Origin of the sequence: Polyangium sp. 6x1, assembly GCF_029946515.1 — a bacterium.
Taxonomy (GTDB): domain Bacteria; phylum Myxococcota_A; class Polyangia; order Polyangiales; family Polyangiaceae; genus Polyangium.
In genome coordinates, this window is sequence record NZ_JARZHH010000033.1 from 56,017 (window position 1) to 113,687 (window position 57,671).

Genomic DNA, 57,671 nt, shown 5'->3' on the forward strand with positions numbered 1-57,671 from the left:
GAGTTTGCGGTGCGTTACCGCGCGGAGCTCCGCCAGCAGCCGGCTGCGGGGCTCGTGGACGAGCTCGTGGAGCGGGCAAAGCGGGGGACGGTGACGCTCGTTTTCGGGGCCAAGGACGAGCACCACAACCAGGCGGTCGTCCTCCACGGCGTGATTGCTCGGAGGCTCCGCGGGACCGTCAAGGCAGGCCGCGTTCGGTCGGGGCTTGGTGTGAGGTCGACGTCGCCCGGCGCCTCCCCCACTTCGCGCAAGGCGTCGACCCGTCTCTAGCCAGTCGACGAGCCCGGCGGATCGCTTGTCGCGCCCGGCTGTCGAGGGTCACGTCGCTCGCGAGACCGCGGGCGGGTGCCAATCGGCATTGACCGCCGCCTGCTTTGGCGAGTACAGCCGCATGGTGAGGTTGAACGCGCCCTGCTGGGGTGCCGGCAGCCAATTCGACCGCCTCGTATCGGTCTCGTCCATGGAGCGCTGGACGTACAGCGTCACGGAGCCATCGGGGCCCTTGGCCAGGTCGTTTCGCGTGCCCAGCGAGAAGCGGTCGATGGGGTTCGGGACCTGGTATCCCTGCTCGTCGTACATCGTCACGGACCAGAAGGCGTTCACGGGGGGCAGTTTGTCGGCCTCGAAGCGCAGCGTGTAATTCACGGCGCTGTCCAGCGCGGCGCTCGTGGAATCCACGTAGGCGGTCGGGTAGATCGCGTCCTCCGGGAGATTGGCGCCGAGGCCGATCAAGGCAATGATCGCGCGGCGGAGGTAGCTCGTCCCGTAGGTCCCCATCAGCTCGTTCGGGTAGACCCAGCCATTCGTCAGCGGCGTGATGGAGAACTGCTTCTCCTTCATCCGGGCGAGGGCGTCGGGGGCTGCTTTCTTGAAGGCGTCTTGCACCCCCGCCGGGGCTGCGTTCAGGTCGAACGGCTGGCCCGGCACGAAGCCCGCCCGCGCCAGGCGCGCGAGAATGGGGTAGTCATTGAAGTGCGCCGGATTCTGGCGCATCAGGTCCGCGCCATAGGCGTAGAACTCCTCGGGCGTCATCTTCTCCACGACGTCCATCGGCTCTTCGAGGCTGATGTCATCGCCGTCGGACCCCTGGGGCGGCGGCGGCGGCTGCCCGGCCTCGTAGGCGGAGAGAGGGATGATCTGGAGGCCATTCTGGAACTCGTGCACGCTGGCATAGTCGGATTCACCGTTGCACTGCGTTCGTCCGATGATCCAGACATACGGCGTCGACGCGTCGATCCGTTGCAGGTTCAGGGCCGGGTTGATCGTCCCCTTCCACCCCGGGCCGACGATGACGAGCGTTTGGGCCGCTGTCCCCGTCGTGCGGGGGCCGGGGCAGGCGACGACGTCCGTCCACATGTCGAGCATGGGCAAGAGGTAGTAGCGTCCACCGGACGCAGGGACCTTGATGACCATGGGCTCGCGCACGAGATCGAGCCACGCGCTCGAATAGAGCGTGTCGAAGTTGGGTCGCACCACGGTGCGGTCTGCCACCCCCGGGAAGCGCGGATTGTTCATGAACACGTTGGCCGGGGCTCGCCAGGTGGCGAGGTCGATCTCCTTGACGTTCGTCATCTTCCGGCGCGTCACGTCCATCAACACGAGGGGATAGAGATATGTATATCCCTCGCAGCCGATCTCGTATGCCGTCTCGAAGTTCAAATCAGCGTTCATCGCCATGGGCTCCTTTTCGTCGAGCGCGCAGCGCTCGACGTTCCATTCGCGGATAGGAAACCGCTCTCCTGGGGCCAGGTTCCGTCGCGCTCCGCGCTTCGCTGCTGCGGAATGCCTCCATCGCGAAGGACGCGACGCACCCCCCCCGTGAGCGATCGCGGCGATTCTGCCGAGATCGCTCGCGGAGCGTCAATCCGCCGTCATCCTCCATCGCTTCAGGCGAGAATGCAACCGCGAAGACTGCGTCCGCCTGCCTATCTTGCGTTTCATGGACAGCTCGCTGCGTTTTCTGGACAGGCGAATGGTCACGGGGCCCCTGGCGACGGGGAGCTCGCTCGGCTGCGAGCTCATCGACGGCGCGTCGAAGACCTCCACGATCTGTGTCGACGGAGCCCCCGGCCGTTGCCGGCAACCATCGCGAGCATGTCGACAAGGACCCCAGCCGTTGCCGACAAGCGCGGCGAGCATGTCGACAAGGACCCCAGCCGTTGCCGGCAACCATCGCGAGCATGTCGACAAGGACCCCCGCCGTTGCCGACAAGCGCGGGCGAGCATGTCGACAGTGACTCCAGCCGTTGCCGACAAGCGCGGGCGAGCATGTCGACAAGGACCCCAGCCGTTGCCGACAAGCGCGGGCGAGCATGTCGACAGTGACTCCAGCCGTTGCCGGCAAGCGCGGCGAGCATGTCGACGGAGCCCCCAGCCCTTGCCGACGACCGCAACGAGCATGTCGACAAGGCCCCTCCTCGTTGCCGACAAGCCCGACGAGCATGCCTTGGACCTCTCGGCACCTCGTTCACGGTCTACCAACGCGCTAAAAATGTGCTCCAGGCGGATGATGAATCCCCGCGCTTCGTCGAACGCGCACACAGGGCCCACTCCCCTGCACAAGGAGGATGATCATGTCGGAGAACGCGATCGGAAAGTATACGGGCAAGGGTGTCGTCGACGCGATGCCGTTCAAGCACAAGCTCGTCGACGTCAAGCAAGGCGAGCTTTCGAGGCTCAAGCGCTCGAAGCCAGGGTGCGCCGGCGTCCTCGCCGACCTCGCCGCCGCGATGCCCGAGCACGGCAATGCGGCGCGCATCCACCCGGATTGTTATGCCGAGATCGTCGAGGCGGCGCAGACCCTGGAGCAGATCCGCGCCCAGCGCCCCGAGGCTGACAAACTCGCCGAGGTCCTTCGGGAGAGCGAGGCCTACTACGAGGATAAGCTCGAGGGGTTGATCAGCAGGCTCGCCAAGACCGTCCTCGATACCGCGAAGGACGAGAACAAGCCCGCCCTGCTCGCGACCTTCGAGTCCGCGATCCAGTACCGGACGCAATACGCGGACAAGGGCGTCGCCACCCGCCGCAAGAACCAGCAGAACGCAGACGAGGCCCCGAGCGAGGCATGACGCGCCCGCCTTGAAACGCCCCGCCTGACGAACCCCCTCTTCAATCCCCCGTCTTCCCGCTCCCCGGCGGATACACATGCCTCCGCCCCCACGGATCTTCCACGGTCCGCCGCCCGTCTTCCCCCTCCGCCCCGAGATACCCCGGCCCGATCGGCACCTTCCCGTAGCCGCCCGGGATATCCAGCACGTACGACGGCTGCGCGATCCCCGACAATGTCTGCCGGAGCTCGCGCATGATCGATTGCCCCTCCGCGATGCTCGTCCGGAAATGCCCCGTCCCCACCGCCAGGTCGCCGTGGTGCAGGTAATAGGGTTTGACCCGTAAAACGACGAGCTCCCGGAAGAGCGCCTTCAACGTCTCGGCGTCCGCGTTCACCCCACGCAGCAGCACCGTCTGCGACAGCATCGGGAGCCCCGCGTCCACGATCCGCGCGCACGCCTCGCGCGCCTTCGGACCGAGCTCGCGCGGATGGTTGGTGTGCAAAACGACGTACGTCGTCAGCCCCGGCACGCGCAGCGCCGCGAGCATCGCCTCGTCGACGCGCCCGGGCTCCATCACCGGCACGCGCGTGTGCACGCGGAGAACCCGCACGTGTTCGATCGCCGCGAGCGCGGACGTGATCTCGGCGAGCTTGCGGGGCGGCAGGATCAGCGGATCGCCCCCGCTCAGGATCACCTCCCACACTTCTTCGTGCGCGCGGACGTACTCGATCGCCGCCGCGAGCTCCTCGCGCGACAAGACCTCGCTGCCCGGACCGACCTTTTCGCGCCGGAAGCAGAAGCGGCAGTACGCGGGGCAGACGTGGACCGGCTTCAAGAGCAACCTGTCCGGGTAGCGGTGCGTGATCCCCTTGACCGGCGTGTGCGGATCGTCGCCGATCGGATCCACCCGTTCTTCCGGCAGGATCCGGAGCTCGCGCTTGCTCGGCAGGAACTGCTTCGCGATCGGGTCGTTCGGATCTCCGGGCGTCACGAGGTCCACGAGGTCGGGCGTGATGGCCACGCTGAAGCGGTCCGCGACACGCTCGAGCGCCTCCATCTCCCCGCGATCCACGAGACCCTGCTCGACGAGCTCGCTGACGCGTCGCGACGTCCGGCGCGTGTCCTCTTGCGCGCCTTCGCGCTCTCGCGCGCGCTCCGTTTCGCATGCCCTCACACCCACGGCGCCGCTCCTCCTAGTGTTCTTTCGGTCCAAAAGCCAGCGACGTCGAGCCCTCGCGCCCCCGCTCGTCTGCTGGCTCTCTGTCAGCCCTGGAAAGGGGCCGGCCCGCGTCGTAAGAAAGAACCTCCCTTTCCGGCCCGACGAACATGCGCACGAACCGCCCTTTCCTCGCTGCCCTCTTCGCCGCCACCCTGCTCGCTCCCGCCGGATCCTTCGCGGACGAATCGTCCGGCAAGGTCCTCGGGCGCGCCGCGATCCTCGCGCAAAAGGGCGACTACGCCGCCGCGGAGAAGGAGCTCGACGCCGTCAAGTCCGGGCCCGAGCGCGCCCAGGCCCTCCTCGAAAAGGCGCGCCTCGAGCTCTTGCAAGGCCGCTACACCGACGCCGCCAAGACGGCGAAGAGCGCCGCTGCGCTCGGCAAAGACACGAAGATCCAGGCCGCTCCGATCCTCGCCGAGGCGCTCGCGTCGCAAGGGAAGGTGAGCGACGCGATCGACGCCGTGAAGGACGTCGCGGACGAGGACACGGCGCACCGGGCGCGGCTCGTCCTCGGCGAGCTCTTGATCCGCGCCGGAAAACGCGGCGCGGCGAGCGTGCCGCTGCGCAGGCTCGTCGAGGCGTACAACGACGACACGATCAACGATCGCGACGCCGAGGGCCTCTCGCTCGTCGGCCGCGCGGCGCACCTCCTGCGCTCGGCGCACGACGCGAACCAGGCGTACAACGAGGCCGAGAAGGCGGGCGCGAAGACGCGCGTCGAGACGCTCCTCTGGCGCGCCGAGCTCTTCCTCGACAAGTACAACCCCGGCGAGGCGGGCGAGTCCGTCAAGGCCGCGCAGAAGCTCGCGCCGAAGGATCCGCGCGTCCACGTCGCCATGGCGCGCGTCAAGCTCGAGAACGCCATGGACTTCGAGGCGGCCGAGAGCGAGATCAAGCAGGCGCTCGAGGTGAACCCGAACCTCACCTCCGCGTACGTGATCCGCGCCGGCCTCGCGCTGCGCACGATGGACATCGCGGCGGCCGACGCGGCCGTCAAGCGCGGGCTCGAGGTCGACGCAACGAACCTCGAGCTGCTCTCGATGAAGGCGGCGACGCGCTTCCTCGCCGACGATCTCCAAGGCTACGAGGCCACGAAGAAGCAAGTCCTCTCGCTCTGCCCCGAGTACTCCGCGTTCTTCCAGATCGTCGCGGAGTACGCCGAGTGGGAGCACCGCTACGAGGACATCGTCCGCATGATGGACGAGGCCACGCAGGTCGACGCCCAGGACATGAAGGCCTACGCGACGCTCGGCTTGAACAAGATCCGCCTCGGCGACGACGACGGCGGCCTCGATGCGCTCCGCAAATCGTGGAAGAAGGATCGGTTCAACGTCCGCGCCTACAACACGCTGAACCTGTTCGAGAAGACGATCCCCGGGGAGTACGTCGCGACGAACGGCACGCGCTTCCGCATCCGGTACCACAAGGACGAGAAAGCCGTCCTCGAGCGCTACGTGCCGCGCATGCTCGACGAGGCGTGGGATTCGATGGTGAAGCGGTATGGCTTCACGCCGAAGATGCCCGTCTCGATCGAGCTTTATGCCGACGCGGAGCATTTCAGCATCCGCACGAGCGGCCTGCCGAACGTCGGCATCCAGGGCGTTTGCTTCGGCCAATCCCTCGCGGCGCTCTCGCCCGGCGCGGGCCCGTTCAACTGGGGCAACGTGGTCTGGCACGAGCTCGGCCACGTCTTCGCGATCCAGTATTCGAAGAGCCACGTCCCGCGCTGGTTCACCGAGGGCCTCAGCGAATACGAGACCATCATTCGCCGCCCCGAATGGCAGCGCGAGGAGGACCCCGCGCTCTTCGCCGCGCTGAAGGGCGGGCGCATTCCGCCGCTCGACGGGTTCAACCGCGCCTTCACCCACGTCGACTCCGTGGAGGACGTGACCATGGCGTATTTCGCGGCGAGCCAGCTCGTCGTGTTCATGGCCGACAAATATGGATTCGACAAGGTCGCGGCCATGCTGCCGCGCTGGGGCAAAGGCGAGCGCACGCCGGACGTCATCAAGGGCGCGCTCGGCGTCTCGCACGACGAGGTCGACCGGCAGTTCCGCGAATGGCTGAAGAAGCGCCTCTCGCGTTACGAGAAGCAATACGTGCCGGACCTGCACGCGCCTCCGCTCGACGAGGCGCGCAAGGCGCTGCGGACCGACCCGAAAAACCCGAAGAAGCTCGTGGAGCTCGCGCTCGCGCTTTTCTCGGACGGGCAGAAGCCGGAGGCGCTCGCGGTGCTCGACGAGGCGCTCGCGCTCGATCCGAAGCAGCCCGACGCGAACTTCGTGCGCCTGCGGCTCGCCATGGGCGAAAAGAAGCTCGACGACGCGGCGCGTATCCTCGACAAGATGGTGGCGAACGGCCACGACGGCTACGTCCTGCGCATGAAGGCCGCCGACCTCGCGGAGATGCGCAAGGACAAGGCGCGCATGAAGACGTGCTTCGAGGCCGCGTTCAAGTTCGACCCCTCGCAGGCCGAGCCGCTCCAGGGCCTCTACGACCTCGCGAAGGATCAAAAGGACATCGCCGGGCAGCTCGACGCCTTGCGGCGGCTCTCGCTGCTCGATCAGCACGACCGCCGCGTGTGGGTGCGCCTGCTCGAGCTGCTCGTCGAGCGCGGCCTCTGGGAGGAGGCCGTCAAGGTGGGCGAGAGCGCGATCTACGTCGACGTTTCGAACGCCAAGGTCCACCGCCTCTACGCCAAGGCCCTCGCGCGCACGGGCCGACAGATCTCGGCGGTCTTCGAGCTGAACAGCGCGATCCTCACGAAGCCCGAGCCGCCCGAGATGGTCCAGATCTACGAGGACCTCGCCAAGGGCTACGACAAGCTCGGCAAAGCCGAATACGCCAAGCAGGCGCGCGACCTCGCCAAGCTCGTCGCACCGAAGGGCTGAATCGTCCCGCTACGAGCGCTTTTCCTTCGCGTCGGCGCGCTTCTGCGAGAGCTCGTCGAACCCACCAAAAATACGCTCGTCGAGGTCGCGCGGCAGGTGCGGGTGCTCGACGAGCTCGTCGCGCAGCGCCGCGCGGAAACGACCGAGCAGGCCGAGCGTGGTCACGCGGAGCGCCGTCTGCTGCCGGAAATACTCGAACCCCGTCGCCTGCCCGCGCCCCGAGAGGAGCTGCGCGAGTTTGTCGCCGTGATCCACGAACGCGCTCGCCCAGTCGTAGAGCGTCTTTCCGTCGGGCGTCGGCGCGGCGCGGAGGTCGGCCTCGAGCTCCGCGAGCTTCGGCCGGTTCTGCTTCGCCGCGGCCGCCTCCTCCGCGTAGCTGTCGCTGAGCACGCCGAGGTCGCGGATGAACGCCTCGCGAATGCGACGCGCGGACGCGCGCTGCTCGTCGGACACGAACGGATGCGACAGGACGGCCTCGGTGTAATGCCAGATCGCCGCGCCGAGCCCGTCGTGATGCGCGTCGGCCTCGGTCAGATCCCCGACGGGCCTGCCGGCCGCGTCCTCGTGGTGCTCGATCGCCTTGCGCTTGGCGGCCAGGATCGGGCCATAAAGCTTGCCCGTCTGCGTGGCCTTCAGCGCCTCGTCGCGGTGATGGAACAGGTCCAGAAGGCCCGCGCGCAGATCGGGCAGGGTCAGGTTTCGCATGACAAATCCCTCCGTGATTCCTTCGTTCCCGACGGAGGGTAGCAAACGGTCTCGGCGCGGGGGAAGGACGAGCGCCTCAGAATCGTCCGAGGAGAGAAAAACCACCGCCTTCGGCGCCGACGGTCGGCACGAGGGACATCGCCGCGCCGCTCTTGCGCTTCGCCGGAGGCGTGACGAACCAAAGGACGCCCGCTGCCACGAGGCTCGCGCCGCCGAGCCCGATGCCGACCGCGGACGTGGCGCGTGTCCCCTCGGACAACCCGCCCGTCGCCATCGCCGCCCCGGCGATGCCCGCGCCCGCGAGGAACGCGCCGGCGCCGCCGAGCCCGAGCACGAGCGCGACCGTGGTGCGACCGCTCGGCGCCGAGGTCTCCGCGCGCGCGACGGCCGAGGGAATCGTGGCCTCTCCAGGGGGCGCGGGGGGCGACGCTTCGTTCTCGTCGCGCAGCGCGGGCACGCTGAGCTCGATGGGCACGGAGATGTCGCCCACGGGCACGACGCGACGATAGGGCTTTCGCCCGGGCGCCACGGCTTCGAGCACGTGCTCGCCGACATCGACCGGCAGCGGATCGCCGGTCCAGGCCGCGCGATCGAGCGGCTTGCCGTCGAGCATCACCTCGAGCGCGGGCGTCTCCGCGACCTCCTTCGGCACCCAGACGACGACCCGCGCGAGCAGCGCCGACAGCGCCTCGCTGCGCAGCCGCGCGCGGCTTTCGCGATCGGTCATGCCGGCGCGCCGCGCCTCGATCGCGACCTCCGTGTAGAGCCGATAGGCGGCCTCACGTCGGTTCGTCTTTTCATAACATTCCGCGAGCCTGTACCGCGTGCCCATGGCCGCGTCGAGCCGGAGGCTCTCCTCCAGCATGGGGCAGGCCTCCATTTCGTGCCCCTCGGCGGTGAGCTCCATCGCCCGCGCGAAGAGCACCTCGGCGCGCTCGACCGGGCCGAGGCCGCGCGCGGACGTGGGCTCCTCGGCGCGGGCGGCCGTCATCGTGGTGGAGAGGACGATGGCCGCCAGCAGCGCGGCTCCTCTATGCTTCCCGGACCTCATGTCGAAGCTCCTTCGATCACGTTGTCAATGGCGACCCGTGAAGGGGTCGTAGCTCTTGCTCCCCGCCTGCGCGGGTTTGGTAGGGCTCGTCGGCGAGGGCGTCGGCGCGGGCTTCTTTCGCGCGGTCGCGCCGCCCGGACCGGCGGACGCGGAGGACGCCGGGGCGACGACCTCCGCGGGCTCGATGACGAAGTCCAATTCGTCCGCCACGGGCGTCACCGTGGCGACGGGCGCGGGCGGCTGCGCCGCGGGTTCGGGGAGCGCGACCCGCGTGGTCGTGAAGGGCACGTGGACGCCGAGGGCCCGCGTCTCCTGGGTTCGTTGTGGCACGCCGGTGAGGCCGGGCCATTGCACGCCGATCGCCGCGACCCCAGCGCCGGCGAGCGCCGAGAGCGCGGTCAGGCCCGCGACGAGCGCGACGCGCACCGGCCGCGAGGGGGGCTTCGACGAAGGACCCTCCCAGGGGCCCATGCTCCGTTCGTCTTTTCCTGTCGTCTCGGCGGCGGGCTCCTGCGGCTCGACCACGACGAGCGACGGGCGGCTCGAGATGCGCGCGGGCCCCGACGGGGGCTTCGAGCCCGGCGGCGCCGTGGGCGACGAATCGAGCGTTTCTCTTGGCGTCAAAAGCCGGAGCCGACCGGGAGGAATGCTGCTTCGGCGCGCGGGAATGGAGATGCTCGTCGCTTCCCCGTCCTCCTCGAGCGTCATGCCCCAGGGGCCGAACGGCCGCAGCGCGATGAGCAGATCGGTGGCCGAGGCATACCGGCGCGTCGGCTGTTTGTCCAGGCAACGCATCACGACGTTGTCGAGGCCGCGCGGAACGTCGGGCCGGATCGCCGAGGGCAGCTTGACGGGTTTGGCGAGGACGGCGGCGAAGATCTCGGGGACCGTGGCGGCCTGGAACGGCGCGCGCCCCGTGAGCAGCTTGTAGAGAATGGCGCCGAGGGCCCAGACGTCGGCCCGCGCGCAAACCTTGCTCGCCGAGCGCATTTGCTCGGGCGCCATGTAAAGTGGTGAACCCATGAGGTCGCGCGCACCGGTCATCTCCGGGTCGTCGCTCTCGGGTCTCGTGTGCTTGGAAATCCCGAAATCGAGGACCTTGATGCAGGGCGATCCGTCCTTGCGGCGCGTGAGAAAGAGGTTTCCGGGCTTCAGATCGCGGTGGACGATCCCGGCCGCGTGGGCCTCGGCGAGCGCGTGGCAGGCCTGCGAGACGTACAGGACGGCCTCCTCGATGGGGAAGGCGCCGCGCCGCTTTTGCATGACGGCGAGGTCCTGCCCTTCGAGCATTTCCATGACGATGTAGGGCGCGCCGGTGTCGAGGCGGCCGACGTCGTACACCTCGGCGACGTGCTCGCTGCGCAGGCGGACGACGGCGCGCGCCTCGCGCAGGAAGCGCTCGACGGATTGCTCGCTCGCCGCCTCGGGACGCATGAGCTTCACGGCGCGGACCTCGCGTAGATCGAGGTGCGTGGCGGCGACGACGACGCCCATTCCGCCCATCCCGAGCACCTTCTCTACGCGGTATTTCCCGGCGAGGACGTCCCCCACCGAAACGATGTTCGATGCCTCCTGCTGCGACATGGTGCCTTCCAATCAAATGAAGAAAGGTATATGGCCCACGCCCCCCCGAGGGCGCGCGGCGGCGCGCGCACGGCAGGCCCTGCGCCCGCGGCTGAATCAGCGTCGCGGACGTTTCGCCCCCATGGCCCCGCCGGTCGGGCCGTAATGTGTCCCACCCCTGTAGCTTTGCAAGTCTCTGCAAAACCGGGCGAGGCGAGATCGCGGAGAAAACCACGAAATCATGCAACAGGTTTTTTTCACGGTCGGTCGCCGTCTACCCGGGTCATCCGGGCAGCGGCGCATGTCCGCGTCATGCAGGGGCTTTCCCCTGGGAGCGGGAGTTTCCTGAAGGAAACACGCGATCAGGCTGGGATCGCGGCGTCGGGTGGGATGAGAATGTGATGGGGGGAGAAACGAGGCGCGCCGCGACGGACGCGCGGGCGCCCGGAACGATTACTTCCGCGGCAAGGACACGCGCAGGACCTCACCGCCGCTCGTTCCGACCCATACCCAGGCCGAGCCCTTGGCCGTGATGAGCATCGTGGTCGGCTCTCCGCGTGCGCCCAGGGAAAGCGCGTGTGTCGGGGTCATCGGCCCGCTGCCCGCGGCGTCGAGCGTCGCGCCGTCGAAGAGCGCGGCGCGTCCGTCGGCGAAGCCCACGACGAGGCTCGTCTCGCTCACCGCCGCGCACGTGATCGGCACGCCGACGTCGATCATTTTCGTCGCGAGCCGCCCGCCCCGCTGCGTCACGAGACACGCGGCGCTGTCGCCTTTCTTGTAGAGCACGTGCAGGGCCGTGCCGCTGCTCAGCCGGTCGAACTTCTTCGCCTCGGCCGGCAGGCCCACGCGTCCGTTCGCGCCGGGCTCCGGCGTCGGGCCGGGGTGCATGCGCAGCTCGAGCCCGCCGGGCACTTCCACGACGACGGTCGTGTCGACGGCGCCGAGATCGGCGACCTTCACGTTTCCGCGCAGCACGAAGGGTCGCGCTTCGACCTCGCTGCCCGAGACCGAGAGATCGATGGCGTTGCCGTCCCAGGTGAGCGCGAGCGCGTGCCCGCCCAGGGGGTGGCCGCGCAGCGAGCGCACGTCGCTGGCGACGCGCTCGGTCTTGGCGCGGTGGTGGATGTCGATCACCGCCCACACCTCGTTTTCGCTGCGCACGAGGGCCACGTCGCGCGACAGCATCGCCACCTCGTCGCCCTGGCCGAGCGAGAGGTTCACCGTCTTGTTCGTGCCGCTTCCGATCGGCACGACGGCGAGGCGCGCGGGCGAGGCGGAGACCATGGCCACGAGGCCCGGATTGTCGATCGCGGCCGCGCCGCGGACATCCGCGTCGAGGGACTCGACACGACGGGGAGCAGAGAGGCTTTTGTAGGGCATCGCGAGAAGCGTAATGGATCCGGTGCCCGAAGCGGAAGCTCCTTTTGCCCGCCCGCGAGCATCTTCTCGGGAGGGCATTTTCCTGTACGATGCCCGCATGCGCTTCGACTCTCGCACCCACCTTCCTATCCCCCGAACGCTCTTCGTTGGCCTCACGGCGCTCGCCTTGCTCGCTGCCGGTTGCAGCGACGATCCGCCCGAGACCTGCGGCTCCGCGGGGTGCGGCGAGGGCGGCAGCGGCGCGGGCGGCGCGGGCGGCGCGGGCGGCGCGGGCGGCGCCGGCGGCACCGGGCTCACGGGGGACATCACGGCGAACGTCGTCCGGTACGACTACACGTTCGACCTCGTCACGGCCGAGGCGCAGTCGAAGCTTTCGCTCGACGTCGCCGCGCCGGGCGGGGATTGCTACAGCGTATCGTGCGAGACCTCCTCGCTCACGGACGTCACGTGGAACGAAGCGCCCGCGACCTCGGCCGACTTCGCGAACAACGCGCTGAAGGCATGCGGCGCGGGCAGCCCCGCGGGCCCGACGGTCACGGTCGGGGCACGCACGACGGTCTCGAACGATACGTACTGGGGCCTCGACGTCGGCTTTTCGCGCAAAAAGGACCTCGCGGGCGGCGAATTCTCGTATCTGCTCTCGTGGGTCGGCGGCTGTGATCGGTTCGGGCCTTGCGACGACGATCCCTCGCGCATGAGCGATTTCCATTTCGAGGTCACGCACCCCGCGGGCGCGGTCGTGCTCTGCCCGGGGACGCTCACGGCCGGGGACACGAAGACCACGTGCGACGTCACGAATGCGCCGACCTATTCCGCGTTCGCGATCGCCGCCGATCCGCTCTGGGAGCGCGCGCCGTACGGCAGCTTCGCGGGCGTCGATCTCGTGTTTTACGAGGTCCCGCTCGGCACCCTTGCCGCGTCGCTCGACAAGCCGAGCGTCGGCGCGTTCATGGACTGGATCACGGGGCTGCTCGGTCCGTTCCCTTATGGCAAGGAGCTGCGCATCGCGGGCGGGCCGACGGCGTGGCTCGGCTTCGAGCACCCGGCCAACATCATCCTGCATCAGCAGCTCGACCAATTGCAGACCGATTATGCGGACGCCATGATGCACGTGCTCATGCACGAGATCGTCCACCAATGGGCGGGCGATCACACGACGCTCGCGTCCGCGTCCGATTTCGTCTGGAAGGAGGCGACGGCCGAGTACCTCGCCTACGTCTTCGAGGATCTCGCGCGCCCCGAGGGAGAAGCCGCGGCGACGCGCGCGTACTGGGACGGCGTCTCGCCGCTCTCCGAGCATTGGCCCCGCCCCACGGACGAGCCCGCGCCCGAGGTGCAGGACTTCTACGGGGACGTATATGGCCCCGGGCCGATGGTGCTTTATCTCCAGCTCGAACCGCTCATCGGCAGGAACGCCGTCCTCGCGGGCATCGCGGATTTCCTCTCGAAATCGGGCGGTCGCAGCGTCGTCGAGCTCAAAGAGGCGCTCGAAGCGGCCTCGGGGCAGGACCTCGACGCTTATTTCGACGCGTGGGTCTTCGGCAAGGGCGTGCCGACCTGGCCCACGTTCGACGTCTCGGCGACGCAACTCGACGGCCAGGCGACGATCACGGTCACGCAGCAAAACCCGGGTGGAAAACTCTTCCCCTGCGTCGTCGAGGTCGAGATCAAGGGCGCGACGGAGACCGCGCGCGTCAACGTCGATTTCGGCTTCGCTCCCCAGGACGCCACGGCCACGATGCAGATCCCGTTCTCCGAGCCGGTCATGACCGTCACGCTCGATCCGGATCACCGCCTCATCGGCACGAAGGCCGGCGTCCAGCCGATCACCGCCGCGCGACCCGTCTGGATTTTCTGATCCTCCCCGCTTGACGCCATTTCCTTCGTGGTGTCTGCTTTTCGCCATGCGAAAGGCGTCCCTTCTCCCGCTCGCCGGCTTCCTCGTCGCCTCGACATTCGCGTCGATCTCCCTCGGCGACGTCGCCTCGCCGTGCCGGTGTCAGGCGCCGGGCGTGTCGCCGCAGGGCAGCGCCGCGGCCGTGACCTTGCTCGGGGGCCTGTCCATCGCTCTGCTCAGTCGCAAGCGCGCCCGCAAGCCCTGACGACGCCGCCCGTCGGGCGTCCGTTGGCATCATCCTGGCAATCGCTCCGCGACGAGGGGCCCGTTTGCCCGGGGGCGCGCGTAAAACGCGCTCCCTCGGCAGGGCCCTTGGAGGGATATGGTCAGGTCCAAAGGCACCGGACTCGGTCGACTTGCGGCATTTGCGCTTCTCCCGCTCTCGGGTGTGGCACTCGCGGACACGGTCTCGCTCCTGACGCAGCGAGGCGGGCCCGACGGAGCGGCCGAAGCTCCACGACCGCCCGATGGCCCCACCGTTTCCTCCGTCGGGGCCTACGACGAGCTTTTCACGTTTGCCCTGGAGAATGGCTGCTCGTACAGCGCGAGCATTCGCGGCACGGTGCGTCCGATCGTCGTGGGCCGCGATGCGGGGCAAAAGGTCGAGCCCGACCTCGCGGTCACGGCCGTGCTCTCCTGCCAGGGAGCGGCGGCCGTCAAGGTCTCCGACCGCGTCGCGGGCACGGGCCCGATCACGCGCGCGCAGGTGGAAAGCCTGCTCGAACGATGCGCGAGCATCGTGACCGACGAGGCCGGGAGGAAATGTTCGTACGTGCCGGAAATCGATCTCGTGGGCGAGGGGCTCGTGGGTGCGGGCGTCGCCTACCTTTGCCCGCAATCGCGGCCGTGAATCAGCCCTTCACGCCGCCCGCCGTCAGGCCCGCGACGAGGTGGCGCTGCGCCACGTAAAAGAGCGCCATGACGGGGAGCGACACGACGAGCGCGCCCGCGGCGAATTTCTCCCATTGCGCGTCGTACTCCCCGATGAAGCGCTGGAGCATGACGGGAAGCGTGAACATCTCTTCCTTGTCGAGCAGCGTCGCGGCGAGGATGAACTCGTTGTAGGCGCCCATGAACGCGAAGAGCGCGGTCACGGCGATCGCGGGGCGCGCCGCGGGCAAGACCACGCGGACGAACGCGGAGAAACGCGTCGCGCCGTCGACCATCGCGGCCTCTTCGAGGTCGATCGGGATGGCCTCGAAGGCAGCGCGGAGCTGGAAGATCGAGAACGGGACGCTCGTCGAGGCATAACAGACGACGAGGCCCGTCCGCGAGTTCAAGAGCCCGAGGGAATTCAGGATCATGTAGAGCGGGATCGCGCTCGCCACGGCCGGGAACATCTGCGTGGCGAGCAGCGCACGCATGCCCGACTCCTTGCCGGCGAAGCGGAACCGCGCGAGGGCGTACGCCGTCGGAATGGCGATGAGCACGCCGACGAGCGCCGTCGAGAGCGAGACGACGAGCGAATTCGCGAGCTGGCGACCAAAGAGCCAGACCTCGGCCCCGTCGACCTTGCGCGTCGCGCCCACGACCGCGGAGAGGTGCGCGAGCGTCGGCGCCTCCGGGACGGGGATCACGCGCGGCGAGGGCGTCTGCGTGCCCGAGAACGCGAGCGCGACGACCCAGAGGACGGGGTACAGCGCGAACGCCACCGCAATCACGAGGACGACGTGGCACGCGGCGGATTCGAGGAACGAGGGCTTCTTGTTCACGCCGCACCTCCCGCCGCCTTCGCGATCGCCGCCGCCGAGGCCGCCTTCTCGCGCGCCTCGCGCCGCTCCGCGACCCAATCCGAGAACCGCGTCCGACCGAAGAGCAGGAGGAAGATCAGCACGGCATACGCCGCGGCGTACCCGTATTGGGCATTGCGGGTGAAGGCCCAGCGATAGGCCTCGGTGACCAGGATCTCCGTCGTCCCGTCGGGCTCGCCGCCCGAGACGAGGAAGACGACGTTGAACATGTTGAACGTCCAGACCGCGCCCATGGTCACGGCGGGCAGGAGGCTCGGCCGGATCATCGGGAGCGTGACGAGCCAGAGCCTTTGCCAGCGGCTCGCGCCGTCGACCTTCGCCGCTTCGAGCACGTCGTCCGGCACCGCCGTGAGCGCGCCGATCGTCACGACCATCATGAAGGGAAAGCCGAGCCAGACGTTCGTCGCGACGTTCGCCGCGAATGCGGTGGAGAAGCGGGCGAACCAAGAAATCGGCTCGAGGCTCGTGCCGAACGTCTCGTTGAGGGCGTGGACGAGCCCCGTCACGGCCCCGAATTGCCGGTGGAACATGCCTTTCCACGCGAGCGCTGTCACGTAGCTCGGGACAGCCCAGGGGATGATCAAGAGCACGCGGTAGAGCGCGCGCATCCGCAGCATCGGCCGGGAGAGCAGGAGCGCGAGCGCGACGCCGATCGCGACGTGGAAAAACACGTTGAGCACGGTCCAGAGCACGGTGACGAGCAGGACCACGTAAAACGATCCCGTCGCGAAGAGCGAACCGCCGCGCGCCGTGAGGATCTGGACGAAGTTGTCGAGCCCCACGTAATTGTGCCAGCCGACCTCTTTGAGGTTCTGGATCGATCCGCCGAGCAGCGACGTGAGCGCGCCGAGCACGAGCGGCAAGACCACGAGGACGCCGACCGCGATCACGGCGTGCGTCACGTACGCATACGCGGGCAGCGAGCGCTTCACGTGCTTGCGGAATTCGGGATCTTTCGCGCGCCGGACGAGCGAAAAGGCGCCGAGCAAAAGGAGCGCGCCGAACACGACGAGCCCGGGTGTGCGCGAGGCGGGCGGGGGCGCAGGGCGGCGCACGTCGTCGAATCGACGCTTGGCCTCGGAGAGCGCGGGGGCGGGCAGCGCGTCGCGGCGGAGGACCTTGCGAATGGCGCGGTCCGAAGGCTCCCACACGGCGTCCATCGCGACCGAGGAGGGCATCGCGACCGTGGCCTTGGCCTGCTCGGCGAACGCGGCGAGGAAGGCATCCTCCGGCGGCACGGGGACGTCGATGCGCGCGGGCAAGGTGCGCGCTCGTTCGAGGCGGATTTTCGTGGCCTCGGGGCTCGCGAGCAGCCGCGCGAGCGCGCGCACTTCGGGGCGCGTCGCGCCTTTCGGCGTGAGCATCACGGCCTCGACGCCGAGATAAGGCGTGAGCGGCTTTCCGGCAGCCCGGATCATGGGCAGCGGGGCCACGCGATAATGGAGCGACCCCGCATCGGCGAGGCTCGTCGCGAGCCACGGGCCATCGATCACGAACGCGGCCTTGCCCGAGCGGAAGAGGTTCGTGACGACCGAGACGTCGGTATCCTCGGCGACGACCTTTTTCGCGCGCAGGTCGAGGACGAAATCGAGCGATTTCTCCGCGGCGGGCCCGACGAAGCCGAGTTGATCGTCGGCCGTGAGCATGAGCCCGCCGAACGCGTGGACGAACCCGGCGTGGTAATACGTCGACTGCGAGTTGTAGGCGAGGGGAACGACCCCGGCCGGAAGGGTTTTTCCGATCGCGGCGATCGATTCGAGGTCCGCCGGGATTTCCTTCACGAGGTCCGTGTTCACGTAAAGAGCGACGCTCTTCTGCGTGATCGGCACGCCGTAAGGCTCGCCGTGGAGCGAGACGGCGGCGAGGGTCGGGCCGGCGAACGCGTTTCTGTCGAGCGCGTCGCCCACGGGCGCGACGACCTTGCGGCCGTCGTAATCGCCGAGCTTGTTGTGGGCGTCGAGGAAGAGGTCCGGCCCCTCGCCGAACTGCACGGCCGCCGAGACCTTGGATTTGAACGCGTCGGAGGGGAGCGCGAGCAATTCCACGCGCTCGCCCTGGAAGAGCGCGACGATCTCTTCGAGCGCCTTTTGCTCGTCGCCGCGCTGCGCGTGCCAGAGCCTGATTGGCTCGGCCTGGGCCGCGGGCGAGAAAAAGACGACCACGAAGAGCGCGAAGAACACCCAGAAGGCGCGGAAAGCTCGCCGCTGCGTCGATTTCACGCGTTCACCTCGCGCGGAGCGACTTCCCGGTCGCCGCGTCGAACAGGTGGATCGAGCGGAACACGAGAGGGAGCGTGTCGCCTTTTTTGATGCTGCGGCGGGCCTCCACGCGGGCAATGAACGGCGCGCCCGCGATCTCGCCGTGCGCATACGTCTCCGGGCCGAGCGCCTCGACGACCGTGACCCCGAGCTTCGTCGTCTCCCCGCCGCCCTCGGTGAGCGCCACCTCGTGCGGCCGGATGCCGAGCGTGACCTTTCGCCCCGGTTCGAGCCCGCCCGCGAATGTGGCCTCGTCGACCGGCACGACGAGCTGGTTGGCACGAAACACCCAGGCCGAGCCCGCGCGCTCGAGCGCCCCGTCGATGAAATTCATCGCGGGGCTGCCGAGGAATGCGGCGACGAACTTCGTCGCCGGTCGGTCGAAGATTTCGAGCGGCGCGCCCGATTGCTCGACCTGGCCCTTGTTCAGCACGAAGATCACGTCGGCCAGCGTCATCGCCTCGACCTGGTCGTGCGTGACGTACACGCTCGTCGCGCCGAGCTCGTCGTGCAGCTTTCGGATGTCGACGCGGACCTGCGCGCGCAGGGCCGCGTCGAGGTTCGAGAGCGGCTCGTCGTACAGATAAAGATCCGCCTTGCGGACGATCGCGCGCCCCATGGCGACGCGTTGCCGCTGCCCGCCCGAGAGCTGCTTCGGCAATCGATCGAGCAGCGCCCCGAGGCCGAGCATGTCGGAGGCGCGCTTCACCTGCTTTTCGATCTCCGCCGGGTCGGTCTTGCGGAGCTTCAGCCCGAACGCGAGGTTTTCCCGCACGGTGAGGTGCGGGTAAAGCGCATACGATTGGAACACCATCGCGATGTTCCGGTCGCGCGGCTCGAGCCGCGTGACGTCACGATCGCCGAGCTCGATCTTGCCGGTGTCGGCCTCTTCGAGCCCGGCGAGCAGGCGCAGGAGCGTGGATTTCCCACACCCGCTCGGGCCGACGAGGACGGCGAAATGGCCCTCGGGCACGCGCACGTCCACGCCCTTGAGCACCTCGGTTTGTCCGAACTTCTTCTTGAGGGCCGTGACCGTGACCGACGCCATGATGCGAGCTCCCGCGCTAACGCTGCGACTCGGGGACGAGGACGGCGCCGCTCGAAGGCGGCAGCTTGATCGAGAGGCGGCCGTCGTTCGTGACGGTGTAGGTTTGTCCGCCCTCATTGAGGACGTCGACGAGCACCGTGCCGGGCGCAGCGCCGACCTGCATGGCCTGGCCGCCGAACTCGGGCGAGCCCTCCTTCTCGATGTTCGCGTTGATCACGACGATCGCATAGGAGTCGCCCGCGTCGCCGCCCGTGCGCTCGAAGGCGAAGACGTTCGCGTCGGGATCACTCGGCCCCGTGCGATCGCTGGCCCAGAGGATCGTGAGATCGCCCTTGTTGACGGCGGGGTACTTCTTCCGGATCGCCGAGAGGCGGCGAATCCACTGGAACGTGGGCGCCTCCATGCTGTACCCCGACGTCCACAGGTCCTCGCGATTGCCGGGATCGTTTCCGCCCTGGAAATCCTGCTCGGTGCCGTAATACACGCAGGGAATGCCCTCCTCGGTGAAGAGGAAGAGCAACGCGTTGTGCAGAATCTTCCGGCGCGTCTCCAGCGAGAGCGGCGTGCCGAAGATCGGATCCTCGGGGTACATGCCCGCGCCCGTGAAGAGGAAGCGCGGCACGTCGTGGTTGTCGAGGAAGTTCACGAGCAGCTTCTGCGGCGAGACGCCCTGGCCCGCCGCATTGACCGCGCCGCCCTGGGCCGGCGTCACGCCGTAATTGACGGCCCGGTCGGTCCAGAGCTTCTGGATGTTCGAGGTGGGCCCGCGGTACCGGAAGACGTCGCGGATGACCTGGAATTGCTGCGGGAAGTAAAACACGCTGTCGAGCATGTCCGCCGTGAGCGGCTGGCCGTCCGTCACGCACTGGTTGTCCGTGGCGAGCTCCTCGGCCGGGGGCGGGGCGTCGTTCCCGTTTTTCGTGAACGAACCGACGAGCTGATCACGTCCGTCGAACGCCTCGCCGAACATGAAGAAGTTGTTCTTGCCCTTCGCCGCGAGGCGCCGGCGGACCTTCTGCGTGAAATGCCGCCAGAAGCCGTTCTCGACGTGCTTGACCGTGTCGATGCGGAAGCCGTCGATGTCCGTGAGCTCGATCCAGCGCGTGTAGGCGTCCACCATCGCGTCGCGGATCGGGCAGAGCTCCGTGTTGACGTCCTTCAAGCCGCCCGGGAAATCGCCGCGCAAGAGCTGGTCGGGGTCGTCGAAATTGTACGTGCGACCCTTGCGGTTGTAGGCGAGCGGGTTTTGCAGGATCTCCGGGAACGGCGGCATGTGGTTCGACGCCGGGTCGTGCGCGAAGATGACCGGCGCGAGGCCCGATTCCCCGAGCGAGGTCTTCGCCTGGACGCCGCGGACGTCGTAGGTCGGGTCGTACTCGTTCTCCTTGAAGACGTCCGGCGTGCCGGGCACGGATTGGTTGAGCGGATCGTCCGCCTGCCCATTGCCGTTGATGTCGTAGAAGAAGAGCTGCCCCATGTGGTTCGTGACGATGTCGAGGATGACCTTGATGTTGCGGCCGTGGGCCGCCTTCACGAGGCTCTGGAGCGCCGCGAGGTCACCGAATTGCGGGGCGGGCTGCGTGAGATCCTGCGCCCAGTAGCCGTGGTACGCGTCGAACCCGGCGTCCGTGTAGACGTTCTTCACGACGGGCGAGATCCACAGCGTCGTGACGCCGAGCTCGTCGAGGTAATCGAGCCGCTCTTCGAGCCCCTTCCAGTCGCCGCCGTGCCATTTGCCGGGCGCCGAAGGGTAAATGGCGAAGTTGTTCCCCCTGTCGCCGTCGGCGAAGCGGTCGACGAGGACCTGGTAGATGATCTCCTCGCGCCAGTCGACGACGTTCGTCTTGAGCTCGACCTCCGGCGGGTCCTCGAAGTCCATGCAGCCGGTCGATACCGAACCGGAGACGACGAGGCCGAGGATCACGGCCGATGAACGCGCTCGATTCATGAGGCTCCTTCGATTCGCTTTCATGTCATCCACCGTAGGTCGTCTGCGCGTTGAACCACCACTCGACCCCGACGCCGAAGAAATGCTCCCATTCCCGGAGGCTGAAGACGTCGTCCTTCGCGTACATCGAGCGCGCCCCCTCGTCGCGGTGCGTGAGGAGGTAAATGAGGCGGAGCTGCGGGCGGCTGTAGCTGCCCTTGCCCGCGGGATTCAGGAAAGGCACGAGGCCGATGCGGAAGAGGCCCCCCATGACCGGATCGCTCGTGGGCGCCGGAATGGGCTGGCCCGGCTCTGCCTGCGGCTGGTACCGCACGCCGCGCTGCTGCGCCTGGTAGGAGACCTCGGTCGCGATGCCGCCCCACTCCGTCAGGAAGAAATGGGGCCGCGCGAGGAGAATGCCCTCGTCGACGTCGTTGGAATCGAGGCCCGAGCTCGCGTCCCGGAAGCTCCGGAAATACCCGGCCGCCATGAGCCCGAGCGGCCCCGTCTCCCAGTTGCCGCTCAGCGTGATCCAGAGCTCGCGCGCGCCCGCGGACGTGCGGTCCGGCGCGAGCTGGAACGGCGTGCCGAACTCGCCGTACGCCGCGGCGCCGCCTGCATACCGGATGAACAGGTTCACGTGCGAGGGGTCGCGCCCCGTGAACGCGCCGAGCTGCGCGCCGACCACATACCCGAAATCGGCCGGCAAGGACTCGTACGTGCCCTTCACCTCGGTCTCGCGCTGGCCCGAGGGGATGTCGTGCAGCTCGCCGTAAAAGACCGCCTTCACGCCGCCCGTCGCCCCGGCCTTGAAGATGTGGCTCGCCTTCAGGCTCGTGATGAACTTCTGCCGGTCGAGGATGTTGACGTTCGTCGCGCCGACCTGGTTCAATGCCGGCGTGCGCGTCACGGTTTGGCGGAAGAAACCCGTGTTCGGCTGGTTCAGGCCGGCGTGCCAGGCGACGAACGTGCGGCCATTGCCGAAGTCGTAGCGCAGCCCGCCGCCCATCGTGTTGAGGTTGTCGAGCGGCCAGAAATCGAGGAGGTAGGAGTCGTCGCCGCGGTACATGCGCGAGCCGACCCAGGCCGAGAGGCCCTTCGTGACGATGTTGTTCGCCTGGAGGAACAGGTTCCGCACGGCCATGCGGATGCTGAAATCTGCATTGTAATGGAACAGCGGCGCCGAGGTGCCGAGCGTGACCACGGCGCGCGTGGTCGTGCCCGTGGCTTTCCAGTAATCCTGGCGCTGGATGTCGATCTCGACGTACGACGATTCATCGAGGCGCGAGCCGCGCGCGACGATGTCGGCGTCGCGGCCGGGGCGCTTCCTGAAATCGGTGGCCGCTCCGACGCGGCCGTACGTGCCCAGGAAAAACCCGGTCTCCGGCGGCGGCGGCGCCTCGGCTTTCGGGGCCTCGGCCGCTTTCGGCGCCTCCTCCTTCGTCGCGGCCGCCTTCACGTCCCCCGCGCCCGGGCGTCTTTGCGCCTGGCCGTCGTTCGTGGGGGGCGGATCTGCCGGCTTGGTCGCTTCGCTCGGCGGCGGCGCCGGCGGCGGATCGGCCAGCGGCGGCGCGCCTTCGGACGCGGCGGGCTTCGGTTCGGCGGTGGGCTCGGTTTGCGCTGCCGCGAGGGACGGGGAGGCACAGAGCGCCGCGGCGAGGAGGGCCGAGGGGACGCCGTGAAGACGGCTCCTCCGCGGCCCGAATTCGGGTCCGGGTCGTCGCACGTCGGGCACGGTACACCAAGGTGCGGCCCCGCGTGAAGATTGCATCGTCGAGACGCACGGAGCCGTCGTCAAACCCGGACGGTGCGCGGCAGGATGCTGCGGACCCACCCGAGCACACGCGTGATCCCATCGAATGCGAGGGCGATCACGATGCCATCGTAGGGTACGCGATACCGTACGTCGCCAAAGTAAACCATGGCCACGAGCACGAGCGCGACGAGGTGCGCGGAGAGCAGCGCGTGCCGCGCGAGGTGTCGCCGGAGCGAGGCGGCGAAGCCCACGAGCATCGGCGGCAGCAAGAGGATGTTGTGCAGATCGAGCGCGCGCCGCATGGGGCGGCGATAGTCGTCGCTGCCGGAGTCGGGCCAGACGATATTGTAGCCCCAGAGCATCACGACGTGGCTGAGCGCGTAACGCGCCTGCCGGACGAGCCCGGTCGTCGCGACGCATCGGCGCGCGAGCGTGTAGAACGGGCCTTCATTCCACATGGTGCCGTGGACCGTGAGCTTCGTGCCGAGCGCGGGATCGAGCCGGACGAACGCATCGGGGTATTTCTTGTCGCGATAGGCGAGGTAGCCCATCGGCGGAGGCCCGAACGAGGAGGCGTAGCCACGCGTGCGCGCCTCGATGTCGACGGCGTGGCAGCGGCCAAAGGCGTAATTGAGGGGGCCGTTCGCGGAGATCAGGCCGAAGCGGCTCGTGTGGTGATGAAAACGCGCGGCGGAGGCGGCGAGCACGAGGAGGACGGGCACGAGCGCGCGTGCGAGGTGCGCGGGGCGGATGCGCGGCAAGGCGCTGCGGCGCGCGAGCCAGACGACGAAAAGCAAGGGGAGCGTGAGCAGGATCTGCGGGCGAAAGGTGGCGCCGATCGCGACGGCCGTGCCGAAGAGAAAGGCATCGCGCGCGCGCCCCGTATCCGCGAGCCGAAGCGAAAAGAGCGCGGCCGCGGTGACCGAGACCGTGAACGGCAGCTCGCTCAGGAAGTATCCGCCGAGCGAGATCCACGGATAATAAAAGCAAGCGACGAGCGCGGCGATCCGAGGCGAGATCCGCCCGCGGACGAGCCGCTCCGTGAGGAGCGAGACGAGCGGTACGAGCGAGGCGCCGAGCAGCGCGAAGACGACGGCCGGCGCGGCATGGTTTTCCCGGCCAAACACGGCGCGGACGAGCGCGAGGAGGACGTGGGTGCCGTACGGGAAGAAGGCGGCCGAAGGGTCCTTGCGGAGCGGGGCGTCGAGCAGGGCGGTCGAGCGCTCGAAGTAACCCGCCATGTCCGAGTAGATGTGATCGGCGGGCGGGTGGACGACGAGGTTCCACACGAGCCGGAGCGCGAGCGCGAGGAGCGTGACGGCGAGGAGGAACGGGCGGCGCGGAGGCCGGAGCGTCATCGACGCGAGGCGCGGAACGCTTCGGCGAAGCGGGCGGCGAGGTCGCGATCGATCGGCGCGCCCGCGCGGCCCCCGGCGCGGAGCGCGGAGCCGACGATGATGCCGTGGGCTTTGCGGACCGAGGCGAGGTTCTCCGTGGTGACACCACTCGCGACGTAGACGGGGACGGAGACCGCGCGCGAGACCGTGTCGAGATCGGCCTCGGAGGCGGCGCGCCCGGTGCCGCTGCCCGTGACGAGCAGGGCGTCGGCGAGGCCGCGCTCGGCGAGGTCGTGCGCCTCTTCCTCGATGGGGCGCGGCGCGAGGGGCGCGGAGTGCTTCACGTCGACGTCGCAGAAGATGCGGACGTGATCGGCGGCGAGCGCGCGGCGCGTGCGCAGCGTCTGGTGCGCGGCGCCTTGCACGAGGCCTTGATCGGTGACGCGCGCGCCGGTGTGGACGTTGACGCGGATCATGTCGGCGTGCACGGCGACGGCCACGGCGAGCGCGGCGTCGGCGTCGTTGCGCAGGATGTTCACGCCGAGGAAGAGGCCCTTGCCGCCCTCGCGCGCGGCGCGCGCGCAGGCGGTCATGCACGCGATCGTGATCGGCGGGACGGGGCCGGGGAAGAAGGGCGCGTCGCCGAAGTTCTCGATGACGATGCCGTCGTAGCCCGCGGCCACGAGCAGCTCTGCCTCGCGAAAGGCGCGCTCTTCGGCGGGGCCGAGATCGCCGGAGGATCGCGGGCTGCCGGGCAGGGGCGGGAGGTGGATGACGCCGAGGAGGCTGGGGAGGACGCTCGTCACGCGGAGACCCTTACCACGGGTCTTTTACGAAGATCGTTTCTTCGCGGTGAACTGGTTGTAGGTCATCCGGATCGTCTCCTTCTGACCACGGTTCAGATAGGGATCACCGTCGAGCGCGGCGATGAAATCCCCGCCGCCGCCTGCCGCTGCGGCCGCCGGGGGCGCGGGCGTCTTCGCAGCTTCTTCGCGGGCTTTTCCGAGCTCGGCTTCGAGGGCCGTGGCCTTCGCCTGGGCTTCCGTGGCTGCCGCTTCACGCTCGCGCAGCTTCGCCTCGATCACCGAGAGCTCCTTCTTCACGGCAGCGGCCCCGTCCTCGGCGGCCTTCTTCTGCCGCTCCACGTCGGCGAGCTTCTTCGTGGCGGCCGTCGCCTCGGCGCGCGCGGCGCTCTGGGCCTTCGTGAGCTCGTTGAGCATCTGCTCGCTCGCGGCCGCCGCGCTGCGACCTTCCTCGGCGGCGCGGGCGAGCTCGGCGATGGTCTTCTGCGCGACGTCGCCCTCGATGGCCTTCGCTTCGAGCGCGCGCTTCGCTTCGTCTTGCGCCTTCTGCGCCTCGTCCCGCTCGCGCTCGAGCCGCGCCACGTCGGCCTCGACCGCTTCGAGCTTCCGCTTCGCCTCGGCCGCCGCCTCGGCCTCTTGTTTCGCGGCGGCGGCCTCCTTCTTCGCGGCCTCGGCGTCCTTCTCGGCGGCGGCGCGCTGCGACTTCACGTGGACGAGCTCGCTCGTGGCGCGCTCGCGATCCTTGCGCTCTTCGAGGAGCTGTCGCTGCGCGGTCTTGAGCTTCGCGGCCGTTTGTCGCCGGAGCAGCGAGAGCATCACGCAGAGGCCGAGGGCGATGAGGGTGAGCCAGTAGAGCGTGGACTGCGGCATCGAGCTTTGGGGTCTACGGTAACGGAAACGGCGCTTCGTTTCATCTCCCGCGGGGGAGATCGGCCCGCCTCGATCCTGTGGGAAAAATCTCGAAGACGGACTAGGCTCCGCCGCCATGTGGTGGCTGTGGATCGTCGCGCCGATCGCCGCGGGGCTCATCTTCGTGCTCACGGGGCAGGTCGATCAGCGAGCATTTTCGGCAATCGAAGCGTGGCGTGACGCGCTCGGCGCGCGGCGAGCTGGGCAGGGCAAGGTCCGCTCGAAGGTGGCGGGCGCGAAAAAGAAGAAAGCCAAGGACGGGCGCCCGAAGCGCATCGCGGGCCTCGCCTCGTCGCTCGCGCCGGTGGCGGAGCTCGCGGGCGGCGGAAAGGTGCTCGGCGATTACGAGCTCGCGCCGAAGGTGGCGTACGCGCGGTTCGTCCTCGGCGACCTCGCGGGCAGCAGCGATCACCAGACGGTGATCCTGGTGATGGAGGAGATGGGCCCCACGTTCACGGCGCGCCCGCTCCCGTTCGTCGACGGCAAACCCGCGCCGAACACGGGCATCGTGTTCAGCAAGCACCCGGAGTTCATGGAGGGCTACCTCGTCGAGGGATCGACGTCCCTGGCAAAGGCGATCGGCAAGTGGCTGACCCGCCCGCTACGTGAGCTGCTCCTCGAGTCGGGCGAGGTGTGGGTGCGCGTGTCCGGCAAGGCCATGACGCTGACGATCTACGGGCCGGTGCGCGAGGAGAAGATCGCGGCGCTGCTCGAGATCGCGGACGTGTTCGTCGCGGAGCACGGCGCGGAGGGCGGGCCGTCGCTGTTCGGTGAGGATGAGGATGCGCGCGCAGCGCGGCTCGCCGAGGACGACGAGGACGACGAGGACGACGAGGACGAGGACGAGGACGAGGACGAGGGCGAGGACGACGAGGACGACGAGGAGGAAGAACCCTCGAAGCCTGCGGCGAAGGCGCCTGCGAAGCCTGCGGCGAAGGCGCCGGCGAAGTCCTCGAAGCCGACGAAGGGCTGAGGCGCCGGCGCCTAATTCCGATCGGGGTTGCTTGTCAAGCCTGCGCGGGGGCTCTCGCGGGGAGGGTCGCGTCTTCGGACGGGGCCGAACTCTGCGCGGCGGCGCTCGCGCGATGGACGCTCAGCTTGTCGATGTACGAGAAGAGCGAGGCCTCGTGGCCGGCGGGCAGGGGAGACCCTTCCTCTTCCAGCTCGTCGCGGAGCGCATCACGGAAGCGGCCGAGGAGGCCGAGCGTGGAGGCGCGGAGCGGGGCGGTGATGGCCGCATTCTCGGCCCCCGCGAGGAGTTTTGCCCGTTCGCGGAGGAGCGAATCGATGGAGTCACCCGCGGCGATGAAATCGCTGACCCACGCGAGGAGATCGCCGCCGCCGGGCGTGGCGATGGCTTTCAGGTCGAAGACGAGCCTGTCGAGCTCTTTTCGTGCATCGAGCGCCGCGGCGGCCTCGTCCGCATAGGGCCGGCGAAGGACACCGAGCTGCGGGACGAAGGTCTCGCGAATGCGCTTGGCAGCATTCTTCTTTGCGGCCGGGAGGGCGGGGTGCGCCTCGACGGCCAGGCAGAGGTAATGAATGCCCGTGCCAAACCCGTCATGGCGCTCGTCGGTGGACGCGAGCTCGGCGGCGAGGGGAGCCTGGGTGAGCGCGGGCTCGGGGATCGCCTCGATTTCGTGCTGCTTTCTGCGGAGGCGCGGCTCGTAGAGCTTGCCGGTCTTCGAGAGGCGCAGCTCGTCGACGCGGGTATCCAGGAGATCACGGAGCGAGAGCCGAAGGTCACCGAGGGTCATGTTTCGCATGGTATGCCTGCCTTGTAAATTGACGGCGGGGATAGAGACGGATGGGGCGTGGGAAACGTCATGGGCTCGGGCGGGAAAGCAAGACTCTGACGGGGCTCCCGGCGCGCTCGTACGGTTCGGTGCGGCGGCGCGTGCCTGCCTGGCTGCGGTGGGCGATCCTGGAGGCGAACCTCGCCATGCTCGATTTACGCCGCGCTGCGGTCCTGTCGCTCCTCGCCATGACGGCCTGCCGTTCCTCCGAGAAGGCGCCGGCGCCAGCGGCGACGGTGATTCCTGCGCCGTCGCGTGCGATCGAGGCCGTCCCGCGGCCGAGCGCGACCGCGCCCTACGATCTGGTCGGGCCGCAATCCTTCGTGTTCAGCGGGTACGAGGTGAGCTACCCGGCGGCCGGGAGAATCAGCCATACGGAGCCGTTCGACATCGCGATCATGGTGACGCGCAAGGGCGGCGGGCCCGTGCGGCTGTGACGCGCGGATCCATCTCCATACCGCCCCGATCTCGGACTCGGCCGTCTCCTTCACGGCCGAGGCCTCTGCCCTGATCCGACCTCGCCGTCGGCTTCGCGGCCTGCGCATGCTGTCGCGGTTGCTTGGTTTCTCGAGCCTCGCGGGCTCGCATGTACGCGCCGGTACGTGGCCCAAAGAGTCGCTTGATTTTCACACGTTCATGAGCGAGTGTCCGCCCCTCCTCCGGATGGGAACCAATTCCATGAGTCAGTTGCAAGGGTTCCTCTCCGAGGTCGACCGTCATTCGGCCGAGGCGGAGCCGTTTCAAACGCTCGCCGCGGAGGTCGCAGCGCTGCCCACGGAGCTCCTCGAGCGCGCGCTCGTGCTGGCGGTAAGCCTCCCCAAATCGGTGTTCGGGACCAAGCCGGCGGCGCTCAAGAAGGCCCAGGCGCCGTTCCTCCAGGCCCTGGCGAAGCGCTGGCCGGCCTGCGAGGCGCTGCTGAAGGAGCTTTCCCTGACGAAGGTATTCTCGGACCCGCCGATGGCAGGGCCGTGGAAGGCTTATGAGAAGGCTCTGAAGCTCGTGGATACGGCGGACGGCGTCGATGCCGGGCGGTTCTCCGCGGCGGCCATGGAGCTCTGGTTCTCCGGCGAGGCGGCGGCGGACGCCCTCTTGCGCGGGGCTCTCGCGCGCAATCCGTCGTCACCGGCGATCTTCGCGGCGTACCGGGCCTGCTTCGAGCGGGCGGAGCTCCCGCTGCACGTGGAGCTCGACCTGGACGGCGAAATGTTCGCTGGCGCGGGGGTGCTTTCGGGTTTGCAATGGATGACCCTCCGCGGAACCCACACGGGGACCGCCCATCTCGATGAATTGACGTCCCTCGCCCCGTTTGGGCTGCATTACCTCGTTCGCTCGCCCAACCTGGCAAATCTGCTCCCGCTCCGGGCCCAGATCGTCTCCCTGACCGTCAACCGCTGCGCCGACTTCAAACCGGCCCTCCAGTTCGAACGCCTCGAAAAGATCGTCGTTGCCTCCGAGGACCTGCAAAAGGCCTTCGAGGTCCTCGGAGGCCGCCCTGACCTCATGATCGCCAACCCGCTCACCGCAAGCGATCCCGCGGGCGCCGCGCTGCTGCGCGCGGAGTATTTCGGCAAGGCGTGAGCGGCGGATCTACCTCCGGCCTGCCCGCGCACACAACCATGACCCACTCAGCGACCATGAAGAATACACCCGCAACGTCGAGCCTTGCTTATCGTCGTCCGACCTTCGCCCAGACCCTCGTTCTGGTCCTCGCATTGCCGCTGGTTGGCTGCGCTGAATTGAAGGGGCTGCTCGAGGAGCCTGCATCCCCCCAGGATCGGGCCACGGAGCTCAAGCAATGCTTTCGCTCGTATCTGCGTGGCCCACAGCTGCCCAACCCCAGGGCGCCACGGAGCGTCGCAGACTGGTACGTCCACCTCAAGCCCGAGGTCGTGAAGAAGCTCGCCGACGACGCGCATGTTGATTCTCTCGGGAGCCGCTCATCGGATTTCGCGGACCGCGTGATGGCGCAGGCGATCGAGGCCGGCGTCCCCGAAGGCGACTTTCTGAAGGGCGAGCACCCGGATCCGGAGCCTGCGTGCGGCACTTCCTGGAGCCACGAGGACATCGGCGACTACCGCTTTCGTAACGCTGCGTCTGCGGCGCTGTCGGTGGGACGTCGAGCCGCGTTCGCTGCCTGCGCGCGCGAATTCGACGAGTTCGCACCGAAGGTGAGTAAACTCGCGCAGCAGACGGCCCAAGAGCTTCGCGATCTGCCCCGAGGGGCGACGCATTATGAGGCGTGGTCCTTGTACCGTCGCGCCATGGCAGCACATCGCCAGCTCATGCCGATCAAGGATCCAGACAATACCCCCGTATTTGCGTATGCAGGAACGCCGTACGTCGTGTTTACGGACATGATCGCCCGCTTCGCGAACACGCCGATGTCATTCTTGAATTACCACTGGCTCGGCAGCGTTTCGCCGCTGCCGGACAATGCCGTGCGCCATGTCCAGCCGCTCGACGCGCCGACCGAAAATGACAAGCTCTCGTACTGCGCCCGTAGGCTTCAGAGGGAAGATACGATGTACACTCCCTTCACAGATGAAGAGATCTCCACGTTTTTTCCCCAATTCGATGGCCAGGCGTGGCTCGACGCCCAGCCCACCACGAATGGAGAACCGTACAAAAGCGCCCTGCACATCGACCCGAGGGATCTGCGGCCGGGGCAGACGATGGATCGCGCAGCGGGCGGTCAGGGAGATAAATCAGATGCCGAGCAAGAGAACTTCCGGCTGTACCTGCGAACCATCACGTCGACGGCGCTCAAGGACGGCAAGGGCACCGTCGAATTGACCATCGTCGAGAACCGGCGCTTCACCTATGACTGCAAGGAAGTCGTGAAAATCAAACGCGAGTCGAGTGACACTGCGACGATGACGCGTGAGAACGTCTGCAAGTTCGATGACTCGGTCGCGACGGACAAGCTCACGCTCCGGGTCGATGTTTTGCCGGCGGGCATCTCGCTCGAAAAGGGCGACGAGCTCGTCTTCTTCGCCCGGCGCACGGCCAAGGACCGTCAGGACGGCGAAAAACCCTCGAGGGAGGGCCGCAAGTCATTCATTACGACAACAGCGACGGCGGATCTGGTCTTCTTGGCGGAGGTCCGCCGCGGGCCCCATGTCGTTTTTCCGGCGAGCAAGTAGCACGACTGCGGAAGGCACCCGCCGCGCCGAGCCTCCCACCCTGATCGGACTCCGCCGCCTGCCTCGGCCGCGAGCCCCCCGCCCTGATCCGATCTCGCCGCCTGCCTCGTCCGCGAGCCCCCCGCCCTGATCGAACTCCGTCGGCTGCCTCGTCCGCGAGCCCCCCGCCCTGATCGGACCTCGTCCGGGCCTCGTCGACCACGCAACCGACGAGGTCCGATCTCCTCCGGGGTCTCGTCGACGAGGGATCCGGGGGAACGTACGTTGTGGTTTCGTGTAGGTACGGAGTGGTACGGAGCCGATGACGGTCCTTGCCTTCGTGGGGTGCGGTACTCACCTTCCTGCGCGGCGCGGGTTGTGTCGTGTGAACGCGCTGCGCTGGACGACGTGGACCGGGATCCATCGCCGTCAGGGGAAAAGAGAAGCAGGGAGGCGTTCGACGCGGCGAACGTGGGCGGGGCTCAGTACTCGCACTCGTCCTCGAATGCGTGGGTCTGCACCCTGACCGAGAGGTTGTAGCCGTAATAGGCCTCCTTCGGCCCGCGAACGCGCAGATAGAGGTCCTGCTCCATCGGCCCGTCGTACGTGTCGAGGAAGATGCGGCCGATGTTGCTCTGCGCCGAGGCCACGAGCTGCAAGGTGCCGGCGCTGTAGACGTCGATCTGAATCGTGCTCTCGGGCCCCGCGGGCGGATCGTAGCCCCACGTATACGTCACGCCGTCCTCCTCGTACTCGTACACCGGGCAATACGAGGCGCCGGCGGCCTGCGCGCGAATCGAGAGCCAGCCCGGCATGAAGGGCAAATCCGACGTCGACATGAAGTACCAGTCCTGGTCTTTCTTGCAAATGAACGCAGTCGCGCTCGTATAGGCGGCGCCCCACCCCGAGCCCGCGTAGACATCATAATAGGCCAGTTCCGTGGCGCTCCATAACCTGTTGTTCTTCTCGTACGGATCGGCCTGGTTGCAGACCCCGACCCCTCCCCATCCCGCCACGAGCGCATCGCTCCCCACGCCCTCGATGTCCTCCGGCGCCGGCGAAACGGAGCACGCCGCGGCGCTCGCAGCGATGATGACGCTCGAACACGACAGTGCAAATTTCTTCCGTAATTGCATATGCTTCCTTCTTCAGGTCCCCCATCGTCGGAGGACCCGGAAGCAAGGTAACGGAAAACTGTCCGCCTGAGAACGTGCGAGGCGATTGAATCCTGCTCTGCGGCTGCGTAACCTTTCGTGAGCTCATATCGGACGTTCTCGCCGACGAACCCGAGACGCGGTGTCGCCATCGGCGGCCTCACCAGATACACGCAGGAGCGGCGATCGATGGTCGGGATCGGAAACGCGTGGAGCGGGTGTGCCGGTATTTGATCAGACTCCGTCGGCTGCGTCGTCCGCGAGCCCCTCGCCCTGATCGGACCTCGTCCGGGCCTCGTCGACCACGCAACCGATCTCCTCCGGGGTCTCGTCGGCGAGGGATCCGGGTGAACGTACGTTGTGGTTGCGTGTAGGCGCCACATGAGGCGTCCTTCGTGTCCTCTCCGACCCTCGGCGTGGTTGGCCTCACTGCCGTATGGAAGTACAAGGGATCGAGGGAGGATGTTGTGGCCAGCGAAAGCGAACGATTGCCGACGACGCTCCGGATCACGAACGGCGCCATGGCGATGGACGGCGGTTCTCTTACTCTTCACGCCGTGGACCAGGACGGAGCTCGGGTCGAGCTCTTTTTAGATTGGTCCATCCGGAGCCATCAGGAGGGCAAGACGCAGTTTTACGCGAACGGCCAGCCTGTCCCCCGAGGGGCGCCCGAAGAGGCGCGCTGGCTTTCGCTCATCGGGGGTTCGGTACCGAAGCCGCACACGACGCGGCCCACGTCCGAGGAGAGCGGAAGGTCAAGCAAGGGCGTGATCTTGGCAGAAGACGCCGCCGGGTATTTCAATGCAATCGAGCAAGGACCCGCGTCCGCCCTCGCTCACCTGGCGAGCCGCCTCGTCTCCCTGGTCTCGTCGCAGGCCTACCAGAAGGCGCGCGCGCCCGTTTCGCCACAAGCTCCACAGGATCGCGCCCGATCGTCCCTGGCTGCCGCGATGAAGGAGGCGATGCGCCACTGCAAAGTCGTGACCCGAATCCCGATCGAGGAGCTATGGACGGACGACGGTGCGCTGCCCGCGACGCGCCTCCGCGCGCTCGACCGAGCAGCGATTCGCGACCTCTTGCGCCTCGGCTCCGTTCGGTTCGTCGTCGCCAACGTCGGCCAACCCCTGCAGTGGATCCCACCCACCCAGCAATTCGATTTCTGGCGACGCGACGGCAATCTGCGCCTCGCCAAAGCGGACGAGATTCGTCTCGGCAATTTTCCAGACGGCATGGCTTACCGGGCATCCGAATGGACCGTCCCCGGCGACGAGGCCCCCATCATCCTCCTGGAAGTTTACCATTGAACGGCGCTGCCATGGCTGCATCCCCTTCCGACATCGAGACCCTCCCCGGGTTCATGGACTGGTTCGTCGGGGAGCCCGACGCGACGCGCGGGGAGCCGGTCGGGGTCGTCGAGGTCCACCGCATCGGCGCGACATTCTCTCGATCGCTCACCGAAGAAGAGCGCGCCGAGGTCCTCGGCTTTCTTCACAGCCACATAGGCGCGCACAAGGAGTACAAACTGTTCGGAACCCTCGCGGTGCCTCTCGCGGAGATCTCCGGCGAGCGCATCGATGAAGTCCGCACCGTCGCGCGCGAGATCGAGCTCGCAGGCAATCACGGCGGCTCCTACCTGGACATGAAATGCATGGTGGGCCTCCCGTTCGGCGCGCGGCGTGACGCCGCCGAGAAGAAGCGCGCGACGTTCGGCGGGGAGATCCTCGAAGACGACGAGAAGTGCGCCTTGGTTGCGCCTCTCGTGATTCCCCTGCGACAGGACGCGGGGACGGTCGCCGAAATCAACAAGTACCTCGCGCACGAACGAAAAAGCATCGGGGATGTCGAGCTCGACAAGCCGCCCGTGTTTCTTGCCGAGCTGACGATGGTCTTCGAGGAGCGCGCGGCCGCCGAAGCTTTGCGCCCGCGGTTCGACGCCGTCGGGCTCACGACGAAGGTCGTCGAGCACGTCAGCAAGTCGGTCTTCTGGGACGTTGTCGGGTGGCAGGAGCGCTGGCTGGTCAAGACGGGGCGCGTCGAAGAGCTGATGCGACCCGGCGTGTTTTCCACGGCGGGATTCTTGGGCGAGACGGAGCGACTCGACGAGGTGCTGAAGGAGGACGCGCGCACGCTCGCCTCGCTGGGCATCACCGCCAAAGACGTCGCTTCCCGCATTCGCGAGATCGTCGGCAAGGCGCTCCGCCGCTCGATGAAGAGCGCGCGGGCAGAGGACGGCCACGAGATCGGCAGGTTTCGTGTTCGATTCCTGAAATGGGGCGGATATCAGGAATGCCCTTGGCTTTGCACGCCCGATCCCGGATGGGCTTCGATCGATTTCGTGATCGAGGACCGCCGCTCGGGCGCGAAGCTCCGAGGGCCCGGGCTCATCGTGCACTTGATCGCTGAGCACGGCTTTTTCGAGGGGAAGGAGAGCCCCTACCGCGTGGATCCGAGGGAGGCGGCGGAGGTGCTGGGGCTGCCGCGCACCTTCTGGGATCGGCTTTTCCGGCGCTGAATCAATCTTCCCGCACGAGCAGCTTCCGCAAGAGCTCCAGCGGATGGAACCCGAGCATCTCTTCGAGCTCGCCATGCTGCGCGCTCTTCGCCGCCCGATCCCACAATCGCTCGATCGACCCCGCCACCACGCCGTTCGAATCGACCCGCTCCATCACCTTGCGCATTGCCAGGAACGCCGCGCGGCTCGCGTCGATCCCCAGCGGAATCGCCATCGGCGCGGGCAACGGCGAGAGAATGATGTCGCGCACGAACGCCGCGCGCGCCCACGCGCCCGGGCTCGGGTCCACTTCGAGCGCGCGGAACGTCGCCGTCTCCGCGTAACAGCCGAACGCGATCGGCCCGACGCGATCCTCGATCGCGTGCGAGAGGTGCCGGTAGTCGCGGCGCCAGTCGCCCGAGAGCAGGCCCATGTCGCCGCGGATCTCGTCAGGGCCGAGGATCAAGCTGATGCCGTCCTGCCCGCGCCGCAGCGCCACGCTCGTCCAGAGCTCGCCGCCCTCGAAGATGCCGAGCACCATCGCCTTGCCGATCGGACACACCGCATCGAGGCTGCCGCGCACCATGCCCGGCGTCGGGATCGGCACGCCGCTGAGGCGCAGCGGCCAGGCCGAGAGGCGGCCCGCCGCAAGCTCGGCTTGCGCGAGCGAGAAGAGCGTGAGCGCCTGCGTCGCGAGGTCGTCGCCTTTGCGCGCGCGCGCCGCGAAGCGCTCCATGATCCGCTCGAGCGTGCCGCTCTCGAGCACGATGCAGAAGCTCGCGTCGTGGCGCTGCGCGAGCTCTTCGGCGGTCATCGGCCACTCGATGTCGCCCGTGCCGAGACGGCCCACGTTCGTGTGGAGGAGCTTGCGCAGGCGGCCGCGGTCGTGGATGGCGATCACGCCGCCGCGCGGGCGGTTCGGATCACGCAGCTCGCCCGTGGTGCGTCGGGGCCGGAAGAGCGACAGGACGCGGACCCAGTCCGTCGCGGTGAACCCCTCGAAGCGTACGTGGGGGGAGAGCACGGCGGCGGAGGGTACCCCGACGCGTGGAGGTTGTCAGGTCCCGCTCTCGGACGCGGGCTTCTTCTTCTTGCGCTTCTTCTTCTTGCCCTTGTCGTCGTCGGGCTTCTTGGTCTTGTCGTCGTCGGGCTTCTTGGTCTTGTCGCCGTCTTTCGACTCCGCCGAGGCAGGCTGCGTCGCCGCCGACGCCTCGCCTTCGCTCGCGCCTTCGGCCGTGTTCTTGCTGCGGTAGTGCGAGAAGCCGAGCTTCTCGTAGTAGCCGGCCTTGCCCGTCTGTCCGGGCTCGCGGCTCTCGATCGTGCCGCCGCCTGGCTGGGGCTCGGTGACGCCCGGCGTGCGGATGTCGGGGCCCTGCGTGACCACGAGGTACTCGTCCACGACGTACTCGGGGTGCTCGTCGTCCTTCGCCTTGGACTCGAGCTCCTTCGGGCCCGTGCCGACGTTGATGATCTGCGCCGTCGGCGGGTACGAGTCGCTCCACTTGTAACGAAGCGCGTGCGCGCCGTCGCGCACGACGCGTGAGCTCGTGGTCTTGAAGCCGGGGATACCGCGCTGCGCGAGCACGCGCATGCCCTCGGGAAGTTTGGGCGTCTGGCGCTCGACCTCCTCGAAGGGGAGCACCTCGTCGATGCGACGGAAGTACGTGACCGTGTGGCGGCGCTCGGGGCCGAGAATCTCGGCGCGCACGACGCCATCCGAGACGGTCTCGTGCAGGACGATCGGGAAGTCGAAGGGGTTGCGGAAGCGGAAGCTGATCGTCGGGTAGACGACGGTCGCGTCGAGGCCGAGCTTGATGTACGAGCTCGGCCGCGAGTGCGGGTAACGCTCGACGATGTCGAGGCCCGAGAAAAAGGCCGCGCCGTGCAGCGTGCCGGAGATCTGGCAGGTGCCGCCGCCGAGGCCGTCGACGAGCTCGCCTTGCGCGATGACGGTCGCGACGCGGTAGCCGTGCGCCTCGTCGCGTGGGCCGACGACGTCGTTGAAGTCGAAGATCTCGCCGGGCATGATCACGGTGCCGTCGAGCTTCGAGGCGGCGAGGCGGAGGTTGTACGTGCGGTCCCTCGTGCGCTCGCCCTGCGTGTAGCGCGTCTCGAAGTAGCCGAGCACGTGGCTGAACTGGACGTTGCCCATCTGCTCGGCGCGGCGCTTCGGCGGGACCTTTTCGACGGCGGCCGCGACCTCCTCCGCGCCCTGGCGGAAGGCCGCGTCGATGCGCGCGATCGTGCCGTAGACGTCGAGCCGATGGCCGTCCTTCTCGGGGACGAGTTTCTTCTGCGCGAGGTCGACGTAGGCGTCGGTCGCGGCCGCGTCGAGCTCGCTCTTCAGCGCGAGGAGTTTGTCGACCGCGGCCTCGGCGTCGAGGATGAGCGGCAAGGGGATGTCGAGCGGCTTGCCGGGGTTCGTCTCGTCGTGCGCGCGGCGGAGGGGGCTGCCTTCGCGCAGCGCCTCGCGCACGAAGCCGGCGAGGCGGACGCGATCGATCTCGGCGCCGAGCGCGCCGCGGCGGATCTTGCGGCCCGTGCCGTCGGGCAGCTTGATCGTGATCTCGCCGGAGGCGTACCTGCGCACGAGGTCGAGCGCGTTCGCGACCGGATCGCCCTGCATCGGCACGGCCATGCCGGCGACGCGCAGCTCGGGCGTGGGGCGGACGACGGGCGCCTCGGGCGCGGGCGGCAGGAGCAGCCACGTGATGCCGAGGCCAGAGGCGATCGCCACGGCGGCCATCGCCGCGTAACGTTTTACCTCGGAGGATCGCGGGGCTCGCATCGCTCCGGCATCTTGGAAAGAGAGGCCCGTCGCGTCAAGCGAACGGCTCGATGCAATAGAGTTGCAAAAGCATCCGAGGTGGTTTAGAAGGGACGTCGTGGCACGGCGGTTCGTTGGTCAGCCGCCGTGCGTCACGCCGCTCGCGGGGGCGCGGGTTTCCCGGACCCCTTCTTCACCGCGCCCTCGCGAGCGGGCTTTTTTTCGGCTTCAGTCAGCCACGAAACCCTTCCAGCGGCGCATGTAGTCGACGAACTTCGGGCTGAGGCCGCGCTCGAGGAGCTCGGCGGCCGCCATCGGAGGGCGCCTCGGCTCCCACGTCGCGTCGCGCGCGCGGAGCGGCCAGTCGGGGTTCAGGATCGCGGAGCGGGCGAGCGAGACGCCGTCGGCGCCGAGCTCGAGGAGGGCCTCGGCCTCGGCGCGTGTCCAGATTTTGCCCGCGACGAAGAGCGGGACGTCCGCCGGGAGAGCGTGGCGGAAGATCGGGATGGGATGCACGTCGGGGCGCTTCTTCGTGTTCGCGAAGCTGTCCCAGAGCGAGACGCCGAGGAAGTCGATGCCGTCCTCGGCGAGCCAGCGCGTGAGCGTGAGGTTCTCGTCGAGGTCGAGGCCCTTGGCCTGGCCCCAGTCCTCGGGCGAGATGCGGACGCCGACGAGGAACGACGCAGGGACGGCGGCGCGCGCGGCGCGCGTGGCTTCGCGCAGGAGGCGCGCGCGGTTCTCGAAGGAGCCGCCGTAGGCGTCGTCGCGCTTGTTGCCAGTCGCGCTCAGGAACTGGCCGAGGAGGTAGCCGTGCGCGCCGTGGAGCTGGACACCGTCGAAGCCCGCGCGGTGCGCGCGCACGGCGGCGTCGCGGAAGGCAGCGATGACGCGCTCGATGTCCTCGCGCGTCGCGGCGCGCGGGTTTGCGGCGTCGCCTTCGAGCTCGCTCGCGCTCCACGGGCGCTCGCCGGTGACGCTCGTGTCGGCGCGGGCGCCGCCGTGGAAGATCTGGACGATGGAGAGGGCGCCGCGGTCGCGGAGCGCGGTGGCGAGGCGCGTGAGGCCCGGCAGGAGCTTGTCGTCGTAGATGCCGAGCTCGCCGGGCCAACCCTGACCGTCCCGCGTGACGTGCGCGGCGCAGGTCGCGACGATGCCGAAGCCGCCCTCGGCGCGTAGCGCGAGCCAGTGGAGCTCTTCGTCGGAGAGCGTGCCGTCGGCGTGGCTCTGCTGGTTCGTCATGGGCGCGAGCGCGATGCGATTGCGCGCCGTGCGGCCGTTGCGAAACGCGAGCGGTTCGAAGAGGTCTTTCGAGGCCATCGTGCGGCGAGGCTAGCAGCGCTCTCGCCGGGGGCCATGCTCGGACATTGTGCGTCCGGGCGAGGGGCCTCGTTCATTGAAATGAGCCGGCGGATCCATTAAAGAGAGCAGACGTACCGCGGCCGGTCGATGGACGCGGCGAGGGCGGGCCGGACGCGCCGGCTGCCCGCGCCGCGCGTCGCGCGGACGCTGCATGTCTTCAACGAGGCTCGCATGAACCTTGCTGCACAGCGCTCGCCCGCGACGCGCTCGGGCGCGGACGATCGATTCGTCGCCGATGAATTCCTCAGCCTTCGCGGCCGGGCCGTTCGATGGGAGCTCGCCGCGTGGTCGGGGGCGATCACGCAGGCGCTCGCACGGGCGCTCGCGCAGAGCCGCGAGGAGCGGCTCGCGGCGCTCGCCCCGTGCTTCGAGGAGGCCACGATCGTCGCAGGTCACCTCGGCAGGCACGAGGACGCGCGCCGCATCGCGGAGGCCGCGGTCCGTTTTTATGCGGCGGTCGCCCGGCAAAAGCGATCGGCCGAGGCGCTCGCGTTCGCCGTCTCCGCGCTCGTCGGGCTCGGCGCCGCGGAGCGCGCGGCAGGGCGGCTCGACGAGGCGCTCCTGCACCTCGGGCGCGTGCGCTCGCTCGGGCTCGGCGCGGAGATCGGCGCGGGGCTCCTCCGCGTGTCGCGCGCGCAATGGGAGAGCGTGCTCGCGCTCGAGCCGGCTGCGGCAAGGGCGATCGCGCTCGCGTCGGCGACGGAGACGCTCTCCGCGCTGCTCGCGGCGCGCAGGCTCGAGGACGTCGTGTCGCTCGCGCTCGTGTCGCGTCGCGGCGCGACGGATCCCCCCGCGCTCGAATGGGCGCGCAAGGAGGCCGCGCTCTCCGCGCTTTGCCGGCTCGGCCGCCCCGACGAGGCGCTCGCGCTCGCCGCGCGTTACACCGTGGAGGCGGGCGAAACGGAGCGGCTCGTCTTCGAGCTGCGCCGGGCCGAGGTGCTCGCGTGTTTCGGCGACGTCGCGAAGGCGCGCGCGCTCGCCGAGGTGGTGCTCGGGCAGCTCGAACGCAAATGGCGATCGCGCCCCGGCACGCTCGAAGACGTGCGGCTCGCCGCGCGCGTGGCGAGGCTCTGCGCGCTGCTCGGCGAGGCGTCGTCGGCCGATTTTTGCTGGGCCGCGCTGGCCGAGGCGCTCGCGATCGGCGACGTGCCGCTGCAAGCGGAGCTGCTCGTGCACATCGTGGAGACGGACTGGGACCAGGAGCGGCGCGACGACGCCTCGGACCTTTTGCGCGCGGTGGCGCTCGGATCGGGGTATCGATTGCCGGCGGCCGAGCACCTGCTTTCGCCCGAGGACGGACCGCGCTCCTCGCGCTCGGCCGACGAGCGCGCGCCTGGCTTCACGTCGCTCGTCGCTTCGCTCTGCGCGCTCGATCCGGGGCGGCGCACGTCTTGACTTGATCGGTAGAAGGTCGCGCGGATCGGTGTAGCATCGGTGTCGGCCCGCCATGACCGATCCCACGACCGACCGAATCACCCAGGGCACCCTGCGCACGTCGAGCGGCGCGCCTTTGCCGCTCGAACACACGGACGTCGAGGCCAAGATCAACGGCCCCGTCGCGAGCGTCACGCTGAAGCAGCGCTTTCGCAACACGACGGGCGGGCCCATCGAGGCCGAATACCTCTTCCCGCTGCCGCACGAGGCGTCGGTGCACACGATGCGTTTTCGCATCGGCGCGCGCACGGTCGAGGCCGTCGTCAAGGAAAAGGAAGAGGCGAAGCGCGCGTACGAGGCCGCGCGGCGCGAGGGGCGCAGCGCGACGCTGCTCGAGCAGGATCGGCCGAACCTGTTCACGCTGAGCGTCGCGAACATTCCGGACGGCGAGACGATCGAGGTCACGCTCGGCTATCAGGAAAAGCTCGCGTTCGACGAGGGCGAGTGGCGCTTCGTATTCCCGATGGTCACGACCGAGCGCTACCACGCGAGGACAGCCGCCGACGTGCCCGAGGCCGCCGCCGCGATCCGCCCGCCACGCGCGGCGACGGGGGAGCGGAAAGCCGATGTGAGCGTCAGCGTGGAGATCCGCGCCGGCGTGCCGATCGAGCCGCCGCGCTCGCCGTCGCACAGGCTCGACGTCGAGCCCCTCGAAGGCGGCGCATTCCGCGTGAAGCTCTCCGCGTCGGAGACCGTCCCGAACCGCGATTTCGTGATCGCCTACCACGCGCAACACGACAAGGGCGTGCGGCCTCGGGTCCATTTCGAGCGCCAGGCCGACAAGATGGGAACGTTCCTGCTCGTCGTGACGCCGCCCGTCGCGCCGCTCGAAGACCTCTCCCTCGCGGAGGCCGGCCCGACCGGCGATCACCGCACGTTCCGCTGCAACAATTGCGGCGGCGCCCTCCGGGATCCTTCGACAGTGAAGGAATGGCCGGGCCTCGGACCGGCGTGGAAATGCGAGTATTGCGGCGTGATCGTCGCGGCGACGCGCGAGCTCGCGAAGGTCGGGCTGCCGCGCGACGTCGTTTTCCTCGTCGACCGCTCCTGCTCGATGCGCGGCCAGAGCCTCCCGCAGGCCCGGCGCGCGGTGCGCTTGATCCTCGATCACCTCGGGCCGGGCGATCGCGCCCAGGTCTTCGTGTTCGATCACGACCGGATCGCCGCGGACAAACAGGGCGAGAAATTCGTCCCGATCACGAAGGAATGGGTCGAGGAGATCGACGTGTTCCTCCGGAGCATGACGGCGCGCGGCGGCACGGAGCTCGAGGAGGCGCTCGTTCGCGCGTCGAAATTGCCCACGGAGAAGGGGCGGACGCGGCTCGTCGTCTTGCTGACGGACGGCGCCGTGGGCAACGAGGGTCGGATCTTCCGGCGCGCGCCGGAGATCCTCGGCAAGGAGACGCGCCTTTATGTGCTCGGCGTGGGTCCGTCCGTGAATCGTTATCTCGTCGAGCGGCTCGCGCGTGCGGGCGGCGGCGCGAGCGACGTGCTCTTGCCCGGCGAGGACGTCGAGACCGTCGTGCCGCGCTTCGCGCGCCGCGTCCGTCAGGCGGGTCCCGTGCTCAAGAATTTGCGTTTGTCCTGGGACGATGCGATGCCCGTGGACGTCTATCCGAGCCCGGCGCCCGAGCTCTTCGGGGGACAAACCGTGCAGCTCCTCGGCCGTTTCGCCGGGTCGGGGAAGAGCCGGCTCGTGCTCACGGCGGAGCGCGCGACGGGTGAGCCGTTCCGGCAGGAGGTCGACGTCGAGCTGCCGGAGCAATCCGATGAGATCCCGGGGCTCGAACGGCTGTGGGCGCGGCTCCGGATCGACGCGCGTTTGTCGCGGCTCGCCGAGGCGCCCGGGGAGGCGGCCGAGGTGCGCATGGAGGTGCTCGCGCTCGCGCTGAAGCACAAGCTCCTCTCCCCGTACACGGCGCTCGTGGCCGAGGACAGCGAGAAGCGCGTCGAGGGGCCCGCGAAGAAGGTGCAAATGGAAGCGACGGCCTCGCTCGCGGATGAGGGCGGGGAGGATGCGTTCGAGGAGGGCGCCGTTGACGGGATGGTCGCGGAAGGCACAAGGTCGTTCGGCGAAAAGGCGAAGAGGGCCGGGGCGACGCGTGGGAAGGGGGGCGGCGAGATGGATATGCTCTCCGCCCGCTCGCTCTCCTTCGAAGACGAGGACGACGCCGAGGATGAATCGGTGCGTACGCGCGACGACATGCCTCGAGGGGCTGAGTCGGTCGCCGCCGCGCGTCCGTCGCTGAGAGCCCGCACGATGGTCGCGCCCCCCGCGCCGGCGCGCCCCGCAATGGCCGCGCCCGCGGCGCCGGGAGGGGCGCCTCGGTCAGGAGGAGCGTTTGGCGGGCCAACCGCGGCCAAGCCTCCGCCGCCGCCCGCCTCGGCGGGGGTGTTCGACGCCGAGGTCGGAGCGCCCAAGCGCGGCGGCGGAGGGTTTTTCTCGAAGGTGAAAGAGGCCTTCGGGATCGGCGGAAAAGAAAGAGAGGAAGCGGCTCCGCCCGTGCCGGCGACGATGGATTTCATGCCGATGGAGTCCAAGACGGCGGACGACGCGCCGGCCACGCCGCACGAGCCCGCGGCCCTCGCGTCGGCCGCCCCCGCCCCGGCGGCGGCGGCGCCGCAAGGCCGGTCGCAAGGCGCGCCGCCGCTGCAATCGAACGACTCCGAGGCATATTCGCCCGAGATGCTGGCCCGCGTGGCGAGCGCCGGCGCCGGCGAGCTCGACCTCGTGTTCCTCGTCGACGAGACGGGCAGCATGGGCGAATACATCGAGGAGGTGAAGCGCAGGCTCGTCGAGATCATCGACGCCCTCCGGCGCGCCCCGCTTTGCCGCAGCCTGCGCCTCGGCCTCGTGAGTTACCGCGACCATCCCCCGCAGGATCGCTCCTTCGCGAGCCGCGTCGTGCCCCTCACCGACGATATCGCGTCGATCAAGAAGGGCGTCGAGCGCATGCAGGCGTCGGGCGGCGGCGATGGGCCGGAATCGGTGACCGACGGGCTTTACGACCTCGTGCGGCTCGATTGGCGGCCCCGCGCGGCGCGCGTCGTCGTCTGGGTCGGCGACGCGCCGCCGCACGGCGTGGAGCCCTCCGGCGACGCATTCCCCCAGGGCTGCCCCTGCGGGCACCACTGGTATGCGCAGGCCGAGAACGCCCGCGAGATGGGCATCGTCATTCACGCCGTCGGCTGCTTGCCCACGCTGCGCCAGTACGTGGGCGCCGAGGACGTGTTCAAGACGGTGGCGCGAACGGCCCGCGGCCTGTATTTGCCGCTCGAACGCGCGAACCTCCTCATCCCGATCATCACCGGTGTCGCCGAGACCGAGCTCGACAAGCAACGCATCGAGGAGCACATCGCCGAGGTGCTCGCGAAATACGAAAAAGTGCTCGTCCCGGCCGAGCAGGAGGAGCGCGTCCGCTTCGTGACCGACGTCCTCCGCCAGGGAAACGTGCGCCCGCGTGGCCTCGTCTACGACCCGTCGAAACCCGGCCCCTCGCCGCTGCGCTTCCGCGAGATCACCCCGGCCGACGTGGAGGAGGGGATCGAGCGGCTCCGCAGGTTCGCGCGTACCTCCCTGTAAAACCGATTCCTCTCAGCAACAAACCTCGGGCTGCGAGCTGCGCGGGCTCGAGGGCCGCTCGCCCGTGATCGCGCGCGCGCTCGCCTTCGCCGCCTGCACGCAATCGCGCAAAAAGTGCCGGTAGATGTCGAGCGCGCCGGCGCCGAGCTCAGCGAGCTGCTCGGCGGCCTCCGGCATCCCGTCGAGGATCTTTTCGAGCGTCGAGGCATACAGCGCCGCGCGCTCCACGCCGACCGGCGCGCGCTTGCGCAGCCACGTGAGCCGGTCGGCCACGTCCGCCCCGAGCACACGCTGGGCCTGGATCACGAGCCCGAGGCTGAGGACGCTCGTGACGCGCTCGATCTCGTACTGGATCGCGGCATACCCGAGGGGCAGGTCTGCATCGAGGACCTCCTCGTTCAGCACGCGATAGGCGCGCATGACGACGGTCGGTCGCTCGGCGAGCATGGCGACGTCGATCGAGATGCCGCACCGGATGCAGACGATCTGCGCGACGGCGCGGGCGTCGCGTACGACGTACGAGGCGCGGACCTCTTCCTGGGCCGCGTGCTCGCGGAACGACCGGGCGATGGCGTCGAGCCCGAGCGCGTCGCATTGCTCCGCGGCGCTCCGCGACCAGCGCGCGGTCGGTTGCATGAGGTAAGGCGTCCGGGCGAACCATTCGAGCAAGAAGCACTCGACCAGGACGGGGGACGCGTCGGCGGCCAGGATCTCGCCGAGGACGTGGTCATTCTCGACCTCGGCGCGGAGGGAAAGGACACGTGGCTCGTAAAGGGTCTTCAAGCTGTTCATGGGGGGAATGCCTCGCGTCGAGGTAATTGCATTCGCCATGCCACGAGCGAAAAAGCCGGGAAATCACGACCGTCACGGGATTGTCGAGCCGATTCTGCTCGATTGGAGCTTCAGGGGCCCTCGGTCAGGCAAAATCGGGGTGACGCGGCTGCCCTATGGTGATGCTTTCCCGCATCAGGGATGCGGCGCAGGCTCCCCACCACGGCGCGCACGCCGCACCCGCGCGGCAGGTGAACTTTCACACCGGCAGTTGACTGTTGACAAGGAAACGTTTTTCGTGTGGAGGGCACCGCAGGTGCATCCTCGTCGTCGGGGTGGAGGGACCGGGAACACCAGGGAAAGGGAAGCAAGCCCACCGTGCATCCGTCGAACACCAACACCGCGAGGGGACACACGGCCCGCGCTCACCACGGGGGCGGTTCGAAGCGAACACGCAGGCGCATGGTGGCTTGCGTTTCGGGGCGTGCTCGACCTACGGTTCCGCGAGCGGTGCTTTCCATCGGAACGAAGGGAACGACGAGAACGTGAAGGGGCGCCTCGAGCTCGCAGTCTTCGCCGCGGGCGGCGTCACCCGTCACCCGCTGCCCGCCGAGGGGAAGGTGATCCTCGGCCGCGCCGAGGAGACCGACATCCGGATCGACGACGGCTCCGTCTCGCGCCGTCACGCGCAGATCCACATCGGGCCCCCCTTGCGCATCGAGGACCTCGGCAGCGCGAACGGAACGACCGTGCGCCGCGAGAAGGGCGCAGGCGGGACGGTGCGCCTGCTCGACACGCGCGTCGAAGCGGGGAAACTCGTGGAGTTCGGCGTCGGCGACGCCATCAACCTCGGCTCGACGATCCTCGTCGTTCGCAAGCTCGACGAGGAGGAACCCGAGGCGGCAGGCGAGGGCTCGCCGAGCAGCTACGTGATCCGCGACGAGGCGATGAAGCGCCTCTACGCGCTCGCCGAGCGCGTCGCCGAGGGCCCGATCAGCGTGCTTTTGCTCGGCGAAACCGGCTCCGGCAAGGAGGTCCTCGCCGAGACGATCCATCGCAAGTCGCCGCGCGCGGCGGGGCCGTTCCTGCGGCTCAACTGCGCCGCGCTCAGCGAATCGCTGCTCGAGAGCGAGCTCTTCGGTCACGAGAAGGGCTCGTTCACCAACGCGGTGCGCTCGAAGCCCGGCCTCTTCGAGACCGCGGAGAAGGGCACGGTCTTCCTCGACGAGGTCGGCGAGTTGCCGCTCGGGATCCAGGTCAAGCTCTTGCGTGTGCTCGAGGACCGTCAGGTGATGCGCGTCGGTGGGCTTGCGCCGCGCCCCATCGACGTGCGGTTCGTCTCCGCGACGAACCGCGACCTCGCGTTCGAGGTGCAGAAGGGCACGTTCCGCCAGGACCTCTACTTCCGGCTCAACGGCATCGCGCTCTCGATCCCTCCGTTGCGCGAGCGTCGCTCGGAGATCGAGCCCCTCGCGCGGACGTTCGCGGCGCGCGCGGCGGCCTCGATCGGTAGGAGCCCGCCGGAGATCACGCGCGAGGCGCTCGCCGCGATGACGAGCTACGACTGGCCGGGCAACGTGCGCGAGCTGCGCAACGCCATCGAGCGCGCGGTCGTGCTCTGCGAAGGCGTGATCCGGCCCGACGATCTCGTGCTGGAGGGGCGCGTGCAGGGCACGGCCTCGTCGCCGCGCAACGTGCCGCTCACCGGCACCGTCCCGCTCACCGCGATGGATCCGTCACTGTCGTCGTTCACGGTCCCGGCCGACGACGCGACGTCGCAGCTCCGCGGCGGCCTGGTCGATACGGGCGCGTCGGGCAGCCTGCGCGAGGAGCTCGGTTCGCTCGAGCGGCAGCGCATGATCGACGCGCTCGAAAAATGCGCGGGCAACCAGACCGCGGCCGCGGCGATGCTCGGAATGCCACGACGTACGTTCGTCTCGAAGCTCTCAGCCTACAACATCCCCCGGCCGCGGAAGAAGGGCTAGGGTCAGGGCGGACCCGTGGGGGGTAGGGGATCACGCTCGCGCGCGGCGCGCACGATCTTGGTCCCCGGCGCCTGAACTCTGGCATAATGGCGAAAACCAGAGGACGGCATGGGCGCCCCGAGCGTGGTCTTTCTCCCGACTGGAACGCTATTTCACGAGCGTTATCGTGTCCTTCGGGGCATCAAGGCGGGCGCGATGGGCGCGGTCCACGAGGCGCGCGACGAGCGCACGCACGGCCTGTGCGCGCTCAAGGTGATGCTTCCCGGCGTCCTCGACGACGCGGTGCTGCGGGATCGGTTCGCCCAGGAGGCGCGGATCACCGGCGAAATCCGCAGCGATCACGTCGTGCGCGTGACCGACGCGGGCATCGACCAGGTCACGAGCATGCCGTTCCTCGTGATGGAGCTGCTCCACGGCGAGGAGGTCGGCGCGATGCTGAAGAAGCGCGGCCACATCCCGATCGACGAGGCGCTCGTCTACCTCGGGCAGGTCGCGTTCGCGCTCGACAAGGCCCACGCAGGGGGCATCGTCCACCGTGACCTCAAGCCGGGCAACCTCTTCATCGCGGAGCGCGACGACGGCTCGCCGTGCGTGAAGATCCTCGATTTCGGCATCGCGAAGATCGTCTCCGAAGGTACGAACTCGAACATGACGCAGGCCGTCGGGACGCCGACGTACATGGCCCCCGAGCAGATCGCCGGCAAGAGCAGCCAGATCGGGCCCGCGACCGACATCCACGCGCTCGGCCACATCACGTACACGATGCTCACGGGCGAGGCGTACTGGCAGGAAGAGGCGCGCGAGCACGGCGTCTACGCGCTCATCCGCCGCGTCGTCGAGGGGCCGGAGGAGATGCCCTCGGCGCGCGCGCTGCGCCGCCGCGGCATGGTCTTGCCGGCGTGGTTCGACGGGTGGTTCGCCCGCGCGACGGCCTTGCACCCCGAGGATCGTTTTCAGCGCGCGACCGAGGCGATCGCGGAGCTGCGCGATCAGTACGCGGAGTCGGGGCCGGACTCGTTCCGGATGAACTTGACGATCCCGCTCGTGCGGCGCTCGGACGCACCCGAGCGGCCGCTCGAAGAGGCGTCGACGACCCGCGCGTCGGTGGCCTTGATTCAAGCCTCGACGCCACCCGCGCCGCCGCCTTCGCGGTCGCGCTGGGCGACGGCCGCGCTCGTCACGCTCGTTTGCAGCGTCCTCACCCTCATGGGCGGGCTCGGGGTGCGGGCGCTCGTCGGCGCGGCGTCGCTCTCGGTCGCTCGTTCGGGTTTGCCCGACACCGTGCCCTTGCCGCCGATCGTGACCGCCGAGGCGCCGCGCACCGAGCTCGCGCATCCCGCGCCGCCCTCGACGCCGCCCGAGGTGGGCGCGGACGCGATCGAGGTGGAGCCTGCCCCCGCGGCCGGGACGCCCACGCCTGCGCAGACGACTGCATTGCCCGGAAAACCCGGTTCCTTCACGCAGCCGGCCCGCACGGCTTCCACCGGGGCTCCGCTTCCCTCCACGAAGAGCACGGCGACGAAATCGCCCCGCAAGCCCTACGAGCCTCCGGCGTCGATCGATTAGGAGACATCTTTGCCCATGACGAGCGGAAAACCCAGCGCGTGGATCGTTCGTTCGTTCGTCGCGCTCGGGGTCGTCCTCGTCGCGTCGGGCGCGCGCGCGGGGGACCCGGCCGACGAGGCCCGGGCGAATGCGCTGTTCCAGGAGGCGCGCGCGGCGTTCATCGCGGGGGAGTACGCGACGGCGTGCCCAAAATACGAGGAGGTCGTCAAGCTGCGCCCCGGCCTCGGCGCCCGCATCGGCCTCGGCGATTGTTATCGCAAAATGGGCCGGCTCGCGCGGGCGTGGGAGACGTACCGCGCCATCGTGGAGGACGCGGCGCGCATCACCTCGACGTCGAAGAGTTTTGCCGAGAAATCGACGGTGCAGAAGCGCGGCGACGAGGCGAAAACGCGGATGGGCGAGATCGAGCCGCATCTCGGCTGGATCACGGTCGCCGTGCCCGAGGCGGTCCTCGCATTGCCGAACGTGGTGGTCACGCTGGACGGGGTCGCGCTCGCGCGTGAGGCGCTCGGAACGCGCCTGCCGGCCGAGCGCGGCGAGCACGTGGTCGACGTCAGCGCGCCCGGGAAAAAGTCCTGGGAGAAGAGCCTGGCCATTGCGGAGGGCGCGGAGTTGACGGTCGCGGTGCAAGCGCTCGAGGACGAGGCCGCGCCGAAACCCGAGCCGAAGACGACCCCGGAGACAAAGGGGCAGGAGCCGCCCAAGGGGACGAACACGGCAACGCCGCCGACGCCGACGCAAGACGCGCCCGGACCGCGCGGGCCCCGCGGACCCGACCGCATTCCGGAGACGCCGAAAGAGAGCTTCTTCGGCCCCCAGCGCATCCTCGGCCTCGGGCTCGGGATCGCGGGGATCGGCGCGGGCGCCGCGGGCGCGTATTTCGGGATCCGCGCCATGCAGAAGCGCGACGAGAGCGAGGTGGACGGGCATTGCTCGGGCAACACCTGCAACGAGCTCGGCTACCCCGCGCGCAAGGACGCCTATCAATCGGGCAACCTCTCCACGGGGCTCTTCGTCGCGGGCGGCGTCGCGTTCGCCGGCGGGCTCGCGCTCTTCTTGACGGCTCCGAAGCGCACGAAGCCGCAGACGACGGCGATCCTCCTGGGTCCTTCTTCTTTTCTTTGGACGGGGCAGTTCTAGCGCCCGAAAGGGAACTCGGTCATGCGGCGTGCATTGGTGCTTGGGCTCGTGCTCATGGGGGTTGGGGCGGGGGCTGTCGGGTGCAATGCGGCCCTCGGCATCGACGAGCCGGTGCTCGTGCAGACGGGTTCCGGCGGGACGGGCGGCGGCCAGGGCGGCGCCGGTGGCCAGGGCGGCGCCGGCGGGTCGATGTGCACGGCCGCGGAGATGGTCTGCGACGGGATCGACGACGATTGCAATGGCACGATCGACGACCTGCCGCTCGCGACCTGCGGCTTCGGCGTCTGCCTCGTGACCATCGAGGCGTGCGTGGACGGCATGCCCGTGCCTTGCGTGCCCGGCTCGCCCTCCGAGGCCGAGCTTTGCGACGACGACAACGACGGCATCGACGACAACTGCAATGGTCAGGTCGACGAGGGCTGCCCCTGCGAGGTCGGCGAGACGCAGGCCTGTTATACTGGTTCACCGGACACGCGGAACATCGGCGCGTGCAAGGACGGCTCGCAGACGTGCGTCGCAAAGGACACGTGGGGGCCCTGCGAGGGCGACACGCTTCCCTCGGTGGAGACGTGCAATGCGGTCGACGACGATTGCGACAATGTCCTCGACGACGGCTTCCCGGAAATCGTCTGCGGCGAGGGCGCGTGCCAGGTGACCGTGTCCACCTGCAACCCCGCCGGCGGGGATCCTCCCGAATGCACGCCGAAGGACCCCGTCGAGGAGATCTGCAACGGCCAGGACGACGATTGCAACGGCGTCGTCGACAACGGCGACCCGGGCGGCGGCGGGGCGTGCATGTCGGGCATGCCGGGCCAATGTGCCACGGGGACATACCATTGTGATGGCGGCGCGCTCAACTGCATCCCCGACGCGAAGCCGACGACGGAGACCTGCAACAACGTCGACGACGATTGCGACAACGCGACGGACGAGGACAACCCCGGCGGCGGCATCGACTGCCCGACGGGCCAGATGGGCGAGTGCGCGTTCGGCAAGACCCAATGTTTCGTCGGCGCCTTGATCTGCGCCGCCCCGCCTCCGACGGACGAGGTCTGCGACGGTAAGGACAACGACTGCAACGGCGTGATCGACAATCACGGCGTGGACGCCGATCTACCGTGCACGACGGAGATGCCAGGCGAGTGCGCGCCGGGCAAGACGCTCTGCGTGTCGGGCGAGCTCATATGCAAGCCACAGAAGTTGCCCGAAATGGAGTATTGCGACGGCAAGGACAACGACTGCGACGGGATGACGGACGAGGGCAACCCGAACGGCGGGGCGGCCTGCACGCTCTCCTCCAAGAAGGGCGTGTGCGCCGCCGGGACCGACACGTGCGTGGGCGGCATCATCACCTGCGTGCAGAACGTGCAGCCGTCGGCCGAGATCTGCGACGGCCTCGACAACGATTGCGACGGCGACGTGGACGAGAGCCTCGCCTGCGGCGCTTGCGGCGCGGTGACGATCGCCTCGGGCAGCTGCACGAGCTTCGCGATCCCCGCGCAGAACCCGCTCACGACGAGCTGCGAGCAGGTCTTCCCCCCGGCGTCGAGCATCGCGATCTCGATCGCCGAGACGGCCGTCACCTATTACGTCAATGCGGCCGGCGGCAACGACGGTAACGACGGCAAGAGCCCCGCGAAGGCCTGGGCGACGCTCTGCAAGGCCGTGGCGATGGCGCCCGCGGGCAGCACGATCCGCGTCGCGCAGGGCGGTTATGCATCGACCTCGGTCATCGTGGCCAAGGAGATCACGATCAAGGGCGGATTCAGCTCCTCGTTTGCGAACTGGAATCCGGACACGTACCCCACCGTGTTCTATGGCCAGCTCACGCTCGACCACAACAAGGCGGTCTGGGGCGGCTTCCGGATGCTCGCGTCGCCCACGACCTCGCTCACGCAGCACAACCTCCGCGCCGGCACGTTCGTGCGCAACTACGTGGAGACGCTGTTCAGCGGCGGCGCCGCGACCTCGGCCGCGCTCGGCACGACGGCCTGCCCGGGCAGCACGTCGACGCTGTTCGGCAATGACGTGTACGCCCGCTCGACCACCTCGACGACGCACGCGGCCATCCAGTTCGGCAACCAGCGCGGCGCGACGATCCTCGATTCGAACCGCGTCTGCGTCGAAGGCAAGAGCAGCGGCGCCGTGACCTATGCCATCAACGGAATCGGGCCGAACACGCCGAGTCCGGCCTCGCTGATCGCACGGAACAACGTGATCGAAGCGGCGAGCAACAATGCCTACCTCGTCAATTTCTCGGGGTCGAACGGCGGCGTCGATTTCAACTTGATCTTCACGAACAACACGATGCTCGCCCGCACGTACGGCTTCTGGGGCACCGCCGCGTCGAGCGGCAAGATGCGCTGGCGGTTGACGAACAACATCCTCTTCAGCATCACGGGCGGCAGCACGGCGGTGAACCTCGGCTCGGGCGCGGGCGTCTCGTTCGATTCGGCGGAGAACAACCTCGTCTTCGGGTTCACCAACAACCTTCTCAGCACGCCCGTCCCCGTGTCCGCGTCCGGCAACGACACGACGAACACGCCCACGGCGACGAGCGTCTTCATCAATGCGACGGGCGGCGATCTCCGACTGAAGGCCGGCGGCCAGGGAGACGGTACCGGGAAAAACGTCTACAACCAGGCCACGTACGGCACGGTCACGACGGACATCCTGCAATCGGCACGGCCCCAGGCGGGGGCTTGGGATCGCGGGGCGTACATGAACTGAAGGCCGAGCGGGGGGAACGGCGCGTTTGGTGCGCCGGACCTCTTGCGACGCGGCGTGGATCGAGGCTTCATGAGGGCATGCACAAGCCGCTCCCCGGCGCGCGCATGGACCGCCGTGTCGCGCTCCAGAACCTCGTCCTCGCCCTCGCGGCCGCCGCCGTCACGGGCTGCGACAACATCGACAATTTCGAGGTGGACGTAGGCGCCAAGGCGACGATCCCCAAAGGCACGGTCCTCGACGAGCTGCTCGGCGTCCTCGCATTCAACGAATTCCAGAGCATCAACCTGACGCAGGAGCTCGACAACCAGGGCGTCACGAAGGACGACGTCGACTCCGTGCGCATGATCTCCCTCGCGCTCGTCATCGACGGGCCCGCCGGGGCGAACTTCGATTTCATCGAATCGATCGCGTTTTACGCCGAGACCGAAGGGCAGCCGAAGGTGCTCGTGGCCGAGATCGATCCCGTTCCGAAGGGGCAGACCTCCCTCGATCTCGTCGTGTCCGGCGCCGAGCTGAAGCCCTACGTCGTCGCGCCCTCGATGAAGCTCACGACCACCACGAAGGGCAAGCGCCCCCCGCAGGAGACGATGGTCACGGCCGCGGCGGTGCTCGACGTCGACGTCACCGTGCCTGGTTGCTGAGCTTGACGACGGGGCCGGGTCCGTTTTTCATGGCGTCGTGAGGATCGCGCGGCTCGTCTTTTTCCTTCCCCTCCTTTTCGACGGATGCGCAGAGGCGCCTCCCCCTGCGGCGCCGCCGCGCGTGCCGCGGCCGCGCGCCGCCTGCGCGACGCGCGTGCCCACGCGGGTTCCGCTCTACGGCGATCTTCACGTCCATACGGCATTCTCTTTCGATGCCCGCTCTTACGACACGGTGGTCACGCCGGCCGACGCCTATCGCTTCGCGCGCGGCGAGGCGATCCACCTGCCGCCGCTCGACGCTTCGGGGAAGGGGACGCGCGAGGCGCGGATCGAAAGGCCGCTCGATTTCGTGGCCGTCACCGATCACGGCGAGTTCCTCGGCGAGATTTCCCATTGCACGACGCCCACCTCACCGAAGTACGACACGTTCACGTGCCAGGCATATCGTGACGAGTTTGGCAAGGGCGCCTCCACGTTCGCCGTGCGCCTCTCGCAGGCGAACCCGACGCGCGTCGCCGAGCTCTGCGGCGAGGGTAAGGACTGCGAGGCCGCGGCCCGCGCGCGCTGGCAGGCGATGCAAGACGCGGCCGAGGCGGCCTACGATCGCACGGCGGCCTGCTCCTTCACCTCGTTCGTCGGATACGAATACACGAACACGTTCGGGATCTCGAACCTCCACCGGAACGTGATCTTCGCGAACGACATCGTCCCCGATCTGCCCGTCACCTATTTCGAGGCGCCGACGCCGCTCGACCTCTGGACGCTGCTGCGCGACGGGTGCAAGGGGGCCGAGAATAGCTGCGACGTGCTCGTCCTGCCGCACAACTCGAACCTCTCGAATGGCCAGCTCTTCGATCCCACGTACCCCGGCGGCGCGACGATCGAGGAAGAGGCCTCGCGCGCGGCGCTCCGGGTGGAGATGGAGCCCGTCGCCGAGATCTTTCAGCACAAAGGATCGAGCGAGTGCCGCAATGGCTTCCTCGACGTCGAGGCGGACGTCGATCCGCTCTGCGACTTCGAAGAGCTCCGGCCGGACGACGACGAGCAATGCGGCGACAAACCCGGCTCCGGGGGCATGCGCCTCTGGGGCTGCACGCACAGGCACGATTTTCTGCGGTATGTCCTGAAAACCGGCCTGCTCGAAGCCGAGCGGCTCGGGACGAACCCGTTTCAATTCGGCCTCATCGGCTCGACCGACACCCACAACGGCACGCCCGGCAACACCTCCAGCGTGGGTTTTCCCGGGCACGTCGGGCTCGTCGACGACACGCCCGAGAAGCGCCTCGGCGCCGGCACGGAGACGCACGACGGCGTCATCAACAATCCGGGCGGGCTCGCCGGCGTCTGGGCCGAGGAGAACTCGCGCGAGTCGATCTTCGAGGCGATCCGCCGCCGCGAGACGTTCGCCACGAGCGGCGCCCGCATTCCGATACGTTTCTTCGGCGGCTTCGGGTACGACGCGGGCCTCTGCGGGCGCGCCGAGCGGCTCGAAGAGGCTTATGCGGCCGGCGTCCCCATGGGCGGGCTGCTCGGGACGTCGTCGGGATCGGATCCGACATTTTTCGTGCAGGCGAGCGCCGACCCGGGCACGGAGAGCTGGCCGGGCAGGCCGCTCGAGCGGCTCCAGATCATCAAGGGCTACGTTCGCGAGGGGAAGGTGTACGAGAAGGTCTACGACGTCGCGGGTACGCCCGCCCCGGAGCCCGCCGTGGATACGGCGACGTGCGACGTGCTCGCGGGCGGCGCCGAGGAGCTCTGCGTCGTCTGGACGGACCCCGATTTCGATCCGAAGGAGCGAGCCTTCTATTATGCCCGCGCCGTGGAGGTGCCGAGCTGCCGCTACAGCACGTACGAATGCAACGCGCTCGAGCCGGCCTCGGCGCCGGCGGCCTGCGCGGACGCGTCCGTCCCGAAGACCGTGCAGCACCGCGCGTGGAGCTCGCCGATCTGGTATGGGCCATGAGAGGTCGCCCGTCGGCTCTCGGCCGGTCGGCCCCGGGGGGCGATCACGAGCCCTCGACAACGCCCGCTGCCGTGACTACGAACTTTCCGGGGTCGTACGCCCCCGATTCGTATCGGAAAAAGGGGAGGCCGAAATGGAGCAGAACGAGGGCCAATGGGTAGCGCGAGGAGCCCATGACGGAACACGTCTTCTCCAGCTATCGTGATCTCCCCGTGGAGACCGTCCACCTCCTCCGTGGCGCCCTCGACGTGCTCGACGAGGCGATCATCGTGGCGGATCAGGCCGGCCGGATCGTCGCGTGGAACAAGACCGCGGCGCGCCTCGCCGGTGTCCCGATCGACGCCCCGCTCGAGGCGTGGGCCGAGGCCTTTGGCATTTTCCTGCCGGACGAACGGACGACTTGCCCCCCCGATACCGTCCCGCTCTGGCGGGCGCTGCAGGGCGAGCGCGTGGACGGCGTCGAGCTTTACGTGCGGAACACGCGCGCGCCGAAGGGCATTCACGTCGTCGTCTCGGCGCGGCCGATCCTGGGCGAGCAGGGCCGCGTCCGCGGCGGCATCTGCATCTTTTACGATGCGACATCCGCGAGGCTCGCGAAGGAGGCGCTCGGTCATGCCGAGGCGCGCCTGCGCGCGATCGTTGCCAACACGCCGAATGTCGCGATCGAGGGCTACGACGTGCAGGGCCGGGTGCTCTACTGGAATCGCGCCGCCGAGCGGCTCTTCGGCTGGTCCGAGGACGAGGTGGTCGGCAGGACGCTCGACGGCGTGATCCTGGACGAGTCTTCGACGCGGAGGTTTGTCGAGACGCTCGAGGAGATCGCGCGCACGGGCCACCCGAACGGCCCCAATGAATGGTCGTGCCGTCGCAAGGACGGCAGCCAGGTCTGGGTCTACACGACGATCTTTTCGATTCCGACGATCACGGGGGCCTGCGAGTTCGTCTGCATGGACGTGGACGTGACGCCGCTCAAGCACGCCGAGAACCGGATCCGGGAGCAGGCGAGGCTGATGGAGGTGCAGGCCATCGACAATGCGAACCTCTTCCACGAGGCGCTGGAGGCGATCTCGGCGCGCGACGATTTCCTGGCCGTCGCCTCGCACGAGCTGCGCACGCCGCTCACGCCGCTCAAGTTGCAGCTCGAACGCCTCGTGCGCGACGCGCGCGCCGGGGCCTCGCAGGAGCGCATGGCGCCTGCGCTCGAGGTCGCCTACCGGCAGGTCGGGCGGCTCGCGGCGCTCATCGATCGCTTGCTCGACGTCTCGCGCATCACGGCGGGCAAGCTCGATCTCTGCCTTGACGAGGTCGACCTCTGCGCGCTCGTGCACGACGTCGTCACGCGCTTCAGCCGCGAGGCCGAGGAGGCCGGCTGCCAGCTATCGTTTCACCACGACAAACCCATCCTGGGCAAGTGGGATCGGCTGCGGCTCGAACAGGTGGTCACGAACCTCCTCGGCAATGCGATCAAGTATGGCCGCGGCAAGCCGATCGAGATCGAGCTCGACGCGGACGAGGGCACGGCGCGCCTCATGGTCCGCGACCACGGCGTCGGCATTGCGCCCGAGGATCAGGGCAAGATCTTCGAGCGATTCGAGCGCGCCGTCTCCAACCAGTCCTTCGGCGGCCTCGGCCTCGGCCTCTGGATCGTGCGGCAGATCGTGGACACGCACGGCGGGACCGTGCGGGTGGAGAGCGCGCCGGGCGTGGGCTCCACGTTCCGGGTGGAGCTGCCGCGCTGGAGGAAAACGCAGGGCGAATCCGAGGGCCCGCGCGCGATGACGCAGGGAGCGTGATCGCTGTTGCCAGCGGCGCGCCGGGGAGCGATCCTCGGGCGCATGCGGAGCTTCGCGTTTGCCCCCTTGGCCTCCTTCGCGCTCCTCGCCCTCGCCTGCGGCTCGACGTCGGGCGTGGGAGGGAACCAGGGCTCGGGCTCGGAGAGCGGCGGCGGTCCGGTGGCGGAGGTGCATTTCATCGGTCGATTCACGAACGAGGCCGAGCCGCGCTTCGCCTGGCCTGGCAGCACGATCCTCGCGCGCTTCTCGGGCACGGGCCTCGACGTGCGCCTCGCGGACGGGGGCAACAACCATTTCGCCGTCGTGATCGACGACGGGCCGCCGATCGACCTCGCGACGAGCAGCGCCAAGGACACGTACACGCTCGCGGCGAACCTGCCGGCCGGGGAGCACACGGTCTTTCTGGAAAAACGCACCGAGTCGTTCGTGGGCGTCGTGCGATTCAAGGGCTTCGTGCCCGCGCCCGGCGGCGCGCTCGTCCCCACGCCCGCGCCGTTCCGCCGGAAGATCGAGCTCGTCGGCGACTCGATCACCTGCGGGTATGGCAACACCGGCGCGGGCCCGCTCTGCCCGTTCTCGCCCGAGACCGAGGACGAGTATGCGGCGTACGGCGCCATCGCGGCGCGCAAGCTCGGGGCCGCGCACGTGGGGATCTCGTATTCGGGCATCGGCGTGTACCGTGATTACAACGGCGCGACGCAGGATCAGATGCCCGTCCGCTTCGGGCGCACGCTCGCCGACGATCCCGCGTCGACCTGGGATTTTTCCTACACCCCGGACGTCGTCGTCGTGAACCTCGGGACGAACGATTTTGCCAAGGGAGACCCCGGGCAGGCGTACATCGACGCGCTCTCCGGGTTCCTGGACAAACTGCGCGGGCATTACCCGAGCGCATACCTCCTTTGCGCCGCCGGCTCGATGCTCACCGACGGGTACCCGGCCGGCGCGATGCACCTGACGAAGGTCAAGCAGCACATCAGCGCGGCGCTCGACGTCCGCAAGGCGAAGGGCGACACGAACGTGGGGTTCGTGGATCTCGGCGTACAAGATTCGGCGGTGGACGGGATCGGCTGCGATTATCACCCGAGCCTCGCCACGCACCAGAAGATGGCGGACAAACTCGTGGCCGCCCTTCAATCGGCGAAGGGCTGGTGAGGCGCGCAGAGGGTCGTCAAGGCGAGGGGGTGCGGTCCGCGGCCACGGTGCGCGCCCACCGCTCGATGGGACCGCGCTCCTCCGGCGAGAGGCCGAGCGCGCGGGCGACGAGGTCGTCGAGCCTTTCCTGCTCGACGCGGCTGATGCCCTGATTGCGTGCGCCGAAGCCCTCGGCGAGCGCCTCGATCTCCGGGACGAGCCCGACATCGGCCGGCGCCGGCAGCGCGCGCAGGTGCGTGATCTTCACCTGCGGCATCCCCTGCCGGGCGTCGCGGTGCCGCATGTAATGGTACCAGCGGATCGGGCTCCCGTTCAGCCATCCGAGGAGGAACCCCGCGCTCCATCGTTCGTCGGAGAAACCCGCGAGGATCGAGTTCCGGAAGGCGAGGCCGTCGGACGACGCGACCATCGGGAAGCGGGCCGTCTGGCGAATGAGGAGGCGCACGGCGAGCCATTCGCTCTCCTTGCGGAAGCGACCCGAGAAATCGGTCGGATCACAATAGAGGCGCGGAGGACGCCGGGAAAATGGCTCGATGTCCCCGCCGACACGCAGGCCAATCTGGAAACGCCCGTCGGGCGCCTCGCGCTCGTGCAGGTGCCGGACGTCGTCGCCGTTGCTTTGAAATCCACGCTCGCCGAAGAGGTGCGGGGGCAGCTTCGGCAGGGCCGAGAGCTT

The 57,671-nt window shown here is 68.7% G+C and carries 44 protein-coding genes (2 of these 44 only partly in view); 22 read left to right on the forward strand and 22 right to left on the reverse strand.

Annotated features, from left to right (window positions below; genetic code table 11):
- Positions 1–270 carry the 3' portion of a DUF488 domain-containing protein gene (locus QHF85_RS27830; RefSeq protein ID WP_281330364.1) on the forward strand. Its footprint begins 231 nt before the window's first position, so only the last 270 of its 501 coding nucleotides appear in the window; its start codon lies off the left edge, out of view; it ends in the stop codon at positions 268–270.
- A 48-nt stretch (positions 271–318) separates the two neighbouring features.
- Here QHF85_RS27830 and QHF85_RS27835 read toward each other — a convergent pair whose 3' ends face one another.
- A complete protein-coding gene (locus QHF85_RS27835) occupies positions 319–1,671 on the reverse strand; it encodes a DUF1254 domain-containing protein (protein WP_281330365.1) in 1,353 nt (450 codons plus the stop codon).
- 902 nt (positions 1,672–2,573) lie between these two features.
- Here QHF85_RS27835 and QHF85_RS27840 point away from each other — a divergent pair.
- A complete protein-coding gene (locus QHF85_RS27840) occupies positions 2,574–3,068 on the forward strand; it encodes a hypothetical protein (protein WP_281330366.1) in 495 nt (164 codons plus the stop codon).
- Positions 3,069–3,108: 40 nt separating this feature from the next.
- Here QHF85_RS27840 and QHF85_RS27845 read toward each other — a convergent pair whose 3' ends face one another.
- Entirely contained in the window at positions 3,109–4,224 is a 1,116-nt protein-coding gene (locus QHF85_RS27845; RefSeq protein ID WP_348652768.1) for a lysine-2,3-aminomutase-like protein, read from the reverse strand.
- Positions 4,225–4,376: 152 nt separating this feature from the next.
- On the opposite strand from QHF85_RS27845, the gene QHF85_RS27850 reads away from it, so the two are divergent.
- Complete coding sequence (locus tag QHF85_RS27850; RefSeq protein WP_281330368.1) at positions 4,377–7,160, forward strand: tetratricopeptide repeat protein; 2,784 nt, start codon at positions 4,377–4,379, stop codon at positions 7,158–7,160.
- 9 nt (positions 7,161–7,169) lie between these two features.
- Here QHF85_RS27850 and QHF85_RS27855 read toward each other — a convergent pair whose 3' ends face one another.
- The 4 genes from QHF85_RS27855 to QHF85_RS27870 all read right to left on the reverse strand — a co-directional run bounded on the left by QHF85_RS27855 (position 7,170) and on the right by QHF85_RS27870 (position 11,859).
- Complete coding sequence (locus QHF85_RS27855; RefSeq protein WP_281330369.1) at positions 7,170–7,865, reverse strand: hypothetical protein; 696 nt, start codon at positions 7,863–7,865, stop codon at positions 7,170–7,172.
- Positions 7,866–7,941: 76 nt separating this feature from the next.
- Entirely contained in the window at positions 7,942–8,916 is a 975-nt protein-coding gene (locus QHF85_RS27860; RefSeq protein WP_281330370.1) for a hypothetical protein, read from the reverse strand.
- A gap of 24 nt (positions 8,917–8,940) precedes the next feature.
- The gene (locus QHF85_RS27865; RefSeq protein ID WP_281330371.1) at positions 8,941–10,500 is read right to left on the reverse strand and encodes a serine/threonine-protein kinase; all 1,560 of its coding nucleotides are present in this window, start codon (positions 10,498–10,500) and stop codon (positions 8,941–8,943) included.
- 432 nt (positions 10,501–10,932) lie between these two features.
- A complete protein-coding gene (locus tag QHF85_RS27870; protein WP_281330372.1) occupies positions 10,933–11,859 on the reverse strand; it encodes a hypothetical protein in 927 nt (308 codons plus the stop codon).
- Between the two features lie 97 nt (positions 11,860–11,956).
- Between QHF85_RS27870 and QHF85_RS27875 the strand changes: the two genes are divergently transcribed.
- The 3 genes from QHF85_RS27875 to QHF85_RS27885 all read left to right on the forward strand — a co-directional run bounded on the left by QHF85_RS27875 (position 11,957) and on the right by QHF85_RS27885 (position 14,606).
- Positions 11,957–13,717: a M1 family aminopeptidase gene (locus QHF85_RS27875; protein WP_281330373.1), complete on the forward strand. Its 1,761-nt coding sequence runs from the start codon at positions 11,957–11,959 to the stop codon at positions 13,715–13,717.
- Between the two features lie 46 nt (positions 13,718–13,763).
- Positions 13,764–13,961, forward strand: coding sequence for a hypothetical protein (locus QHF85_RS27880; RefSeq protein WP_281330374.1), 198 nt, complete (start codon positions 13,764–13,766; stop codon positions 13,959–13,961).
- A 183-nt stretch (positions 13,962–14,144) separates the two neighbouring features.
- Positions 14,145–14,606, forward strand: coding sequence for a hypothetical protein (locus tag QHF85_RS27885; RefSeq protein ID WP_281330375.1), 462 nt, complete (start codon positions 14,145–14,147; stop codon positions 14,604–14,606).
- 1 nt (position 14,607) lies between these two features.
- Here the strand turns inward: QHF85_RS27885 and QHF85_RS27890 are convergent, their stop codons facing one another.
- The 8 genes from QHF85_RS27890 to QHF85_RS27925 all read right to left on the reverse strand — a co-directional run bounded on the left by QHF85_RS27890 (position 14,608) and on the right by QHF85_RS27925 (position 25,506).
- On the reverse strand, positions 14,608–15,468 hold the full coding sequence (locus tag QHF85_RS27890; RefSeq protein WP_281330376.1) for a sugar ABC transporter permease: 861 nt from the start codon (positions 15,466–15,468) through the stop codon (positions 14,608–14,610).
- Complete coding sequence (locus QHF85_RS27895; RefSeq protein ID WP_281330377.1) at positions 15,465–17,726, reverse strand: extracellular solute-binding protein; 2,262 nt, start codon at positions 17,724–17,726, stop codon at positions 15,465–15,467. Before QHF85_RS27895 ends, QHF85_RS27890 begins: the two co-directional genes overlap by 4 nt.
- 4 nt (positions 17,727–17,730) lie before the next feature.
- Positions 17,731–18,813 carry a sn-glycerol-3-phosphate ABC transporter ATP-binding protein UgpC gene (gene ugpC, locus QHF85_RS27900; protein ID WP_281330378.1) on the reverse strand — a complete coding sequence of 361 codons (1,083 nt, stop codon included), beginning with the start codon at positions 18,811–18,813 and terminating at the stop codon, positions 17,731–17,733.
- A gap of 16 nt (positions 18,814–18,829) precedes the next feature.
- A complete protein-coding gene (locus QHF85_RS27905) occupies positions 18,830–20,761 on the reverse strand; it encodes an alpha-amylase family glycosyl hydrolase (protein ID WP_281330379.1) in 1,932 nt (643 codons plus the stop codon).
- A 25-nt stretch (positions 20,762–20,786) separates the two neighbouring features.
- Positions 20,787–22,466 (reverse strand): carbohydrate porin, encoded by a 1,680-nt coding sequence (locus QHF85_RS27910; RefSeq protein ID WP_281330380.1) that lies wholly within the window; start codon positions 22,464–22,466, stop codon positions 20,787–20,789.
- Between the two features lie 68 nt (positions 22,467–22,534).
- Positions 22,535–23,854, reverse strand: coding sequence for a hypothetical protein (locus QHF85_RS27915; protein WP_281330381.1), 1,320 nt, complete (start codon positions 23,852–23,854; stop codon positions 22,535–22,537).
- Positions 23,851–24,639, reverse strand: coding sequence for a BtpA/SgcQ family protein (locus tag QHF85_RS27920; RefSeq protein ID WP_281330382.1), 789 nt, complete (start codon positions 24,637–24,639; stop codon positions 23,851–23,853). The genes QHF85_RS27915 and QHF85_RS27920 overlap by 4 nt, the downstream gene beginning before the upstream one ends.
- 24 nt (positions 24,640–24,663) lie before the next feature.
- Positions 24,664–25,506 carry a hypothetical protein gene (locus QHF85_RS27925; RefSeq protein WP_281330383.1) on the reverse strand — a complete coding sequence of 281 codons (843 nt, stop codon included), beginning with the start codon at positions 25,504–25,506 and terminating at the stop codon, positions 24,664–24,666.
- A gap of 115 nt (positions 25,507–25,621) precedes the next feature.
- Here QHF85_RS27925 and QHF85_RS27930 point away from each other — a divergent pair, with 115 nt between their 5' ends.
- Entirely contained in the window at positions 25,622–26,518 is an 897-nt protein-coding gene (locus QHF85_RS27930) for a hypothetical protein (protein WP_281330384.1), read from the forward strand.
- A 34-nt stretch (positions 26,519–26,552) separates the two neighbouring features.
- On the opposite strand, the gene QHF85_RS27935 is transcribed toward QHF85_RS27930, so the two are convergent.
- Complete coding sequence (locus QHF85_RS27935) at positions 26,553–27,302, reverse strand: hypothetical protein (RefSeq protein ID WP_281330385.1); 750 nt, start codon at positions 27,300–27,302, stop codon at positions 26,553–26,555.
- A 140-nt stretch (positions 27,303–27,442) separates the two neighbouring features.
- Between QHF85_RS27935 and QHF85_RS27940 the strand changes: the two genes are divergently transcribed.
- The 3 genes from QHF85_RS27940 (at position 27,443) to QHF85_RS27950 (ending at position 30,484) form a co-directional block, all read left to right on the forward strand.
- Entirely contained in the window at positions 27,443–27,778 is a 336-nt protein-coding gene (locus QHF85_RS27940; protein WP_281330386.1) for a hypothetical protein, read from the forward strand.
- Between the two features lie 241 nt (positions 27,779–28,019).
- A complete protein-coding gene (locus QHF85_RS27945; RefSeq protein ID WP_281330387.1) occupies positions 28,020–28,919 on the forward strand; it encodes a hypothetical protein in 900 nt (299 codons plus the stop codon).
- 56 nt (positions 28,920–28,975) lie between these two features.
- On the forward strand, positions 28,976–30,484 hold the full coding sequence (locus QHF85_RS27950; protein WP_281330388.1) for a hypothetical protein: 1,509 nt from the start codon (positions 28,976–28,978) through the stop codon (positions 30,482–30,484).
- A 461-nt stretch (positions 30,485–30,945) separates the two neighbouring features.
- Here QHF85_RS27950 and QHF85_RS27955 read toward each other — a convergent pair whose 3' ends face one another.
- Both QHF85_RS27955 and QHF85_RS27960 read right to left on the reverse strand, forming a co-directional pair.
- On the reverse strand, positions 30,946–31,599 hold the full coding sequence (locus QHF85_RS27955; protein WP_281330389.1) for a hypothetical protein: 654 nt from the start codon (positions 31,597–31,599) through the stop codon (positions 30,946–30,948).
- Positions 31,600–31,851: 252 nt separating this feature from the next.
- A complete protein-coding gene (locus QHF85_RS27960) occupies positions 31,852–31,998 on the reverse strand; it encodes a hypothetical protein (RefSeq protein ID WP_281330390.1) in 147 nt (48 codons plus the stop codon).
- 86 nt (positions 31,999–32,084) lie between these two features.
- Here QHF85_RS27960 and QHF85_RS27965 point away from each other — a divergent pair, with 86 nt between their 5' ends.
- Together QHF85_RS27965 and QHF85_RS27970 are read left to right on the forward strand one after the other, a co-directional pair.
- Positions 32,085–32,921 carry a hypothetical protein gene (locus tag QHF85_RS27965; RefSeq protein WP_281330391.1) on the forward strand — a complete coding sequence of 279 codons (837 nt, stop codon included), beginning with the start codon at positions 32,085–32,087 and terminating at the stop codon, positions 32,919–32,921.
- An 11-nt stretch (positions 32,922–32,932) separates the two neighbouring features.
- Positions 32,933–34,129, forward strand: coding sequence for a hypothetical protein (locus tag QHF85_RS27970; RefSeq protein ID WP_281330392.1), 1,197 nt, complete (start codon positions 32,933–32,935; stop codon positions 34,127–34,129).
- A 1-nt stretch (position 34,130) separates the two neighbouring features.
- Here QHF85_RS27970 and QHF85_RS27975 read toward each other — a convergent pair whose 3' ends face one another.
- The 3 genes from QHF85_RS27975 to QHF85_RS27985 form a co-directional block, all read right to left on the reverse strand.
- The gene (locus tag QHF85_RS27975; protein WP_281330393.1) at positions 34,131–35,132 is read right to left on the reverse strand and encodes a hypothetical protein; all 1,002 of its coding nucleotides are present in this window, start codon (positions 35,130–35,132) and stop codon (positions 34,131–34,133) included.
- Between the two features lie 33 nt (positions 35,133–35,165).
- The gene (locus tag QHF85_RS27980; protein WP_281330394.1) at positions 35,166–36,896 is read right to left on the reverse strand and encodes a VanW family protein; all 1,731 of its coding nucleotides are present in this window, start codon (positions 36,894–36,896) and stop codon (positions 35,166–35,168) included.
- 207 nt (positions 36,897–37,103) lie between these two features.
- Complete coding sequence (locus QHF85_RS27985) at positions 37,104–38,192, reverse strand: NADH:flavin oxidoreductase (RefSeq protein WP_281330395.1); 1,089 nt, start codon at positions 38,190–38,192, stop codon at positions 37,104–37,106.
- Positions 38,193–38,405: 213 nt separating this feature from the next.
- Between QHF85_RS27985 and QHF85_RS27990 the strand changes: the two genes are divergently transcribed.
- Positions 38,406–39,629 (forward strand): hypothetical protein, encoded by a 1,224-nt coding sequence (locus tag QHF85_RS27990; protein ID WP_281330396.1) that lies wholly within the window; start codon positions 38,406–38,408, stop codon positions 39,627–39,629.
- A 52-nt stretch (positions 39,630–39,681) separates the two neighbouring features.
- Complete coding sequence (locus tag QHF85_RS27995; protein WP_281330397.1) at positions 39,682–43,251, forward strand: VIT domain-containing protein; 3,570 nt, start codon at positions 39,682–39,684, stop codon at positions 43,249–43,251.
- 12 nt (positions 43,252–43,263) lie between these two features.
- Here the strand turns inward: QHF85_RS27995 and QHF85_RS28000 are convergent, their stop codons facing one another.
- Positions 43,264–44,043 (reverse strand): hypothetical protein, encoded by a 780-nt coding sequence (locus QHF85_RS28000; protein ID WP_281330398.1) that lies wholly within the window; start codon positions 44,041–44,043, stop codon positions 43,264–43,266.
- A gap of 524 nt (positions 44,044–44,567) precedes the next feature.
- Between QHF85_RS28000 and QHF85_RS28005 the strand changes: the two genes are divergently transcribed.
- From QHF85_RS28005 to QHF85_RS28040, 8 genes are all read left to right on the forward strand, one after another.
- A complete protein-coding gene (locus tag QHF85_RS28005; protein ID WP_281330399.1) occupies positions 44,568–46,007 on the forward strand; it encodes a sigma 54-interacting transcriptional regulator in 1,440 nt (479 codons plus the stop codon).
- A 108-nt stretch (positions 46,008–46,115) separates the two neighbouring features.
- Complete coding sequence (locus tag QHF85_RS28010) at positions 46,116–47,573, forward strand: protein kinase (protein WP_281330400.1); 1,458 nt, start codon at positions 46,116–46,118, stop codon at positions 47,571–47,573.
- Positions 47,574–47,588: 15 nt separating this feature from the next.
- The gene (locus QHF85_RS28015) at positions 47,589–48,713 is read left to right on the forward strand and encodes a tetratricopeptide repeat protein (RefSeq protein ID WP_281330401.1); all 1,125 of its coding nucleotides are present in this window, start codon (positions 47,589–47,591) and stop codon (positions 48,711–48,713) included.
- 21 nt (positions 48,714–48,734) lie between these two features.
- The gene (locus QHF85_RS28020) at positions 48,735–51,443 is read left to right on the forward strand and encodes a MopE-related protein (protein WP_281330402.1); all 2,709 of its coding nucleotides are present in this window, start codon (positions 48,735–48,737) and stop codon (positions 51,441–51,443) included.
- A gap of 77 nt (positions 51,444–51,520) precedes the next feature.
- Positions 51,521–52,084: a hypothetical protein gene (locus QHF85_RS28025; protein WP_281330403.1), complete on the forward strand. Its 564-nt coding sequence runs from the start codon at positions 51,521–51,523 to the stop codon at positions 52,082–52,084.
- A 37-nt stretch (positions 52,085–52,121) separates the two neighbouring features.
- Entirely contained in the window at positions 52,122–54,047 is a 1,926-nt protein-coding gene (locus tag QHF85_RS28030) for a DUF3604 domain-containing protein (RefSeq protein WP_281330404.1), read from the forward strand.
- 173 nt (positions 54,048–54,220) lie between these two features.
- A complete protein-coding gene (locus QHF85_RS28035; protein WP_281330405.1) occupies positions 54,221–55,840 on the forward strand; it encodes an ATP-binding protein in 1,620 nt (539 codons plus the stop codon).
- Between the two features lie 42 nt (positions 55,841–55,882).
- Positions 55,883–56,995 (forward strand): SGNH/GDSL hydrolase family protein, encoded by a 1,113-nt coding sequence (locus tag QHF85_RS28040; RefSeq protein WP_281330406.1) that lies wholly within the window; start codon positions 55,883–55,885, stop codon positions 56,993–56,995.
- Positions 56,996–57,011: 16 nt separating this feature from the next.
- Here QHF85_RS28040 and QHF85_RS28045 read toward each other — a convergent pair whose 3' ends face one another.
- A protein-coding gene (locus QHF85_RS28045) for an N-6 DNA methylase (RefSeq protein ID WP_281330407.1) crosses the window boundary here: on the reverse strand, positions 57,012–57,671 show its final stretch. 1,656 nt of this gene lie beyond the right edge of the window; 660 of the gene's 2,316 nt are visible here — the last part of the coding sequence; its start codon lies off the right edge, out of view — the gene reads right to left on this strand; the stop codon is at positions 57,012–57,014.

Excerpts from the sequence above, each read along its gene's own strand:
- QHF85_RS27835 (WP_281330365.1), bottom strand. The coding sequence starts at position 1,671 with ATGAACGCTGATTTGAACTTCGAGACGGCATACGAGATCGGCTGCGAG.
- QHF85_RS27840 (WP_281330366.1), top strand. The coding sequence starts at position 2,574 with ATGTCGGAGAACGCGATCGGAAAGTATACGGGCAAGGGTGTCGTCGAC.
- QHF85_RS27850 (WP_281330368.1), top strand. The coding sequence starts at position 4,377 with ATGCGCACGAACCGCCCTTTCCTCGCTGCCCTCTTCGCCGCCACCCTG.
- QHF85_RS27855 (WP_281330369.1), bottom strand. The coding sequence starts at position 7,865 with ATGCGAAACCTGACCCTGCCCGATCTGCGCGCGGGCCTTCTGGACCTG.
- QHF85_RS27860 (WP_281330370.1), bottom strand. The coding sequence starts at position 8,916 with ATGAGGTCCGGGAAGCATAGAGGAGCCGCGCTGCTGGCGGCCATCGTC.
- QHF85_RS27865 (WP_281330371.1), bottom strand. The coding sequence starts at position 10,500 with ATGTCGCAGCAGGAGGCATCGAACATCGTTTCGGTGGGGGACGTCCTC.
- QHF85_RS27870 (WP_281330372.1), bottom strand. The coding sequence starts at position 11,859 with ATGCCCTACAAAAGCCTCTCTGCTCCCCGTCGTGTCGAGTCCCTCGAC.
- QHF85_RS27875 (WP_281330373.1), top strand. The coding sequence starts at position 11,957 with ATGCGCTTCGACTCTCGCACCCACCTTCCTATCCCCCGAACGCTCTTC.
- QHF85_RS27880 (WP_281330374.1), top strand. The coding sequence starts at position 13,764 with ATGCGAAAGGCGTCCCTTCTCCCGCTCGCCGGCTTCCTCGTCGCCTCG.
- ugpC (WP_281330378.1), bottom strand. The coding sequence starts at position 18,813 with ATGGCGTCGGTCACGGTCACGGCCCTCAAGAAGAAGTTCGGACAAACC.
- QHF85_RS27905 (WP_281330379.1), bottom strand. The coding sequence starts at position 20,761 with ATGAATCGAGCGCGTTCATCGGCCGTGATCCTCGGCCTCGTCGTCTCC.
- QHF85_RS27915 (WP_281330381.1), bottom strand. The coding sequence starts at position 23,854 with ATGACGCTCCGGCCTCCGCGCCGCCCGTTCCTCCTCGCCGTCACGCTC.
- QHF85_RS27925 (WP_281330383.1), bottom strand. The coding sequence starts at position 25,506 with ATGCCGCAGTCCACGCTCTACTGGCTCACCCTCATCGCCCTCGGCCTC.
- QHF85_RS27930 (WP_281330384.1), top strand. The coding sequence starts at position 25,622 with ATGTGGTGGCTGTGGATCGTCGCGCCGATCGCCGCGGGGCTCATCTTC.
- QHF85_RS27935 (WP_281330385.1), bottom strand. The coding sequence starts at position 27,302 with ATGACCCTCGGTGACCTTCGGCTCTCGCTCCGTGATCTCCTGGATACC.
- QHF85_RS27945 (WP_281330387.1), top strand. The coding sequence starts at position 28,020 with ATGAGTCAGTTGCAAGGGTTCCTCTCCGAGGTCGACCGTCATTCGGCC.
- QHF85_RS27950 (WP_281330388.1), top strand. The coding sequence starts at position 28,976 with ATGAAGAATACACCCGCAACGTCGAGCCTTGCTTATCGTCGTCCGACC.
- QHF85_RS27955 (WP_281330389.1), bottom strand. The coding sequence starts at position 31,599 with ATGCAATTACGGAAGAAATTTGCACTGTCGTGTTCGAGCGTCATCATC.
- QHF85_RS27970 (WP_281330392.1), top strand. The coding sequence starts at position 32,933 with ATGGCTGCATCCCCTTCCGACATCGAGACCCTCCCCGGGTTCATGGAC.
- QHF85_RS27980 (WP_281330394.1), bottom strand. The coding sequence starts at position 36,896 with ATGCGAGCCCCGCGATCCTCCGAGGTAAAACGTTACGCGGCGATGGCC.
- QHF85_RS27985 (WP_281330395.1), bottom strand. The coding sequence starts at position 38,192 with ATGGCCTCGAAAGACCTCTTCGAACCGCTCGCGTTTCGCAACGGCCGC.
- QHF85_RS27990 (WP_281330396.1), top strand. The coding sequence starts at position 38,406 with ATGAACCTTGCTGCACAGCGCTCGCCCGCGACGCGCTCGGGCGCGGAC.
- QHF85_RS27995 (WP_281330397.1), top strand. The coding sequence starts at position 39,682 with ATGACCGATCCCACGACCGACCGAATCACCCAGGGCACCCTGCGCACG.
- QHF85_RS28000 (WP_281330398.1), bottom strand. The coding sequence starts at position 44,043 with ATGAACAGCTTGAAGACCCTTTACGAGCCACGTGTCCTTTCCCTCCGC.
- QHF85_RS28010 (WP_281330400.1), top strand. The coding sequence starts at position 46,116 with ATGGGCGCCCCGAGCGTGGTCTTTCTCCCGACTGGAACGCTATTTCAC.
- QHF85_RS28015 (WP_281330401.1), top strand. The coding sequence starts at position 47,589 with ATGACGAGCGGAAAACCCAGCGCGTGGATCGTTCGTTCGTTCGTCGCG.
- QHF85_RS28020 (WP_281330402.1), top strand. The coding sequence starts at position 48,735 with ATGCGGCGTGCATTGGTGCTTGGGCTCGTGCTCATGGGGGTTGGGGCG.
- QHF85_RS28025 (WP_281330403.1), top strand. The coding sequence starts at position 51,521 with ATGCACAAGCCGCTCCCCGGCGCGCGCATGGACCGCCGTGTCGCGCTC.
- QHF85_RS28035 (WP_281330405.1), top strand. The coding sequence starts at position 54,221 with ATGACGGAACACGTCTTCTCCAGCTATCGTGATCTCCCCGTGGAGACC.
- QHF85_RS28040 (WP_281330406.1), top strand. The coding sequence starts at position 55,883 with ATGCGGAGCTTCGCGTTTGCCCCCTTGGCCTCCTTCGCGCTCCTCGCC.